This window comes from Vicinamibacterales bacterium (assembly GCA_035699745.1).
Classification (GTDB): domain Bacteria; phylum Acidobacteriota; class Vicinamibacteria; order Vicinamibacterales; family 2-12-FULL-66-21; genus JAICSD01.
In genome coordinates this window covers 1-57,671 of record DASSPH010000073.1, presented here as the reverse complement: position 1 = coordinate 57,671, position 57,671 = coordinate 1, and the positions used below count along the sequence as shown (strand labels likewise).

Below are 57,671 nucleotides of genomic sequence, written 5' to 3'. Positions count from 1 at the left end.
GATCCGCAACGACGTGACGATGGACGCGCTCAAGGGGGCGGCGGTGCGGCTCGGCGGCATGCGCGACGGGCGCAAGTCGATCATCTTCGTGAGCGAAGGGTTCACCAGCACGGTGCCGGCGCAGTTGAACGAGCCGGTCGCGGCGATGCCGGGGATCGCCGGGCCGCGCCCGCAGCCGAACCAGAACATACAGGACCCGCGCGCCGACTCGCAGCGGTTCTTCAATCAGGCCGAGCAGCTGTCGCGGCTGCGCGAGGTCTACGACACGGTGAACCGGAACAACACGTCGATCTACGCGGTGGATCCGCGCGGCCTCGCCGTGTTCGAGTACGACATCAACCAGCGCGTCGGGGTGCAGCAGGACCGGCAGGACCTGAACGCGTCGATCGACTCGCTGCACGTGCTCGCCAACAACACCGACGGGCGCGCGATCGTCAACCGCAACGATCTCGCGGCCGGCATGAAGCAGATCATGCGCGACGCGAGCGGCTACTACCTGCTCGGCTACACGTCCTCGGCGGCGCCGACGGACGGCAAGTTCCACAGCATCGAGGTGCGGGTCAAGCGGCCGAGCGTGGAGGTGCGCGCGCGCAAGGGCTACTACGCCTACACGGCGGAGGACGCGGCCCGCGCGACGGCTCCGCCCAAGGCAGGCCCGCCGCCCGACGTCGCCAACGCGCTGAACAAGATCGTCGAGCCGAACCGCGCCGGACTGCCGGCCCGGTTCTGGACCGGCACCGCCCGCCAGCCGGACGGGAAGACCCGGGTCACGTTCGTCTGGGAGCCGCTCGGCGCCTCCGCCGACGCCCGCGTCAGCGACGCCGCCGCGCGCGTGGTGCTCACCGCGACCGGCGCGGACGGCAGTCCGCTGTTCCGCGGTCCGGTCGGGTCCGCCGACGCCGGCGATGGCGCAGCGGCGCCGGCATCGGGCGGCACGGCGGCGACCACGGGGTCTGCCGCGGCGCCGTCTCCGGCCGGGGCGGCGGTGACGTTCGCCGCGCCGCCCGGGCAGATCGATCTGCGGATGGTGGTGGAGAACGCGCGCGGCCAGGTGATCGACACCAGCACGCAGTCGCTGACCGTGCCGGATTACGCGCGCACGCAAGTCTCCTTCAGCACGCCGCGCCTCTATCGCGCCCGCACCGCGCGGGAGGCGCTGCTGGTCCGCAACAACGCCGACGCGCCGCCGACCGCCACGCGCGAGTTCAGCCGCGCCGAGCGGCTGCTGGTACGGCTCGACGCCTACGCCGCCGGCGGCGGGGCGCCGGAAGTCACCGCCAGGCTCCTCAATCGCGCCGGCACGGCCATGGCCGACGTGCCGATACAGGCGGCGGAAGGGAAGCCGTACCTGATCGACTTTCCGCTCGCCTCGCTCGCCGCCGGTGAATACATCATCCAGGTGAACGCCAAGACCGCGTCGGGCGCGGCGCAGGAGATGATCGCCTTCAAAGTCGGAACGTAGGCTGCGGCAGTTGCCAAACCGCCGTCCGGGCGTTATGCTCCTCGCGTGGACATATCCAAGTTGGACATATACCTGCTGCTGGCGCTCGCCGACGGTCCCGCCCACGGCTACGCCGTCATGCAGGCGATTCGCCAGCGATCGGCGGGTACGGTCAGCGTCGGGACGGGATCGTTCTACCGGCGGCTGTCGGCGCTCATCGACGCGCGGCTCGTCGAGGAAGCCGATCGGCCCCGCCAGGACGATCCGCGGCGCGGCGCGTACTACCGCATCACCGCGGCCGGACGCCGCGCGCTGAGCGGCGAGCGCGACCGGCTCGCCGCGCTGGTCGCCGCCGTGGACGGGCTGCGTCCGGCTTCCCGGCGGGGGCGGACGTGAGCGCCGGTTCCCGCCTGTTCGACCTGCTGCTGCGCGCCAGTCCGCGGGCGGCGCGCGAGCGGTTCGGCGCCGGGATGCGGTACGGCTGGGCGCGCGACCTCGCCGAGGCGCGATCGCGCGGCCGCCGCGCCGTCGCCGGCTTCTGGATCGTCACGATCATCGAGGCGTGTCGCTTTGCGGCGGCTGAACGGACACGGGGCGCCTCGCTGCGCGGATCCTTGACCATCGACTGGCGCGACGCCTGGCGATCGCTGCGCGCGGCGCCGCTGGTCAGCGCCTTTGCGGTCCTGTCGCTTGCCCTCGGCATCGGCGGCGCCACCGCGCTGTTCTCGATCCTCAACACGCTCGCGATGAAGCCGCTGCCGGTGCGGGATCCCTACGGTCTGCTGCTGCTCGATCAGGGATCGTGGACCAATCCGATCTGGGAAGCGATCCGCGATCGTCAATCGGGCATCGCCGCCGGCGCATTCGCCTGGGCGGGCGATCGTTTCAACATCTCACCCTCGGGTGCCGCCGACACCGTGCAGGGGCTGTGGGTCAGCGGCAGCATGTTCGAGGTGCTCGGCGTCGGCGCGGAGATCGGCCGCACCATCTCGCCGGCCGACGACGTGCGCGGCGGAGGCGCCGATGGCCCCGTGGCGGTGATCGGGTACGGCTTCTGGCAGCGCCGCTACGGCGGCGCGCCGGACGTCATCGGCCGCAGCCTCAGCATCGAGCGCGTGCCCTTCACCATCGTCGGGGTCGCGCCGCAGGGCTTCTTCGGACCCGACGTCGGGCGCAGCTTCGACGTGGCGATTCCGCTTGGCGCCGAGCCGCTCGTCCGCGGCCGTGACAGCTCGCTCGATCAGCGCAGCCGGTGGTGGATGAACGTCATGGCGCGGCTCCGTCCCGGCCAGACGATCGAGGACGCGACGGCGCGCCTGCGCGCGGTCCAGCCGCAGATCCGCCAGGCAACGCTGCCGGCGCTGCGCCGCGCCGAAGACGCCGCCGAGTACCTGGCCGCGCCGCTCACGTTCGTGGCCGCGCCTGGCGGCCGATCGATCCTGCGGCCGCGCTACGAGCGTCCGCTCACCATCGTCCTCGGCGTCGTCGGCATCGTCCTGTTGATTGCCTGCGCCAACGTCGCCAACCTGTTGATCGCGCGCGCGACCGCGCGACGGCCCGAACTGACGCTGCGGCTTGCCCTGGGCGCCTCTCGCTGGCGGCTCGGCCGGCAGCTGCTGGCGGAGAGCGCGATGCTCGGCGCCGCCGGCGCGGCGCTTGGCGTCTGGCTCGCGGGGCACGCCAGCCGGCTGCTGGTCGCGCAACTGTCGTCGGTCTCGTCGAGCGTCAGTCTGGATCTCACGCTGGATCCGCGTGTGCTCGGCTTCACCATCGCCGTCAGCCTCGGCTCGGTCCTGCTGTTCGGCGCCGCTCCGGCGTTGACGGTGAGCCGGCTCTCGCCGAACGACGTGCTCAGGGAGCATGGCCGGACCGGATCCATGGACCGGCCGACCCTGGTTCGCCACGCCAGCGTCGTGATCCAGGTGGCGCTGTCGCTTGCGCTCGTCGTCGCGGCCACTCTCCTGACGCGAACGTTCGTCCAGCTCGTCTCGCGGGACGCGGGATTCGATCGGCGCGGCGTACTGCTGGTGAACGCCGATCTGTCCCGCAGCGGCGTCGCAACCGCCGCGCTCGGGGATGCGCTCCAGCGTCTGGTGAACGCGGTGGAGGCCGTGCCCGGCGTCTCGTCGGCCGCCGCGTCGTTCACGACACCGGTGGCGCCGGCCGGATGGAATACGCCGATCGCGGTGCCCGAGGGATCGCCGCTGACCCGCCGCGAGCGCATGTCCTGGATGAATGCCGTGTCGCCGGGGTGGTTCTCGACGCTTGGCGTCCGCCTCGTCGCCGGGCGCGACTTCAACGCCGGGGACCGGCACGGTGCGCCGGCCGTGGCGATCGTGAACCGCGCGTTCGAGCGCCGGTTCCTGGGGGGACGACCGGCGATCGGCCAGATCGTGCGCCGCCCTTTACCGGGACGAGCGGCCGAGTACGAGGTCGTCGGCGTGGTCGAGGACGCGGTCTACCGATCCCTGCGCGCGCCGATGGAGCCGACGATGTACCTGCCGCTGCTCCAGGCGGACGATACCGGACCGGTCATCGTCCTCTCCCTCCGATCGCAGGGCGTTCCGCCCCGTGTGCTGGTGAAGAGTGTGGCCGCAGCGTTGGAACGGGAGCAGCCGGCCGCGGTGCTCGGCTTTCAGACGCTCGACGAACAGGTGCAGACGTCGCTCGCGCAGGAGCGTCTCGTCGCTACCGTCGCGGGGTTCTTCGGCGGCCTCGGCCTGCTGCTCGCCGCGATCGGGCTGTACGGCGTGACGTCACACGGCGTGACGCTGCGGCGCGGCGAGATCGGGATCCGGATGGCGCTCGGCGCCAGCGCGGACGGCGTGATCCGGATGATCATCGCGCGCGTCGCGAGGCTGGTCGCTCTTGGAATCGTGCTGGGGGCCGCGCTCTCGGCGTGGGCGGCGACGTACGTGCGGACGCTGCTCTATGGCCTCGAGCCCCGCGATCCCTGGACCTTCGCCGCAGCCGCGCTGCTGCTGACGGTTGTGGCGGCGCTCGCCGCCTGGCTGCCGGCACGACGTGCGTCGCGCATCGACCCGATGCAGGCGCTGCGCAACTGACGGCCGCTACGAGGCGCGGAGCGCGATGCTCGGGTCGACGCGTGCGGCGCGGCGCGCGGGCAGATAGTTGGCGAGCGCGGCGGATCCGAGCATGACGGCGACGGCGCCGGTCCACGCGGCGGGATCGGCGGCGCCGACCCCGTACAGCGCCGAGGCGATCGCGCGCGCGGCAATCCACGAGAGCACGAGACCGACGGTCAGTCCGCCGGCGACGATGCCGAGACCCTGGCGCATGACCATGCCGAGCACGTCGCCCGGGGTCGCGCCGAGGGCGATGCGGATGCCGATCTCGCGCGTGCGCCGCCCGACTGCATAGGCGATGACGCCGTAGAGACCGATGGCGGCGAGGAGCGTCGCCACCACACCGACCAGCGCCAGCGTCTGCGCCGCCAGGCGCGCCGGCAGCAGATTCGCCGCCACCTGCGCCTCCATCGTCTGGTTGTCGAGGAAGACCGCGTTGGGCTCGAGCGCCAGCAGTTCGCGCCGCATCGCCGCCAGCAGCCCTCGCGCGTCCGAGGCGGTGCGCGCGATCAGCACCTCGCCGGTGAACTGGCGCTGGCCGAGCGCGTAGTGGATGTACGGCGTCGGCTTCTCGCCGACGGTTTCCACCTTGTAGTCGGCGACGACGCCGACCACCTCGAACTCGGGGCCGTCCGCGGCGCGGGTGCGGAAGCGGCGGCCGAGCGGCTCCTCGCCGGGCCAGTAGCGGCGGACGAAGGCGTCGTTGACGATTGCGACCCTCGCCGATGACGGCGTATCCGCGGCAGTGAAGTCGCGCCCGCGCACGAGCGGCACGTTCAGCGTCTTGAAGTAATGCTCGTCCACCCACGTCGCCGAGACGGGCGTGCCGCGGTCGTCGGGGAGCGATCGCTCCGGGAAGAAGATGGTGTTGCGGTTGTAGTTGATCGCGAGCGGCTGGCGAACCGCACGCGCGACCGACGTGACGCCGGGAATCGCGCTGACGCGTTCCGCCGCGCGCTCGAACAGCGCCGCCGCGCGCGCCTCGGTGTAGCCGATCAGGCCCAGCTCCGTCCCCAGCGCGGCGGCTCCCTCGGCCCGGAAACCCAGATCGACGCGTTGCGCCTGGAGGATGCTGCGGATCAGCAGGCCGGCGGTGACGAGGAGAACGAGCGTGACCGCGGTCTGCGCCACGACGAGCCCGTCGCGGATCGTCCAGCGGCGGCCCGCCCTGGCGATGGTCGCTTCCCCCTTCATGTCGGCGGCGAGGTTCACGCGCGTGGCGCGCAGCGCCGGCATCAGGCCGGCGAGCAGGCCGGCGGCGGTCGCGACGACGGTGGTGAAGAGCATGACCCGGCCGTCGACGTGCAGGTCGAGCGCCACCGGAACCGGGAGCGGCAGCGGCAGCGCCGCGATCACCTGGATGGCGAACGACGCGAGCATAATGCCCGCGGCCGCGCCGAGGGCCGCGAGCACGAGGCTCTCGGTCAGGAGCTGTTGAATCAGCCGCCGCCGGCTGGCGCCAATCGCGAGGCGGATGCCGATCTCGCGCTGCCGTCCCGACGCGCGCGCCAGCAGCATGTTGGCGACATTGGCGCAGGCGACGAGCAGCACCAGCCCGATCGCGATCCCGAGGCCGGCCGCGACGGGCCGCAGCATCCGATCCGCCTCGGGGTGGATGCGCACGTTCGCGGCGGTCGCGATCGGACGGCGATCGTTGGTCCTGGGATGCGCCGCGGCGAGCTGGCTCATGATCGCCTGCAGGTTGGCCTGCGCGCGGGCCGCGGTCTCGCCGTCCTTCAGCCGGCCTTTCATGAACAGCCAGCGCTGTCCCCGGCGATCGAGGCGCGAGGTGCCGGTCGGAGAGGGCACGACATCCTGGATGCCGGCCGGCTCGACGTCTTCGACCCAGGCGATCGGCGTCCACATTTCCGGCTGCAGCATCGGCACGAGGCCGGTGAACGCCTCCGGTGCCACGCCGACGATGGTGTAAGGCTGCCCGTGAATCAGCAGCGTGCGCCCCAGCGCGGCGGGGTCACGGGCAAAGTCGCGCGCCCATACCGCGTGCGAGATCACCGTCACGCGCGGCGCTCCCGCGCGGTCGTCCTCTGGAAGCAGCGTGCGCCCGAGGGCGGCGGAGATGCCGAGGACCTGGAAATAATTCCCGGTGACGACCTCGCCCAGCGCCATGCGCGAGCGATCGCCGGCCTTCAGCGCGCCAATCGACGGGCTGTAGGCGAGCAGGCCCGTGAACACGCGGTTGCCCGCCTGGAAATCGAGGTAGTCAGGATAGGAGCTGGTCGCGTAGGTATCGCCATCCCCGCCGCGCGTGTAGACGTCCACGAGCCGCGCCGGATCGGCAATCGGCAGCGGCCTGAACAGCAGCGCGTCGACGATGGAAAAGAGGGCCGTGTTGAAGCCAATCCCCACGGCGAGCGAAAGGACCGCGACGACGGTGAACCCCGGGCTGCGAAGCAGCCACTTCACCGCATAGCGAACATCAGCGAGCATGCCCGAGAATACGCGGACTCAGCCGCTGGAGTTCAGCAGTGTCCTGCCGGCGGCGACCCGCCCGTCCACGCCGCCCGACGGCGAGCGAACGCGAGCCCCTCGTCCACGCTGCCCGACGGCGAGCGAACGCGAGCCCGCTGTACCTCTGCCCGACCGCGAGCGAAACGAGCCATCCTTCCACGCTGCCCCGACGACGAGCGAAGCGAGCCACCCTTCCGCGCTGCCCGACCGCGAGCGAAGCGAGCCACCCTTCCACGCTGCCCTGACCGCGAGCGAAGCGAGCCCCCCTTCCACCCTGCCCGACAGGGAGCGAAGCGACCCTCCCTTCCACCCTGCCCGACAGGGAGCGAAGCGACCCTCCCTAGGCGTACATCCCGCGCATCTTGGTGACGGTGGCGACCCGGTTGATGGCGACGATGTAGGCGGCGGTGCGCATGTCGGTCTTGTACCGCTGGGCCGTCTTGAGGACGTCGTCGAACGCCTCGCACATCTTGGCTTCGAGGCGCTGGTTCACTTCCTGCTCGCTCCAGAAGTAGCCGTGGCGGTCCTGCACCCACTCGAAGTACGAGGTGGTGACGCCGCCGGCGTTGGCCAGGATGTCGGGGATGACGAACACGCCGCGGTCGTGCAGCGACTTGTGCGCGTCCGGCGTCGTCGGGCCGTTGGCCCCTTCGGCGATGATCCTGGCGCGGATTGTCGACGCGTTCTCCATCGTGATCTGATTCTCGAGCGCCGCCGGAATCAGCACGTCGACGTCGAGCCCGAACAGCTTCGTGTTGTCGAGCGCCTCGCCGCCGCTGAAGCCCTCCACCGAACGGTGCTGCTTGACGTAATCGAGCATCTTCGGGATGTCGAGCCCCTTCTCGTTGTAGACGCCGCCCTTCCAGTCGGTCACGGCGACGATCCGCGCGCCGATCTTCGCCAGCAGGTCCGCCGACACCGAGCCGACGTTGCCGAAGCCCTGCACCGCGACCGTCGCCGTCTTGATGTCGAGGCCGAGATGCTTTGCCGCCTCGCGGGTGACGATCATGACGCCGCGGCCGGTCGCCTCGCGGCGCCCGAGCGATCCGCCCATCTCGATCGGCTTGCCGGTGACCACCGCCGTGGCGGTGTGGCCGACGTGCATGCTGTAGGTGTCCATCACCCACGCCATGATCTGATCGTTGGTGTTGACGTCGGGCGCCGGCACGTCCTTCTCGGGCCCGATCGCGTCGACGATCTCCGCGATGTAACGGCGCGTGAGCGCCTCGAGCTCGCGGCGCGACAGGCGGTTCGGGTCGACGATGATCCCTCCCTTGCCGCCCCCGAAGGGGACGTGGGCGACGGCGCATTTCCAGGTCATCCACGCGGCGAGCGCGGTGACTTCGTCGAGCGTGACGTTCGGGTGGTAGCGGATGCCGCCCTTGGCGGGGCCGAGGGTGATGTTGTATTGGACCCGGTAGCCGGTGAAGACCTCGATCTCGCCGTTGTCCATCTGGATCGGGCACGACACGACGATCTGCCGCTTCGGGGAGGTGAGAATCTTCCAGATGCCGGGATCGAGTCCGAGCAGGCGCGCGGCTCCGTCGAACTCCTGGAGCATCGCGTTGAAAACGCTGCCGTTTCCTTCCATGTTTCTCCCGTAGAATGCAAACGGTCCACGGTACCGTGCCGCGGAGGGGAGTGTCAACTGCGGGCCAGAGTTGCAGTTGCTGTCGCCGACGTACTCACGCCGAGGTCGCAGAGGCTCGAAAGCCTTTCGGGCAGGGCGCTATAATCGATGCTCATGAAAACCGCGCCGGCGCCCGCCGCGAAAGAGCTGACCGAGCGGTCGGTGCCGTTCACCACCATTTCCGGACGGCCGATCGATCGCGTGTATACGCGCGAGAGCGTCCCCGGCGTCGAGCTGCCCGATCCCGGCGAGTTCCCCTACACGCGCGGCATTCATCCGACGGGCTACCGCGGCAGGCTGTGGACGATGCGGCAGTTCGCCGGCTTCGGCGCGCCGGAGGAGACGAACCAGCGCTTCAAGGATCTCCTCGCCGCCGGCGGCAGCGGCCTCAGCGTCGCGTTCGATCTGCCGACGCTGATGGGGCGCGACCCCGATCACGAGCTGTCGCTCGGCGAAGTCGGCAAGTGCGGCGTCAGCGTCGTCTCGCTCGCCGACATGGAGCGGCTGTTCGACGGCATCTCGCTCGGCGGCATCACGACGTCGATGACGATCAACTCGCCGGCGCCGATGATCTTCGCGATGTACCTGGCGGTCGCCGAGAAGCAGGGGGCCGACTGGAAGACGCTCTCGGGGACGATCCAGAACGACATCCTGAAAGAGTTCATCGCGCAGAAGGAGTACATCTTCCCGCCGCGCCAGTCGATGCGGCTGATCACCGACATCTTCGCGTTCTGCTCCCGCGAGGTGCCCAAGTGGAACACCATCTCGGTGAGCGGCTATCACATCCGCGAGGCCGGCTCGACCGCGGCGCAGGAGCTGGCGTTCACCCTGCGCGACGGCATCGAGTACGTGCAGTACGGCGTCGACGCCGGGCTCGACGTCGACGCCTTCGCGCCGCAGATCTCCTTCTTCTTCAACTCGCACAGCGACTTCTTCGAGGAGATCGCCAAGTTCCGCGCCGCCCGCAAGCTGTGGGCCGAAGTGATGCGGGATCGTTTCAAGGCGAAGAACGAACGGTCGTGGAAGCTGCGCTTCCACACGCAGACCGCCGGCGTCTCGCTCACCGCGCAGCAGCCCTACAACAACGTCGTGCGGACGGCGCTGCAGGCGCTCGCCGCGGTGCTCGGCGGGACCAATTCGCTGCACACCAACTCGCTCGACGAGGCGCTGGCGCTGCCGACCGCGGAGGCGGCCACGCTGGCGCTGCGGACGCAGCAGATCATCGCCCACGAGAGCGGCGTCACCAACGTCGTCGATCCGCTGGGCGGGTCCTACTTCGTGGAGCGGCTGACGCTCGACATGGAGCGCGAAGCCAGGCAGTACTTCGACGTCATCGATCGCATGGGCGGCATGGTCGAGGCGATCGAGCAGGGGTTCCCCCAGCGCGAGATCGCCGAGGCCTCGTACCGCTTCCAGCAGTCGGTCGAGCTCCGCGACAAGATCATCGTCGGCGTCAACGACTTCGTCCAGGACGATGCCGCGCCGGTGCCGATCCTCTACATCGACGAGACCACGGCCGAGCGGCAGGTGGCGCGGCTGCACGAGCTGCGCCGGACGCGCGACCACGCCGCCGTCGCCGGGGCGCTCGATGCGCTCAAGCAGACCGCGCGCGGCACCGGCAACACCATGTATCCGCTGCTGGACTGCGTCCGCGCCTACGCGACCGTCGGCGAAATGTGCGACGCGTTGAGAGAGATCTGGGGAGAGTACGAGGAAGTGCCGCTGATTTAGCTTTCGGCTGCCGGCTACCGGCTACCGGCTACCGGCCACCGGCTACCGGCCACCGGCGATCGGCCACCGGCTACCGGCTGCCGGCCGAGAGCTGAAATCTGAGAGCTGACACTGATGCAGAAGATCCGAGTCGTCATTGCCAAGCCCGGTCTCGACGGGCACGATCGCGGCGCCAAGGTCATCGCGCGGGCGCTGCGCGACGCCGGCATGGAAGTCATCTACACCGGGCTGCGCCAGACGCCCGAGCAGATCGTCGGCGCCGCGCTCCAGGAAGACGCCGACGTCATCGGCCTCTCGATCCTCTCCGGGGCGCACATGCACGCGTGCCCGCGCGTGATGGACCTGCTGAAGGAAAAAGGGCTGGAGGACGTGCTCGTCGTCGTCGGCGGGATCATTCCCGACGTCGACATCCCCAAGCTGCAGGCGATCGGCATCAAGGGCATCTTCCTGCCCGGCAGCCCGATGCAGCAGATCATCGAGTTCATCAACGCCAACGTCCGGCCGCGAGCCGAAGCTATCTGAAGCGGTAGAGCCGGACGTGCGCGCCTTCCCATCGCGAGCTGGCCACCAGCTCGAGTGACGGGTTCGCGTCCAGCGCCTCGAACGTCGGCGCGCAGCGGTACTGGCGCGGCTCCAGCGCGCAGTTGAACGTCAGGTGCGTGGCGCCGGCGGCGCGCGCCGCGGCAATCGCCTCGGGCGCGGGGAACGGTTCCACCCGCGTCTGCAGGGAAATCCAGCGCTCGGTGAACGACCCGCTGTAGCCGTTCAGCAGCCGCGCCCAGTGCCGGGTCGAGAAATACATGTAGTCCGGCGACCGATCCCACGGGAACTCCGCCAGCACCATCGACGGCGTGACGGAGCGGTAGATGTCGGGCGGGTCGGTCCAGAAGTCCACCACCCGCACGTCGAGGCGCAGATCGACGAGCGCCAGCGCCGCCACCGCCGCGAACGCCGGCGTGCCGAGCCGGACCCGCGCGGCGGCGGCGAAGAGCCGCCGCGTGCCCAGGGCCGCGAGCACGACGAGCGCGGTGCCGACGAAGACCGAGAATCGCGCCGGCACGCGCAGCCCGCGGTAGGGCATGACCCAGCGATACAGATCGTCGTAGGTCAGGCCGTACGGCCCGAGCGACCAGTCGAAGGCGAGCGCGCCGCCGACGAGAGCCGCCGCACCGACGGCGCCGCCGGCCGGGACGGCGCCGATCGCCGCGGCGCCGAGTATCGCGAGGCCCGGAAACATCTCGCGCTCGGATCGGTTGCCGCGGCGCGAGATCCACTGGTAGGCCGCCAGCCGCCCCTGCGGCCGGCCGTATTCCGCGGGCTGCGCGCTGAATGCACCCGCGAGCGCCAGGCTGCGGTCGCCGCGGGCCGCGGGTGATTGCATGTAGGGCAGCCCCAGCAGCGCGAACGACAGCGCGACGATCGCCGCCGCCGGCGCGAGCGCCGCGGCGAGGCGGCGCGACGGGCCGACGCCCCATCCGGCGGCGACGATCGCGCCGAACGGCGCGAGGAACGTCAGCAGCATCAACCCGAGATACATCGACGCGAACCACTGCGCGGCGACGATCGCCCCGAGCGCGACGCCGCGGCGCACGGCCGGCGACACCAGCAGATCGAGCAGCGCGACGATCGCGAGCGGAATGAAGAAGGTGTACTGCAGCTCGAGATGGCTGTAGTGTTCACCGTGAAAGGGGTACAAGGCGCCGAAGACGCCGGCGACGAAGCCGCAGCGCAGGTCGGCGGTGAGCCGCCAGGCGAGGTAGAAGAACGCCAGGGCGTTCAGTGGAAACGCGATCAGGAACAGGAGGTTGCCGACCAGCAGCGGGTCGGCGCCGAGCAGCAGCACCGGCGCCGCCGCCATCGCCTGCAGAACCGTGGCATCCGAATAGGTGAGCGTGCGCGTCTCGGGATAGAAGATGTTGCCGTCGAACAGGCGCCGCGGATCGGCGGCGAGCTGGTGGGCAAACGCGGCGAGACGCCAGGCCGAGAACACCGGATCGCCGCGATCGGGAACGCGACGCGGATGCAGCACGTGCGGCATCAGCCAGACGAGCGACGCCAGCGCCGCCGCCGCCGCATAGAGCCAGAAGCCCGCCGGGCGCACGGCCGTCGACGCGAAGCGCGACCGTTCCTCGCGGACGGCGCCGCCTGCCTGCCGCGGCAGGGCGGGCAGCAGGCGTTCCCCCCGCGCGATCAGCAGCCGCAGCGCGGCGAGCGCGACGCAGACGACGAGCGCGTTGACGACGCCGCGGAGCGAGATGCGCATTCCCGCGAACGCGAGCCGCGTGCCGCCGCCGAGGAGGATGACGAGCGCGGCGCTGCCCGCGGCGATGGCCGCGGCGTCGAGCAGCGTGACGAGGATCCTGCGGATGCCGCTCAAGGTATCATGGAGGCATGCCTCACAAGCTCCTGCTGGCGGACGACAGCGTCACCATCCAGCGCGTCATCGAGCTGACGTTCGCGGACGAGGATGTGCAGGTCACCGCCGTCGGGAACGGACAGGAGGCGATCGACCGCGTGCAGCGCGACCGGCCGGACATCGTCCTCGCCGACGTGGGCATGCCCGAGCGGAACGGCTACGAAGTCGCGGCGTTCGTGAAGGGGAACCCGTCGACGGCGCACATCCCCGTGGTGCTGCTGACCGGCGCGTTCGAGCCGGTCGACGAGGGGCGGGCGCGCGCCGTGGGCTGCGACGGCGTCCTGGTGAAGCCGTTCGAACCGCAGATCGTCATCAGCCGGGTGAAGGATCTGCTCGCGGGACGCGCTCCCGCCGGCATGTGGAACGCGCCGCCGGCGGCGCAGGGGCCGGTACGGCAGCCGCCGGACTCGAATCTGCGCGCCCCGGCGCCGGCCGCCGCGCCGTCGAGCGATCCGCTCGAAGCCTATTTCGATCGGCTGGACGCCGCGTTCGCGTCGTCCGGCAGCGGCGGATCCGCCGCGGATCCGTTTGCCGGCGTCCCACCGTCGAACGGCGGCGGCGCCACGACGCGCGAGACGATTCCCCTGTCGCGGCGCCCCGCGCCGGGCGAGGCGCCGGCCGCTCAGCGCGACCCGTTCTCGGACTGGGACCCGGATCTCAAGGGGGATCCGGCGCCGCCGGCGCCGGAGACGCGGTCCCCGCAGAAGCTGACGGTCGCCGCGCCGCCTGCGGCCGCTCCGCCGGCCGCCCCGCCGCCCCCGTCGATGGCGGCATCCGCGCCGCCGCCGGCCGCCGCATCGCATCCGGCACCGGCTCCGCCGGCGCAGCCCGCCGCGCTGCCCGCGTCGCTGGTCGACGCGTTCGCGGCGCTGCTCGCCGCGGAACAGAAGATCGGGCTCGCGCCATCGGCCGCGCCGCCGCCGTCCGCCGGCGCCGCCCCGACTCCGCCGGAGCCGCCGCCGATCACCGACGAGATGATCGACGAGATCTCGTCGCGCGTGCTCGCGCGGTTGAGCGCCGACGCCCGTCCGTCCATCCTCGACGTCGCCGAGCGCCTGGTGCGCGAGGAGATCGAGCGCATCAAGAAGAACGCCTGATGACCCATCCCGTTCGCGTGCCCGAGAAGCCAGCACTCGAGGGGCTCGAACCGAAGTGGATGCAGCGCTGGGAAGAGGCCGGCGTCTATCGCTTCGATCGCACGCGGCCCCGCGCCGACGTGTTCGCCATCGACACGCCGCCGCCGACCGTCAGCGGATCGCTGCACGTCGGCCATGTCTTCTCCTACACCCATACCGACGTCGTCGCGCGGTTCCATCGCATGCGCGGCAAGGCGGTGTTCTACCCGATGGGGTGGGACGACAACGGCCTGCCGACCGAGCGCCGCGTGCAGAACTACTTCGGCGTGCGCTGCGATCCGTCGCTGCCGTACGACCCCTCGTTCGCCCCGCCCGAAAAGCCGGGCAAGCAGGCGATCTCCGTTTCGCGCCCCAACTTCGTCGAGCTGTGCGCGCGGCTGACCGCGGAGGACGAGAAGGCCTTCGAGGCGCTGTGGCGCTATCTCGGGCTGTCGGTGGACTGGGCGATGACCTACGCCACCATCGACCAGGCGTCGCGGCGGATCTCGCAGGTGTCGTTCCTGCGCCTGTTGCAGAAAGGGCTGGCCTACCAGCTCGAGGCGCCGACCTTGTGGGACATCGACTTCCGCACCGCGGTCGCCCAGGCGGAGCTGGAGGATCGCGAGCAGCCTGGCGCGTACCACCGCATCGAGTTCGCGCGCGGCGACGGCGGCGGGGCAGTCGCGATCGAGACGACGCGCCCAGAGCTCATCCCCGCGTGCGTCGCGCTGGTGGCGCATCCCGACGATGAGCGCTACAAGCCGCTGTTCGGCAGCGACGTGATCACGCCGCTGTTCGGCGTGCGCGTGCCGGTGCGCCCGCACGAGCTCGCCGATCCCGAAAAGGGATCCGGCATCGCGATGATCTGCACGTTCGGCGATCTCACCGACGTGATCTGGTGGCGCGCGCTGTCGCTGCCGGTGCGCGCGATCATCGGCGTCAACGGCGCGCTGAAACCGGTGACCTGGGGGACGGAGGGCTGGGAGTCCGCGGACCCCGGCCGCGCGCAGCAGGCGTACGATCAGCTCGCGAACCTCTCCGCGGCGAAGGCCCGGACGCGCATCGTCGAGCTGCTCCGCGAGAGCGGCGCGCTGATCGGCGATCCGCGGCCGATCACCCATGCCGTCAAGTTCTACGAGAAAGGGGATCGTCCGCTCGAGATCGTCACCAGCCGGCAGTGGTTCGTGAAGACCATGGCGTTCCGCGACGTGCTGCTCGCCCGCGCCAGCGAGCTGCAGTGGCATCCGCCCTACATGCAGGCGCGGCTGGAGAACTGGATCAACGGCCTCAACGGCGACTGGTGCATCAGCCGCCAGCGCTTCTTCGGCGTGCCGCTGCCCGTCTGGTACCCGGTGCTCGCCGACGGCAGCCTCGATTACGCCCATCCAATCCTGCCGCCGGAAGAGCGCCTCCCGATCGATCCGTCGACCGACGTGCCCGACGGCTACCGCGCCGAGCAGCGCGATCGGCCGGGCGGGTTCAGCGGCGATCTCGACATCATGGATACCTGGGCGACCTCTTCGCTCTCGCCGCAGATTGCGGGACGCTGGCTCGACGATCCGGATCTGTTCGCCCGCGTGTTCCCGATGGACGTGCGGCCGCAGGCGCACGACATCATCCGCACCTGGCTGTTCTCCACCGTGCTCCGCTCGGAGTTCGAGTTCGGCACGCTGCCGTGGCGGAACGCGGCGATCTCGGGCTGGGTGCTCGACCCCGATCGCAAGAAGATGTCGAAGTCCAAGGGGAACGTCGTCACGCCGATGGGACTGCTCGAAGAGCACGGCGCGGACGGCGTGCGCTACTGGGCGGCGAGCGGGCGCCCCGGGACCGACACCGCCTTCGACCCGGCGCAGATGAAGGTCGGACGGCGGCTCGCGATCAAGCTGCTGAACGCATCGAAGTTCGTGCTGGCGCGGCCGGAGCCGCGCGGCCCGATCACGCATCCGCTCGATGTCGGCCTGCTCGCGAACCTGGCTCCGCTGGTCAGAGAGGCGACCGAACGGCTCGAGCGGGACTACGACTACACCTGGGTGCTGCAGAAGACCGAGACGTTCTTCTGGGATTTCTGCGACAACTATCTCGAGCTGGTGAAGGCGCGGCGGTACGGAGATTTCGGCGAAGCGGCGGCGGGGTCGGCGAACTCGGCGATGCTGCTCGCGCTCTCGACCATCCAGCGGCTGCTCGCGCCGTTCCTGCCGTTTGTGACCGAGGAGGTGTGGTCCTGGTGGCAGCCGGGCAGCGTGCACCGGGCGGCGTGGCCGGGCGAGGCCGACATCACCGCCGCGATCGGCAGCGGCACCGCAGACGCCCGCGCGCTCTACACGGAGACGACCGCCATGCTCGGGGCCATACGCAAGAGTCGTTCTGAACTGGGCTTCTCGGGCGCCACTCAGTTCGATCGTGTTCGTGTCCGGACCGGCGAGGACCTCAATTCAAGACTCGGCCCCGTGCGTGCGGAGCTGCGCACCGCCGTCCGCGCGGACGAGCTCGAGTTCGTGCAGGATCAGGGGCTGGCCGCGGCGGACGTCCAGTTCTTCCCGAAAGCACAGGAGAAGGGCGCGTGAGATCCGTCCCGCGTCCGCCCAGCGAGCGAGCACTGCGATGAAGACCATACCGTTCCAGCCGCTCGACCCGGCGCTCTACCGCGAAATCGTGCGGCGCGCGCTGGCCGAAGACCTGGGATGGGGGGATGTGACGACCGAAGCGACCGTGCCGCCCGACGTGCGCGCCCGCGGCATCATCCTGGTGAAGTCTCCCTGCGTCATCGCCGGCCTCGACGTCGCGGCAGAAGCGTTCCTCCAGCTCGATCCCGGCTGCAGCTTCGAGCGGAAACGCAAGGACGGCGATCGCTGCCGGCCCGGCGACGTGGTCGCCGAGCTGCACGGCCAGGCGGCGGCGATGCTCACCGCGGAGCGCACCGCGCTCAATTTCCTGCAGCGCCTCTCCGGCATCGCCACGCTGACCCGCACGTTCGTCGAGGCCGCGAACGGCGCGATCACCGTGCTCGATACGCGCAAGACGACGCCGACGCTGCGCGCGCTCGAGAAGTACGCGGTCCGCGCCGGCGCCGGCACCAACCACCGGGCGGGGCTGGACGACGGCGTGCTGATCAAGGACAACCACGTCCGGCTCGCCGGCGGCGTGCGCGAGGCCGTCAGGCGGATGAAGGACGCGGACCCCGAGATGCCGATCGAAGTGGAGGCGCAAAGCCTCGAGCAGATCGACGAGGCGCTCGAGGCAGGCGCCGACATCATCCTCTTCGACAACCTGCCGATCGACGCGATCCGCGAAGGCGTCCGCCGTGTGGGCGGCCGGGCGAAGGTCGAGCTCTCCGGAGGCGTCACGCTCGAACGCCTGCCCGAACTCGCGAAAACCGGGGCGACGTACGTCTCGGTCGGCGCGCTGACCCACTCGGCGCCGGCCGCGGATCTCAGCTTCGAGCTGGAACCGGAAAGATAGCCACGGACATCCCGAACGACATCACCGCGGCGCTGGCCGCGAACGCCGCGGAGCGGGGCGTCTTCGGCGCGCGGATGGTCTACGCGCCGGAAGTCGGCTCGACCAACGATCTCGCCGCTGCCGCGGCGGAGCGGGGGGCACCCGAGGGGACGACGTTCGTGGCGGGCGCGCAGACGGCGGGGCGCGGGCGGCTGGGACGGTCCTGGTTCTCGCCCCCCGGCAGCGGGTTGTACTGCTCGATCGTGATCCGCCGGACTGCCGCCGCGCCGTGGATCACGCTTGCCGCCGGGGTCGCCGTGGCGGAAGGCATCCGTCGCGCCACCGGTCTTCCGCTGCAGATCAAGTGGCCCAACGACATCGTGGCGGTCGACGGCGCCGGGTTCAAGGCGCGGCGCAAGATCGCCGGGCTGCTGGCCGAGGCGTCGTCGGGCCCGCAGGGAATCCAGCACATCGTGCTGGGCATCGGCATCAACCTTTCGCCGTCGGCGTTTCCTCCGGAGCTGTCGGGGCGCGCGGGATCGATCGAAGGGGAGCTCGGACGGCCGGTCGACGCGGGCCCCATCCTTGCGGCCGTCCTGGCGGCGCTGAACGGGACGCTGGCGGAGCTGGACGCGTCGGGTCCTGAAAGGCTGCGGGCGCGCTGGCTCGCGCTGGCGCCCTCGGCGCACGGGGCGCCGATTGCGTGGGACGGACCGTCCGGGCCGCTGACCGGCGTGACGGCGGGGATCGACGCCGACGGTGCGCTGCTGGCGCGCACCGGCGAGGGCCTCGCGCGCATCATCGCGGGTGAGGTACGCTGGGCCTGATGCTGGTAGCGCTGGACGTCGGCAACACCAACGTGACCATCGGCGTGTTCGACGGCGAGCGGCTGGCGCACAGCTGGCGCCTGGCCGCGCTGCGCGAGCGCACCGCCGACGAGCTCGGAATCTTCGTCACCCGGCTGTTCGAGCAGGCCCACGTGCCGATCGCGTCGGTGCACGCCATCGCGGTCGCGTCCGTGGTGCCGCCGCTGACGCGGCCGATGGAAGAGATGTGCGAGCGGTACTTCCATCGCACCGCGCTGGTGGTCGACGCGACCAACGCCGGCATGCCGGTCCGCTACACTCCCGCGGGGGACGTCGGTGCGGATCGGATCGTCAACGCGGTGGCCGCATGGGACAAGTACGGCCGCGCCGCGTCGGCGCCGCTGATCGTGGTCGATTTCGGCACCGGCACCACGTTCGACGCGGTGTCCGCCGCGGGCGAGTACCTCGGCGGGGTCATCTGCCCCGGCATCAACATCTCGGCGGAAGCGCTGTTCCAGCGCGCCGCGCGGCTCCCGCGCGTCGAGGTGCGGAAGCCGCGGGCGGTGATCGGCCAGAACACCGTCGAGGCGATGCAGTCGGGATTGTTCTTCGGCTACGTCGAGATGGTCGACGGCCTCGTGCGGCGGATGCGGACCGAGCTGCAGGCCGGCGACCGCGCGGTCATCATCGCCACCGGCGGCCTCGCGGAGGTCATTTCCGGCGAGAGTACGTCCATCCAGTACGTGGACGCGAACCTCACGCTGGAGGGGCTGCGGTTGATCTGGGAGCGCACCCATTCGTGATCGAGCCCGACGAGTACTGCCGCGCCATCGAGAGCTATCTCTGCCGCAAGAACGAAGGACACCTGATTCGCATCGTCGGACCCGTGTTCGAGCAGGTGTCCGGGTGGGCGGCGCAGGGCGTGCCGCTCGCGGTCGCGTTCCGCGGCATCGACCAGTACTGCGAGCGTTACTACGCGAAAGGGCCGCGGCGCCGTCCGGTGCGCGTCGAGTTCTGCGAGGCGGACATCCTGTCGCTGTTCGACGACTGGCGGCGCGCCGTGGGCGTCGGCGGGCCGGCCGGGAGCGCCGGCGAGCGGGGCGCGCGTGATTCGCTGCCGTCGCACCTCGATCGGGTCATCGCGCGGCTGACCACGCTGCGGGCGCGCGTCTCTCCCGGGTTCAGCGCGCGGATCGAAGCCGCGGTGCGCGAGCTGGACGCGGCACGTTCGTCCGCCGCGCAGGCCCGTGGCGCATCCCGCGATGCGCTCCTCGATCGCCTCCGCGCGCTCGACACCGAGCTTCTCGCGTCGGCCCGCGAGGAGCTGGATGACGCGCGCCGCCTCGAACTCTCCACTGGCGCCGCCGCCGACATTGCGCCGTTCGCGGCGCGCATGACGCCGGAGGCGCGCGAGCGGGCGACCTCCGCGGCGTTCGATCGGCTGCTGCGGGACTCGATCGGCCTGCCGGCGCTGTCCCACGAGCCCTGACCATGAGCCTTGCCGAAGGGCAGGAGGTCGCGCTCGTCATCGAGAAGCCGGCGGCCGGCGGGCGGATGATCGCGCGGCATCTCGGCCAGGTCGTGCTCGTGCGCGGCGCGATCCCCGGCGAGCGGGTGCGCGCGTGGATCGAACGCGCGGAAAGGCAGATGGCCTTCGCGGTGACGCGCGAGGTCGTCGAGCCGTCGCCCGATCGGCGGCCCTCCGGACCCGACCCGCTCTGCGGCGGCGCGCTCTACTCTCACATTCGCTACGACCGGCAGCTCGCGATCAAATCCGACGTGATTCGCGATGCGTTTGCCCGGCTCGGGCGTCACCCGATCGAGAACGCGGTGTCCGTAGCCGGCTCCCCTGAAGAGGGCTACCGCATGCGGGCGCGGTTCCACGTCCGCGCCGGACGCGCCGGCTTCTATCGCGAGGGCACGCACGAGTTGTGCGATGCCGGCGGGACGCATCAACTCGGCGACGCCGCGGTCTCGGCAGTGACGGCCCTCGCCGAGGCGCTGGAACGTGACACGGCCGGGGCGGTGACCTCCATCGCGGTGACGGAGAACATCGCCGCCACCGAGCGGGCGGTTCATCTCGATCTCGCGCCGGGCGCGCGGCCGACCACGGCGTCGCTGGAGCGGCACGCCGCCGCCGCCGGCCTGCGCGGCATCAGCGCACGTACCGCCGCCGGCGAAGCGCTCGTCGCAGGCGATCCCATCGTCCGGGATCCGCTCTCCGCGCTCGTCGCAGACGACGCCAGCGGTGCAGTCCTCCAGCGTCACGCGGAGTCGTTCTTTCAGGGCAACCGCTTTCTGCTGCGGGACCTGGTGACGGCCGTAGTCGGCGCCGTTCCGGACGACGGCGAGGTGCTCGACTTGTATGCCGGCGTAGGACTGTTCTCCGCCGCACTGGCGGCGGCGGGGCGATCGGAGATCACGGCGGTGGAAGGGGATCGTGCCGGCGGGGCGGACCTGCGCGAGAACGCACGTCCTCACGCACCGCGTCTGAAGGCACGCATTCAACGCGTCGAGGACTACCTGAGCGCGCGCGCCGCGCACCGTGAAGTGACGATCGTGATCGATCCGCCGCGAACCGGCCTGTCGAAGGAGGCAGCCGATCGGCTGCTCCGTCAGCGGCCGGCCCGGATCGTCTACGTCTCGTGCGATCCGGCGACGCTGGCCCGCGATGCCCGCAAGATGCTCGACGCGGGCTATCGTCTGGAGGGCGTGCGCGCGTTCGACCTCTTCCCGAACACGCCGCACGTCGAGACCCTCGCCGTGTTCATCCGCGCCTAGCGGCGCGGCGCCGCTTCGACGCCGCGGCGACGAACTCCTTGAACAGTCCGGAGAACTCGCCGCTGTCGACGAAGTTCTCGGGGTGCCACTGCACGCCGACGCAGAACGTCCGGTCCGGCCGCTCGATCGCTTCGACCACGCCGTCCGGAGACACGGCAGAGACGACGAACTGCGGTGCGACGCGCGCCACCGACTGATGATGGCGGCTGTTGACGGGGCACGTCTCCAGGTCGGCTTCGGGACCGAGCGCTGCGGCGAGGCGGGAGCCGGGAGCAATCTTCACGGGGTGGGCGTGATGATCCTTCGGCACGTCCACCGCATGATTCAGATCCGTCTCCACCGCGGACGGGATGTCCTGGACGAGCGATCCGCCGCCGGCGACGTTCAGCACCTGGACGCCGCGGCAGATGGCGAAGATCGGGAGATCCTCCGCCATCGCGGCCTTCGACAGCGGGACCTCGAAGCGATCCCGCTCCGGCGCCGCCTGCGTCGTCTCGTGCGGCGTTTCCGCGTAGAGCGAGGGGTCGACGTCGAGGCCGCCGGTCAGCAGCAGGCCGTCGAGACTGCCGATGACTCGTGCCGGGTCGTCGGAGTCGCGCAGGACGATCGGCTCGCCGCCGGCGCGCTTCACCGACTCGACGTAGTCGTCCAGCCGGCTGCACGGTGTGATGCCGATGCGGGCGGCCATCACATCCGCTCCGGCACGCGGCACCCCATCAGATCGAGGGCCTGCGTGAGCTGCTGCCGGTAGTAGGCGATCGCGGCGGCGCGCCAGAGCCGCACGTCGGCGCGGTCTTCCTTGAGTACGGGATAGACGTGGTAGAACGCGTTGAACTGCTGGGCGAGCCCGAACGCGTACTTGGCGACCACGGAGAGCTCCAGCGTCCGCACCGCCTGATCCACCACGTCGTCCAGGCGTGCCGCTTCGAGCACCAGGCCCCATAATTCATCCGCGTCCTCGCCGTTGACCAGCGCGTCGGGCGCCAGCGAGGGCAGGGCCGACCTGACGGCCGCGGCGTCCACCCCTTCGCGCTCTTTCAGCTTGCCGAAGATGTTGTTCGCACGCACGACGGCGTATTGCAGGTACGGGCCGCTCTCACCTTCGAAGCTGAGCGCTTCGTCGATGTCGAACGCGATGACCTTGCCGCGCGAGAACTTGACCATGAAGTAGCGAACCGCGGCGACGGCAATGGTCTCGGCGGTGCGGCGGACGTCTTCGGGACTGAACTCCGGATTGCGCTTGGCGACTTCCGCCGCGGCCTTGGCGGTGAGGCGATCGATCAGGTCGTCCGCCTTGACGCCGAGCCCTTTACGCCCCGAGACCTCGACGAACGGCTTGCCGCCGTCTTCGCTCGGCTCGTAGCCGAGCTCGCGCGCCGTGCTGTGAGTGAGGGCCACCATCTCGTACGAGTAGTGCACCGATTGCCGCGCCTGCTGCTCGAACCCGAGCGCGGCGAGCGCCTGTTTCAGCAGTTTCTGCAGGTACGCCTGCCGCGTGTCGATGACGTTGCACACCATCGAGGCGCGCCCGAACTGCGGGTGCCCCTGGACGTCGGCGGCGGGATCCGACGTCGTCGAGAACAGCACCCGCCCGTCCGGGTCGGTCTCGAAGATGCGGTAGTGGAAGTCCTTGCCGAGCACGCCGAACTTCCACATCTGATACGCCATGTCCTTGCCGACGTAGGTGACGGTGCCGTCGGACCTCACGATCACCTTTTCCCTGGGCTCGCTGTCGTCGGGCTCGCCGGCCGCTTCCCGCGTTCCGGTGTCCGGTGCGTCGGGCTCGTCTTCGATCTTCATCACCCAGCAGCCGGCGAGCTTGCCGTCGGTCTGCAGGTAGACCTCGCCGGTCTTCTTGAGGAACTCGAACGCGTGCGACCAGAAGTGGAGCCGCAGGATGTCCCCCTCCCAAGTGAGGAGGTCGTAGCCGATGTTCAGGCGCCGCATGGTCTGCAGGTGGCAGCGGACGATGCGGTCGGCGATGAACGCCGCCATGGCCGCAGTGTCGTTGCCGCCGTGCTCGATGGCGTGCAGTGCGGCGCTGCGGATCTTCAGCCGTTCCTTGTCCCCCTCGTACCACTCCGTGACCCTGGCGTAGAGATCCCAGCAGTAGTAATCGAAGCGCGTCGTGCCGGCGAGCGTGCGGACCTCGTCGAGCGTCTTGCGCTCCAGCTCGCGGAACCCGACGACGACGTCGGCAACCTGGACGCCGGTGTCGTCGATGTAGTTCTGGATCTCGACCTCGCGCCCCTGAAACCGCAGCAGCCGGCCGAACGCGTCGCCGGTCGTGGCGTTGCGCAGGTGGCCGATGTGCGCCGCCTTGTTCGGGTTGATCGCGGTGTGTTCCACGATCGTCTTGCTGCGATCCCCCGGCGAGCCGCTCGACGTTCGCGGCCCGAGCCACTGCCTGAGCCAGTAGGGACGATCGAGAAACAGGTTGAGATATCCGTTCGGCGCGGCCTCGACCCGGCTGATGCCGTCGATCGCGCCGAGGGCCGCGGCGAGCTCCTGCGCGATGGCGCGCGGCGCCTTGCGCAGGCGGCGCGCCAGCGCGAAGGCGACCGGGACGGCGATGTCGCCGAGCGCCCGCCTGGGCGGGGTCTCGAGCGCCGGATCGGCGACGGCGGGATCGTCCGGAGACAGGTTGTAGAGGCGGCCGACCGTGTCGGCGATGCGGCGGCGAACGAGGTCGTGGACGGGCAGAATCACAGTAAATTATTCCGTGATACGATCTTTGGACGGTTTCTCATTCAGTTCAACCCAACCCCTGGCGCGTTGGTGATCATGCGGCGTGTTGACGTTCTCGAAGAGCGCGCCTTCGTCGTAGGGCGCCAGCGCATCCGGTTCCAGGATGCGCGCCCTCACGTCCTCCAGCAGTCCAGCGGCCTGAAGCGTTCCCTGTTCGATGCGGCGTCTGGCCGCCGCCGCGCAGCGCCTCCGGTAGACGGCGCACAGCGGCTCCAGTCCGCGCGCGGAGCGGGGCACCACGGCATCGGTCTCCGGCCAGCCGAGACTTTCCGCCGCCAGCCGTTCGAGCAGCGCGGCGGTCACGAACGGCAGATCGCAGGCGACGATCAGCACGTGCTCGTGCGCCGCGTCCAGCAGCGCGCTGTAGATCCCGCCCAGCGGGCCGGCGCCCGGGATGGCATCCGCGATCACGCGGATCCCGAGATCGGCGTAGCGCCGGGGATCGTTGCACACGATCCGGATGTCGTCCGCCACCGCCGAGAGCGCTGCAAGCTGTCGATCGATGATGCGCGCGCGTCCGACGGTCAGCGACGCTTTGTCGGCGCCGCCCAGCCGCCGCGCGCGGCCGCCGGCAAGGATGGCCGCCGAGACGCCGAGTGCCACATGCGAAGTTACCATGACTGAATCCAGGATCGGTCGTGTGCTGGTCGCCAGCCTGCACCAGGCGATCGCGGATCTGCTGCCGACGCGGCTCGAGTTCTACGAGAACTGGCTGAACGTGGCCGGGCTGCGCGAGGGGACGATCGGGCTGGCGCCGCTCACCGCGGTGCTCAGCTTTCTCCGCACCGAGGGGCACGCCTACGGCCTGATCACGCAGCGCGCCGGTGAATACGCCGCGGCGTGGACGTTCGAGAACGTGCCGGCCTACGAACGCCGCATCGTCCGCGCGCTTCCCGCCGCCCTTCGCGCGCGGGCGGCGCTGCGCACCGCGCGCGCGCTGGTCCGAGCCACCTACCCGAGCTCGCGCGCCATCACCAGGATCAGGCGCGGCGTGGTGACGGTGGATCTGCGCGGGTCGTTGTTCTGCGAGGTGCGCGAGGCGTCGATGGAGCCCCTGTGCGGGTTCTATGCGGCGGCCATCGGCGGCGTGCTGCGGCTGTTCGACGTGACCGCCGACGCCCGCGTCAACGAGTGCCGCGCCGCCGGGGGCAGCCGCGCCTGCGTGTTATCCGTGACGCTCGACGGGCGCGCCAACGATCGCGCGGTTGCCGCATGATGCTGCCGCTGCTGGCGCTGCTCGCGACCGCGGCTCCGGCCGCGGACCAGGCCTCGCCGGTGCCGCCGCTGCCGGCGCCGCGGATCCTCGTCGTGCCGTTCGAGGCCCCGCCGCGCGACGGGCGGACGTACTGGCTCGGCGAAGGGGTCGCGCTCCTCATCGCCGACGACATCAACGCGCGCGCCCTGGGCGCGATCACCCGCACGTCCCGCGAGCGCGCCTACGAACAGCTGCACCTGCCCGCCAGCGCGGTGTTGAGCCGCGCGACCGTGATCAAGGTCGGCGAGATCGTCGGCGCTTCGCAGGTGATTGCCGGAGAAGTGTCGGTCGACGGGGATGCGTTCACCATCCGGGGACGCTCGATCCGCATCGACGTCGGGCGCGCGGACGGGGAGATCGTCGAGCGCGGCCGTCTCGCAGACCTCTTCGCCGTCGTCCAGCGCGCGGCGCGCCGCCTCGTGCCCGGCGGCTCGGACGCGGGCGCCGGTCCGGCGCCGTCGCTGCAGGCCTTCGAACAGTTCGTGAAGGGGCTGCTCGCCGAACAGCCCGCCAGCCAGGCCGCGTTCCTCGAAGCGGCCCTGAAGCTGGAGCCCGGGTACGATCGCGCGCGTCTGGCGCTCTGGGAGGTCCGCACCGCGCAGGGAGACCACGCCGCCGCTCTCGCGGCCGTGCGCGCCGTGAACGAAAAGGCGCGCTGGTCCCGCCGCGCGCGGTTCGTTTCGGCGGTGTCGATGACGGAATTGCAGCAGTTCGACGACGCGTTCACGACGCTGAAGGCGCTGAACGACGCGGAGCCGTCCGCCGCCATCTTCAACAACCTCGGCGTGATCCAGATCCGCCGCGGCGGGACGGAGGCCGGCCGGCCGACCTACTTCCTGACCAAGGCGGCGGAGCTCGACCCCGACGATCCGGACATCCTGTTCAATCTCGGCTACGCCTACGCGCTCGATCGCGATCCGCAGGGCGCGATCTACTGGCTGCGCGAGGCGCTGCGCCGCAACCCCGCCGACGGCGACGCGCACGTCGTCCTCGCCGCCGCGCTCGACTCGTCGGGCAGCACGGTCGAGGCCGCGCGCGAGCGTGAGCTGGCGCAGCAGTTGTCGACGCGGCATGCCGATGCCGCGGCGGCCGGCGATCGCCTGCCCCGCGGCCTCGAACGCGCGCGGCAGGACATGGATCCGGTCCGAGGCAGCGTCATCGATCGCGCCATCACCTCCACCGCACAGCGGGATCAACAGGAGCTGGCGCGGTTTCATCTCGAGCGCGGCCGCCGGCTCTACGAGCAGGAACGCGATCGCGAGGCCGCCGGCGAGCTGCGCCGCGCCGTGTTCCTGTCGCCGTACGAGGCGGAGGCGCACCTGCTCCTCGGGCGGATCGACCTTCGCGGCGGACGGCCGCAGGATGCGGTGGCGGCTCTGAAGATTTCGATCTGGAGCAAGGACACGCCGACCGCGCGCGTCGCCCTGGCGGACGCGTATCTCCGGCTGAAGGACACCGCCTCGGCGCGGACGCACGCGCAGAAGGCGCTGGCGATGGATCCGACGTCCCTGGAGGCGGCAACGATGCTGCGGCGTATCGAAGGGGGCGGCTGATTCGTGGACGCCCGACCGCCAGGGTCGGGCCCAGGTGGGGGTGGTTATGCGACACGCACGGCTGCTCACGACAATCGGATTGATCGCGGTGGCGGGGATGCTCTCCGCCGCGCGGGACCGCGCCCCCGTCGTCTACACGGCCACGGTCGACGGGATCATCCACCCCGTCAGCTCCGAATTCATGCGATCGGTGATCGCGCGCGCCGACGCCGCCGGCGCGTCCCTGACGGTCTTCACGCTCCGCACGCCCGGCGGCCTGCTCGACTCCACCCGCGACATCATCAACGCGATGATCGCGTCGAAGACCCCGGTTGCCGTGTTCGTCGGGCCCTCCGGCAACCGCGCCGCGTCCGCCGGCTTTCTCATCACCATCGCCGCCGACGTCGCCGCGATGTCGCCGGGGACGCACATCGGCGCGGCGCATCCCGTCGCCGGCAACGGCGAGAAGATCGACGACGTGATGGCGAAGAAGATGGCCTCGGACACCGCGGCCTACGCCCGCACGCTGGCGGCGCAGCGCGGACGCAACGTTCCCCTGGTGGAGCAGGGCGTCACCGAAAGCCGGTCCTTCACCGAGCAGGAAGCGTCGACGGCGTCGCCGCCGCTGGTGGACGTCATCGCCGCCGACGTCGCCGACCTGATCCGGAAGCTGGACGGCCGCACCATTCGCCGCTTCGACGGCAGCACCGTGACGCTGAAGCTCGCGAACGCGTCGATCGAGCAGGCAGAGATGACGCTGCCGCAGAAGATCCTGTCGGCGCTCGCCCATCCACAGATCGCGTATCTGCTGCTGACCCTCGGCACGCTCGGGCTGACGATCGAACTGTGGAGCCCCGGCGCGGTGGCGCCCGGGGTCGTCGGCGGGATCTGTCTGCTGCTCGCGTTCTTCGCGCTGCAGGTGCTGCCGGTGAGCTACGCCGGCCTGCTGCTGATCCTGCTCGGCTTCGCGCTGCTCATCCTCGAAGTCAAGATCGTCAGCCACGGCCTGCTCGCCGCAGGCGGCATCGCCAGCCTGCTGTTCGGATCGCTGATGCTGATCGACTCGCCGCTGCCCGAGATGCAGATCGGGCTCCGCCTGATCCTGCCGCTCACCCTGACGCTCGCCGCGATCCTGCTGTTCCTGGTCCGCCTGGGGGTCAAGGCGCAGGCGCAGCCCGCGGTCACCGGGGAAAGCGGTATGCTGCAGACGTTCGCCCAGGCGCTGACACCGATCGAGCCGGGAGGCACGGGCCGTGTCTCCACGCACGGCGAGATCTGGACCGCGACGTCGCCGGACGCGATTGGCGCCGGCGATCGCGTCATGGTGACGGCGGTCAACGGCCTGGTGCTGACGGTGAGACGTCAGTAGGAGGGTTCTGTGCTGAGTACGCCGTTCTTCATCATCGCGGTGGTCCTCGTCTTCTACGTCCTCGGCTCGATCAAGATCATCAACGAGTACGAGCGCGCCGTCGTCTTCCGGCTCGGCAAGCTGCTGCCGCTGCCGAAGGGGCCGGGGGTGATTCTCGTCTTCGCGCCGATCGACAGGATGGCGCGGGTGAGCCTGCGGACGATCGTCATGGACGTGCCGTCGCAGGACGTCATCACCCGCGACAACGTCTCGGTGAAGGTCAACGCCGTCGTCTACTTCCGCGTCATGGATCCGCGCAAGGCCATCGTCGAGGTCGAGAGCTATCACTACGCCACCTCGCAGCTGGCCCAGACGACGCTGCGCAGCGTCCTCGGGCAGGTCGAGCTCGACGACCTGCTCTCGGAGCGCGAGCGGCTGAACGCGCAGCTGCAGCAGATCCTCGATCAGCACACCGATCCCTGGGGGATCAAGGTCTCGTCGGTCGAAGTGAAGCACGTCGATCTGCCGCCCGACATGCAGCGTGCGATGGCCCGCCAGGCGGAAGCCGAGCGCGAGAAGCGTGCTAAGATCATTCACGCGGCCGGAGAGCTCGAAGCGTCCGAGAAACTCGCGGCGGCCGCGACCGCGATGGCGATCGAGCCGATGACGATCACCCTGCGCTACCTGCAGACGCTGACCGAGATCGCCGCCGAGAAGAACTCGACCATCATCTTCCCGCTGCCGATCGAGCTGATGAACCTGTTGAAGACCAGGCCGTAGCGTGAGCGAACCGATCCAGCACGACGCCGACGACGGCTTCCACGAGATCCAGCTCTCGGGCAAGCAGCTCGTCTTTCTCTTCATGGCCGCGACGACCGTGCTGGTCGTGACCTTTCTCTGCGGCGTGTGGGTCGGGCGGGGCGTGCCGAACGATCGCGGCGTGCCGTCCGACAACCCCGACACCATGGCCACCGCCGCGCCGCCGCCTGCCGCGACGCCGTCGCAGCCGGTCGCGTCGAGCGGTCCGCCGTCCGCCGAGCCGCCGGCCCCCGCGTCGGAGCGGGAGGACGAGCTGAGCTACGCCAAGCGTCTCCAGGCCGACTCCACGCCGACGGAAAAGCTGAAGACCCCGTCGGCCGCGCCGCCGCCCGCGGCGAAGGAACCGCCGCCGCCGAAGCCCACGCCCTCGCCGGCCAGGCCGGAGCCCGCGGCGCCGCAGATGACGGCGCGGCCGGGCGCGTGGATCGTGCAGGTCGTCTCGCTGCAGGATCGAGCGGCGGCCGCGGCCATCGCCAGGCGGCTCACCGGCAAGGGCTACCCGGCGTTCGTGCTCGATCCGGCCGCCGGCGGCCCCCGCATCTACCGCGTGCAGGTTGGCGGCTACTCCGACAAGAACGACGCCGAGCAGGCGTCGCGCCGCCTCGAGCGGGACGAACAATTCAAGCCGTTCGTCCGCGCCCGCTGAAAGTCTGTTGGATTTCGCCCTCGCGCTCCTCTCCGGCGCGCTGCTCGCGCTGAGCTTCCCGAAGTTCGGCCATCCCGCGTTCGCCTGGATCGCGCTCGCGCCGCTGCTGGTCGCGATCGCCCACCGGCCGCAGCCGCGGCGGCGCGCCTTCGCGCTCGGCCTCACCACCGGCGTCGTCTACTTCTGCGGCACGCTCTACTGGCTCGTCGAGACGATGACGACGTTCGGCGGACTCAACACGGCGACCGCCGCGTTCGCCGCCGGCGTGCTCATCGCCTACCTGTCGCTCTACCCGGCGCTGTTCGCCATGATCCAGGCGCGGCTGGTGCGGACGATGGGGAGGCAGGCGCTCCTCCTGTCGCCCGCCGTGTGGGTGGCGAGCGAAATGGGGCGGACCTACGTGCTGGACGGCTTCCCGTGGGAGCTGCTCGGCTACTCCCAGACGAGCGTGCTGCCCGTCGCGCAGGCCGCCAGCGTGGTGGGCGTCTACGGTCTGTCGGCGCTGGTCGCGCTGGTGAGCGCGGCGGCGGCCTACATTGCGTTGGAGCGCTCGGGCCGCCGCTGGCGCGTGGCGGCGGTGGTGGCCGTGGTGCTGCTCGGCACGGCCGCGTGGGGGACGTTCCGGATCGCCCGCGGGACGCTGCGATCGTCCGGCGTCCCCGTCCGGGTGGCGGTGCTGCAGGGGAACATCCCGCAGGATCAGAAGTGGGACCCGGCGATGCGCGGCGTGATCATGCAGCGCTACATCGACATGACGCGCGAAGCGATCGGCCGCAACGCGGAGTTCATCCTGTGGCCCGAGTCGGCGACGCCGCTGCCGTACGAGCGCGACCTCGGCGGCGGCGAGGCGATCCGCCGGCTGGCGCGGCAAGGGAAGGTCACGCTGCTGATCGGCAGCGATCAGATCGAACCGGTGCAGCCGATCGAGGCAGGGAAGCCGCCGGCGGAGCGGTGGTACAACGCCGCCTATCTGATTCAGCCGACGGGGGAGACCGCGGCGGTCTACCGCAAGATCCATCTCGTCCCCTTCGGCGAGTACGTGCCGTTCAGCCGCCTGCTGTACTTCGTGGGACCGCTGGTCGAGGCGGTCTCGGACTTCACGCCAGGGTCGGAGGCGGTGATGCTGCCGGTGCGCGGCGGGAGGGCGAGCACCGCGATCTGCTACGAGGTGATCTACTCGAGCCTGATGCGCGCATTCGTCACGCACGGCAGCGAGCTGCTCACCACCATCACCAACGACGCGTGGTACGGCTGGTCCTCGGCCGCCTACCAGCACTGGCAGCAGGCGTCGCTGCGCTCGATCGAGCAGGGACGCTACCTGGCGCGCGCCGCGAACACGGGGATCAGCGGCTTCGTCGATCCCTACGGCCGCGTGCTGCAGCAGTCGAACATGTTCCAGACCGCGGTGATGGCCGAAGACCTCCGGTTCATCACCGAGCGCACGATCTACAGCTACATCGGCGACGCGGCGGGCTGGGTCAGCGTGGCGATCACGCTCGCCGCGCTCATCGCCACGCGCCGCAAGTTAAGATAGACCCGAACCTCGAGCCTCGACCCTCGAACCTCGAGCCTCGACCCTCGAACACTATGTCGACCATCCACCTCGACGAGCAGCTCCGCCGGTATCAGGACCTCGCCCAACGCGCGTCCGACCTGCGGAGCTATCTTTGACGCCTCCCGTCCCGCCGACGAGCTCGCCCGCATAGAGATGCGGGTCGCCGACCCGGACTTCTGGAAGGATCAGGCCTCCGCACAGAAACTGCTGCAGCGCCGCCGCCGCCTCGAGGAGGATCGCAATCTGAGCGAGTCGCTCCGCCGCCGCGTCGACGACCTCGCGGTGCTGGTCGAGTGGTCCCAGGCCGGCGAGCCGGTGACCGAAGACCTGGCGCGCGGCCTCGACGAGCTGCTCGGCGAGGTGGAGGCGGGCGAGACCAAGAAGATGCTCGGCGGCGAGCACGATCGCCGCAACGCCATCATCACCATCCATCCCGGCGCCGGCGGCACCGAGTCGCAGGACTGGGCCGAGATGCTGCTGCGCATGTACGTCCGCTGGTCGGAGCGCCGCGGCTTCAAACGCGAGGTGATGGACATGCAGCCCGGCGACGAAGCGGGGATCAAGAGCGCGACGCTGGCGATCATCGGCGACTACGCCTACGGCATGCTGCTCGCCGAGGCCGGCGTCCACCGCCTCGTGCGCATCTCGCCGTTCGACCAGGCGGCGCGGCGCCACACCTCGTTCGCCTCGCTCTACGTCTGGCCCGAGCTGGCCGACGACTCGGAAGTCGAGGTCGACGAGAAGGACCTGCGCATCGACACCTTCCGCTCCAGCGGCGCCGGCGGCCAGCACGTCAACGTCACCGACTCCGCGATCCGCATCACCCATATCCCCACCGGGATCGTCGTCTCGTGCCAGAACGAGCGCTCGCAGCACAAGAACCGGGCGCAGGCGATGAAGGTGCTCAAGGCGCGGCTGTTCGATCTGAAGCAGAAGGAGCAGGAAGCGAGGCTGGCGCAGCTCGGCGGCGAGAAGCGCGACATCGCGTTCGGCTCGCAGATCCGCAACTACGTCCTGCAGCCGTATCAGATGGTGAAGGACCTGCGGACCAGGGAGCAGACCAGCGACGTCAGCCGCGTGCTCGACGGCGACATCGACCAGTTCATCAAGGCTTACCTGATGAAGAAGGCCTCGGGGGCGCTGGCGGTCCCGACGCCGGAGGAGGACGCTGAGTAACCGGCGATTGGCGATTGGCGATTGGCGATTGGCGATTGCGGATCGACGGTTGGCGATTGGCGGTTGGCGATCGACGGATTGGCGATTGGAGATTGGGGGGTAGTTCGCAGCGGCTGCGTACTGTGTGATTGAATTCGACACAGGCTCGCGAAATCAGGCCTGAATGCTCTTGGCGTCCCGCGTGCAGCAGGGCGCCGGATGCATCCGAAGACCATTGCACTTCAGGCCAGAATTCAGACGTTCGCCGCCGGTGTGATCAAATTGTGCGACACGCTCGCGAAAGACGCGGGCACGCAACGTATCGTGTCGCAGCTGGTCGATTCGTCCGGCGGGACCGACAGCAACTATCGAGCGGCCTGCCGCGCGAGGAGCAAGGCGGAGTTCATCGCAAAGCTTGGCGTTGCGGTGGAAGAGGCCGACGAGTCCAAGGGATGGCTGCAGTTGCTCGTCGAGTCGAACCGCGTGACGCTCGATCAGGCTGGTCCACTGATTCAGGAAGCCGACGAGCTCACCGCGATCCTCGTGAAGTCACGCAAGACTGCCGAGCAGAGGAAGGCTGAGCACGACCGCCACGAGAAGCAACTGCGGGGAACTCTCCGGCGTCCGCGGTAAACAATCGCCAATCCAATCGCCAATCGCAATCGCCAATCGTCAATCCGTCGATCTGCAATCATCCAATCGACAACCGTCGATCGGCACTCTGCAATCGCCGGTCGCCAATTCCCGCTATTGCCGTATCGACCCCGGCTGCGTGCCGGCGATGAACGCTTCCGTCGCGGCGCCCGGCGTGCCCGGCTCGGCGGCGTTGCCGGTGGCGCGATCCACGGCGACGAACACGATGTTGCCCGGCGGCTCGAATCGCGGCGGATCCTTGCGGTCGCCGATCCACGTCTTGAAGATCTCGATCCAGATCGGCAGCGCCGCCTCCGCGCCCGACTGCCCGCGGCCGAGCGGCTTCTTCTGGTCGTAGCCGACCCAGACGCCGAGCGTGATGTCGGGATCGAAGCCGATGAACCAGGCGTCGCTGAAGTCGTCGGTCGTGCCGGTCTTGCCGGCGATCGGCCAGTTCAGCGAGGCCGCCTTGACCGCGGTCCCGTGCTCGACCACCCCGCGCATGATGCTGGTCATCACGTAGGCGGTGTCGGCGCGGATCGCGTCCTGCGGCTCCGGCCGGTTCTCCTCGAGCAGATTGCCTTCGCGATCGGTGACCTTGAGGATCGAATACGGCGTCATGCGGACGCCCTGGTTCGGGAACACCGAATACGCGCTGGTCATTTCGAGCAGCGTCTCGTCGCCGGCGCCGAGCGCGATGGGCAGGTACGGCGGCAGCGGCGCGGAGAGACCGAAACGCCGGGCGTAAGCGATGACCTGCTTCGGGCCGAGCGCGTCCATCAGCCGGATGGCGGGCACGTTGCGCGAGTGCTCCAGCGCCCGGCGCAGGGTGACCGGCCCCCAGAAATCCTTCTCGTAGTTCTGCGGCGAGTACGGCGGCTGGCCCGGGCCGGTGGGATACGTCACCGGCGCGTCCTGCAGCAGCGTCGCCGGCGTGTAGCCGCGATCGATCGCCGCCGTGTAGACGAAGGGCTTGAACGCCGACCCGACCTGGCGGAACGCCTGCGTGGCGCGATTGAACTTGCTGCGCTCGAAGCTGTAGCCGCCGACCATGGCGCGAATCTGGCCGGTGCGGTTGTCGATGGCGAGCACCGCCCCTTCGACCAGCGGCGGCTGCTCCAGCGATCCCGTCGCCGCCTCCTGCCCGTCGTCGATCGTCAGGATCCTCGCGTCGACCAGGTCGCCGCGCCTGACCAGCTGTGTGGCGTTGGAGCGGCGCGTCCAGGCGAAGCCCTTCTTGTCGATCGCCACGCGATACCGTCCGGCGCGCACGTCGATCGATCCGGCATCGACGTTGGTGACCACCGCCGGGACGACGTCGCCGGCGGCGATCGGACGATCCCAGCGCGGGTGCTTGAACCCCTCGAGGGTGTGACGCTCGTCGAGGACGTTGCGGCGCGCCTTGCGGAACCCATGGATGCGATCGACCCGCCGCAGCCCGGCGTCGAGCGCCCGGTTCGCCGCTTCCTGCAGCCGCATGTCGAGCCCCGTCGTCACCGTGAGGCCGCTCTCGTAGAGCGCCTTGGCGCCGTAGCGCCCTTCCAGCTCCTTGCGGACCTCTTCGAGGAAATACGGCGCGATCGAGGTCGGCTGCGAGGTCGAATTGGCCAGCACGATCGGCCGCGCCTTGGCCTCGTCGGCCTCCTTCTGCGTGATGAACCCCTTGTCGGCCATCTGCTGCAGCACGTACGACTGCCGCCGCTTGGCGCGCTCCATGTTCACGGTCGGGGCGTTGCGCCACGTCTGCAGGATGCCGGCGAGCATGGCGGCTTCGTCGAGCGAGACGTCCTTCGCCGACTTGCCGAAGTAGGTCCGCGCCGCCGCCTCGACGCCGTACGCCCCCTCGCCGAGATACATCTGGTTGGCGTAGAAGGTGAAGATCTCCTGCTTGGTGTAGCGCTTCTCGATCTGCATCGCGACGATCGCTTCCTTGATCTTGCGCTCGGGGCTGACGTCGCCGATCTCGTAGCCGACCGCTTCAGGGAAGAGCCCGCGCGCGAGCTGCTGCGTGATCGTGCTGGCGCCGCGCGGCCGCGAATACTTGCCGGTGATCGCGCCGCGGATCGACCCGGCCACCGCCTTGGTCGCGGCGATGAAGATGTGCTGGATGCTGAGCCCGAAATGGCGCTCGAAGTCGGCGTCCTCGGCGGCGATGACCGCCTGCCGCAGCTTCGGCGAGATCGCTTCGTAGGGCACGACCACCCGCCGCTGGGTGGAGAACTCGCCGACCATTTCGCCGCGCGACGCATAGACGCGGGTAATCGTGCTCGGCGCGTAATCGTCGAGCGCCGAGATCGCCGGCAGGTCGCCGGCAAACGCAAACAGCACCCCGCTGATCGTGCCGAGGAAGGCCGCGACGACGAAGAGAAGGACGAGGCCGGCGTTCTTTGCGAGGCGAACTACGTATTGAGCCATCCAGGTCGTTTCTGCCGCTGTGTGTTGCAGTTGCCAGTTGCCAGTTGCCAGTTGCCAGTTGCCGGTAGCCGGTAGCCGGTTGCCAGTTGCCAGTTGCCGGTAACCGGTTGCCGGTTGCCGGTAGCCGGTAGCCGGTTGCCGGGTGCCGGGTGCCGGCCGCTATTGCGCGCCGCCGCGCCCGCGCGACCGCGCGCCGCTCGGCATCCCCGCCGCCGGCGGCGGAGCCGACGGGCCGGGGCGTGCCGCGCCGGAACCGCGCGGCACGGCGCGATCGCCCGACGGCGCCGAGCGCTCGGGCGCCGGCATCGCGCGCGGCGCGGGAGGCTGACGCGGACCGGGACTGGCGGCAGCAGGTGGCGGCGGCGGCGAGTCGAACGCTCCGCGCGGACGCGCGTAACCGCGCGGCGCCATCTCCGGCGCCGCGGGCGGCGCGCTCTCCCGGGACGGGGCGGCCGTCTGCGGCGGTGCGGCGGGCGGCACCGCCCGGCCGCCGGCGTACGGTTCGTAGGTCCGCGACGGCGGCACGTACGCCGGATTGTCACTCCGCGGGACGCCGCCGCGATCGTAGGCCGGTGGCGTGTACGGCCTCACGCCGTCTCGCATGCCGCGCGAGCGCGGCACGTCAGGCGCCAGCTCGGGTGCCGCGGGCGTCTCGATTCGGCGTGCCGGTCCCGCCGGCGCGGCGCGGCGCTCGGCTCGGCTGGGGACGGATCCCTCGAGACGGCTCGGGCCGGGTTCCTCTCGGCTCGGGATGCCCTGAGCCCCGGCCGAACCGCGCGGCACTGCCGAGTTCGCGTCTGGACGCTGCGGCGCCGACGGGCGGCCGGTCTCCGAGCGCACGATGTCGTCGCCGCGGTTGATGTAGCGCGGCACGGCCCGGTTCCCCGCCGAGCGAATCGGCGCGCCCTGAGCCGTGGCCGCGCCCGACGCGCGCGGCACCGCGATGTCGCGGTACGCCGGCGCGGATCGCGCGATCTGGAACGACGGCCGGCCGGTGCGATCGAACCGGTCCCAATCCACCGCGCGGCGGTGCACGTAATCGCGTCCGAAGTAGTTGTAGCCGACCGCGGTCCACGCCCGCCCGGAGGAGTAGTAGCCGGGACCGACGTTGAAGATGTTGATCGCGATCACCGGACGATTGTCGAAGCCGAGCGGACACCAGCTCACGTAGCCCGGGGCGTACGCCCACGACACGTAGGCCGGCGCCCAGCGCCTCGCCGGAATCCAGAACCACGCCCCGGCGGAGAATCCCCACCGGCCGTAATGATGCGTCGGCCAGGCGAAGCGGTCGGCGCCAATCCACGTCCAGCCGAACCGCGGATACCGCGCCCAGCGGCCGTAGTAGTACGGACGCCAGCTCACCGCCACGCGCGGATACCAGACGTAGCCGTACGACTGCTGGTAACGCCAGTCCCCCTCCTCGTCGAACGTGGAGGCATAGGCGCGGACTTCGGACGGAAGATACTGCGCCGACGCGCCGGCGCGGGTGTCGCGGCGCGCCTCGGACCAGCGATCGAACGCGTCCCAGTTCGCCGAGTTGTAGGCGTAGGCGTACGACGGCGCCAGACCGGCGCTCGCATACGCCCGCTCGCCGGCACCTAGCGGCGTCGATCCCTCGTCCGTGAAAATCTCGGCGCCGCCGCGCAGCACCGCCAGTTCCAGCTGCGTTTCCTCGCCGCGGCGGAGAATGGCGAGACGATATTCGCCGGCCTGCGTGATGCGCACCGACCCCGCCGGTGAATCGACGCGATAGAGCAGCCGCGCCGATCGGGCCGCGCCGTCGGCCGCGATGTTCAGCCGCAGACGCCCGTCGATCAAACGGACGAGCTCGTCAGACTGGAGGTCGATCGTGCTGCGCGCGTCCAGATGCAGCGCGCTGCCGTCGGCAAACAGCACTTCGACGCGGCCCTCCAGCGTCTTGAGCCGGTCGCCGGTCAGAAGCGGCATGTTCAGCGGCGCGGTTTCCGGCCGGCCATCCCGCTCCAGCACCACCGCCCCCTCGACGTAGGCGACGTGCGCCGGTGCGGCAGCCTCGGGATCCTGAAGGGGCTCGGGGTTCTGGAGGCTCGTCGCGACCTGAGGCGTTCCGAAGGCAGTCAGCGGCCAGACCAGAAGGACACAGGCAAGGGCAGAGGCGAGGCGGAGACGCATAAAGCCTCTCGAGTGGGGCAGGTTGGCAATCGGCAGTATATCACCGGCTTACAGGGATTTCAGAAATTGCCCACGGTCGGCCTTGACATGTTCGAACTCACATTTTATACTTTCAACATTATAAAGTTTCGCGGAAGGCGAGGACATACGACATGAGCAAGATCATCGGGATCGACCTGGGCACGACGAACTCCGTGGTGGCGGTGATGGAGGGGGGCGAACCGGTCGTCATCACCAATCCGGAGGGAAGCCGCATTACGCCGTCCGTGGTGGGCTTCACCAAGTCCGGCGAGCGGCTCGTCGGCCAGGTGGCCAAGCGTCAGGCCGTCACGAACCCGGAGAACACCGTGTTCTCCATCAAGCGGTTCATGGGCCGCAAGTTCGACGAAGTCAACGAAGAGATGAAGATGGTGCCGTACCGGGTGGAGCGCGCCGGCAACGGCGACGTCCGCGTCAACACCGCCGGCAAGCAGTATTCGCCGCCCGAGATCTCCGCGATGATCCTGCAGAAGCTGAAGCAGGCCGCGGAGGAATATCTCGGCCAGTCGGTCACCCAGGCGGTCATCACCGTGCCGGCGTACTTCAACGACGCGCAGCGGCAGGCGACCAAGGATGCCGGCCAGATCGCCGGTCTCGAAGTGAAGCGGATCGTCAACGAGCCGACGGCGGCGGCGCTCGCCTACGGGCTCGACAAGAAGAAGGACGAGACCATCGCCGTCTATGACTTCGGCGGCGGCACGTTCGACATTTCGATCCTGGAAGTCGGCGAGGGCGTGGTCGAGGTCAAGGCGACCAACGGCGACACGCATCTGGGCGGCGACAACCTCGATCAGCGCGTCATCGACTGGATCGTCGGCGAGTTCCGCAAGACCGAGGGCATCGATCTGTCGAAGGATCGCATGGCGCTGCAGCGTCTGAAGGAGGCGGCGGAGAAGGCGAAGATGGAGCTCTCCACCGTGATGGAGACCGACATCAACCTGCCGTTCATCACCGCCGACCAGACCGGGCCGAAGCATCTCACGATGAAGCTCACGCGGGCGAAGTTCGAGTCGCTCGTCGAGGACCTGCTGCAGCGCACGGTGGCGCCGACGCGCCAGGCGCTGACCGATGCCGGGCTCGACCCCAGCAAGATCGACGAAGTGGTGCTCGTCGGCGGATCGACGCGCATCCCGCGGGTGCAGGCCATCGTCAAGGAGCTGTTCGGCAAGGAGCCGCACAAGGGGGTCAACCCGGACGAGGTCGTCGCCATCGGCGCGGCGATCCAGGCGGGCGTGCTCGCCGGCGAGGTCAAGGACCTGCTCCTGCTCGACGTGACGCCGCTGTCGCTCGGCATCGAGACCATGGGCGGCGTGATGACCACGCTGATCCCGCGCAACACGACGATCCCGACGCGGAAGAGCGAGATGTTCTCGACCGCGGCGGACAACCAGACCAGCGTCGAGGTGCACGTGCTGCAGGGCGAGCGCCCGATGGCGCGCGACAACCGGACGCTCGGACGCTTCCACCTCGCCGGCCTGCCGCCGGCGCCGCGCGGCGTGCCGCAGATCGAGGTCACCTTCGACATCGACGCCAACGGCATCGTCAACGTGTCGGCGAAGGACATGGCGACGCAGAAGGAGCAGAAGATTCAGATCACCGCGTCGAGCGGCCTCAGCAAGGACGAGGTCGACAAGATGATGCGCGAGGCGGAGTCGCACGCCGACGAAGACAAGAAGCGCAAGGAGGAGATCGAGACCCGCAACCACGCCGACCAGGCGGTCTACGTCGCGGAGAAGACCCTGCGCGATTCCGGCGAGCAGCTCGGCGCGGCCGAGCGCGCGGCGATCGAATCGGCGGTCAACGATCTCAAGTCGGCGATCCAGTCCAACGACACCGAGGCGATCAAGCGGCGCATGGACGCGCTCAATCAGGCGCAGCACAAGGCGGCCGAGGCGATGTACAAGAACGCCGCGGCGGCCGGCGCGCAGGCCGGCCCGGCGCCGGGCGGCGGCGGCGAGCAGCAGCGGCCCGCGAGCGGCTCGCAGGGCGACGTGATCGACGCCGAAGTGGTCGAGGAGGAGAAGAAGTAGGGCTGAGTTGCGTCAAGGCCCAAGCGGCCAACGCCCAACGCTCCAATTAACGCCCAACGCCCAACGCCCGACGCCCAGCAGATCGCGACGGGGGTTGGCGTTGGGGAGTCCTGGGAGCTTGGGAGCCTTGGGAGTTTGGGAGTTTTGGGCGTTGGGAGTTGAGCGTTCGTTGGGCGTTGGGCCTTGGAAGTTGGGATTTGACATGGATCTGTACTCGCTGCTCGGCCTTGCGCCTGGGGCGTCGCCGTCCGAGATCAAGCGCGCCTACCGGCGGCTCTCGCGGCGGTACCATCCGGACATCAATCCGGGCGATCGCGCTGCCGCGAGTCTGTACAAGCGGATCTCCGAAGCGTACGAGACGCTCGTCGATCCGGATCGGCGCCGGTCGTACGACACGTCCGGCGGGCAGACCGCGCCCAACGGCGCCACGACGTTCGAGTTCACCGGGTTCGATTTCTCCTCTGCCGCGCACGGACCCCAGGCGGCGACGTTCACCGAGTTGTTCGCGGAGGTGCTGCATCCCGTTCGGCCGTCCGATGCCGGCCGCCCGCAGCAGGGGGCTGACATCCACGCGGCGCTGACCGTCTCGTTCGAAGAGGCGATGCGCGGCGCGGCGCAGCAGGTCGTCATCGTCCGTCAGCACGCCTGCGGCGTGTGCGGCGGCGGCGGAACGGTGCGCACGCCGGAAGGGCGCTGCGCGCCGTGTCAGGGGACCGGCAAGGTCCGCTGGGCCCGCGGCCACATGGTGTTCACGAAGAGCTGCGCGGCGTGCCACGGATCGGGACGGCAGCAGACGCAGCGTTGTGCGGCGTGTGGCGGCCAGGGACTGCAGGTCCGGAGCGAGGCGGCGCCGGTCACGGTTCCGGCCGGCGTGCACGACGGCGCCCGCCTGCGCATCGCCGGCCGGGGGCACGCGGGACGGCGCGGCGCGCCGAACGGCGACCTCTACGTCACCGTCCACGTGCAGCCGCACCCGACGTTCCGCCGCCAGGGAGACGATCTCTGCGTCACCGTGCCGATCCGCGTGCACGACGCGGTCCTCGGCGCCCGCGTCGACGTGCCGTCGCTCGAGGGGCCCGTGAAGCTGCGGATTCCGCCGGGCACGCAGGCGGGGCAGCGGTTCCGCCTCCGCGAGCGCGGCGCGCCGACCGCCGCCGGCGGCCGCGGCGATCTCATCGTCGACGTCACCATCGTGCTGCCGCAGATCGTCGACGAGCGCGGCAAAGAGCTGATGCGCGAGTTCGGGAAGCTGTATGGCGTCTAAGCGCGGCGGCCGCGCCTATTACATGATCAGCGCGGTCGCGCAGAAGTACAACATCCACCCGCAGACGCTGCGTCTGTACGAGCGCGAGGGGCTGCTCAAGCCGTCGCGCACCGAAGGGAACACGCGCCTCTACTCGGAAGAGGATCTCGAGCAGCTCGAAACCATTCTCTCGCTCACCCGCGATCTGGGCGTGAACCTCGCCGGCGTCGAGATCATCCTCAACATGCGCCGCCGCATGGAGCAGATGCAGGGGGAAGTCAACCAGTTCATGGAGTACGTGAAGCACGAGCTGGCCCGCGGCCTCGGCGACTGGGAGCAGCGGTTGAGCACCGCGATGGTGAAGTCCTCGCCAACTGATCTCGTTCGGGCCACTCCGCCGATCTCGGGCGAAGAACAAGCCGATTCCACTCAGACGAGCCCACGGCAGCGTCGCAAAGAAGACGAAGATCACGAAGATCACGAAGAACGAACCAAGAGATCGTTGTGATCTTCGTGGCCTTCGTGCGCTTTGTGTCGAGCCGCCGGCGCGTCTCGGTGCTACAATCCCGATCTCCCCATGCCGTGCGACCGCTGCGACGACACCGGATGGAAAGCGGACATCACCGACGGTGTCCGCCGCGTCGTCCGCTGCGACTGCTGGCGTGACGGCGTGACCGCGCGGCTGCTCGACGACGCGCGGATTCCGCCGCGGTACCGCGGCTGCGACCTCGACAGCTTTGTCATTTACCCGAACGAGAAACTCGCGGCCGCCGTGCGCCGCGCGAGGCGCTTCGCCGAAGACTTTCCCGGCGGCGAGCACGCGCGCAAGGGGATGTGCCTGATCGGCCCGCCGGGGATCGGCAAGACCCACATCGCGGTGGCGGTGCTGCGGCGCGCGATTCTCACCCGCGGGGCGCGCGGGTTGTTCTACGACACGCGCGATCTGCTCCGACTGATCCGCAGCACCTACAACCCGCTGGTGCGCACGGCGGAGATGGACATCCTGCGGCCGGTGATGGAGACGGATCTGCTCGTGCTCGACGATCTCGGCTCCGAGAAGCCCTCGGAATGGGTCGAAGAGACGATGAACCTGATCGTCAACACCCGCTACAACGAGCGGCGGCTGACGATCTTCACCTCGAACTACGAAGACACGCCTGACGACGCGGAAACCGAGAGCACGGATTTCAGCCTGAAGGAGCGGATTGGCTTCCGGATTCACTCGCGGCTGCACGAGATGTGCGACTTCCTGGAGTGGGACGGCGCCGATTTCAGGCACGCGCCGACCAACGCCGGCCCCGAAGATCTGCTGATGGCGTGGAAGCGGAAGGCGCAAGGGTCGGGAAAGCGGACGCTCCCCGCGCGCGCCAAAGGGCCGATCCGCGCCCAGCTCAAGCCGGGGAAAGAGTTAGGCTGGAGTGGTGGGAAAGCGGGAACTTAAGCTGAGCGGCGTCAATTCCCGATTTCCAGCGCCCAACTCCCGAGGAACGGCCAACTCCCAAGGAACGCCCACCTTCCAACTCCCAAACGTCCGTGCGGGGGTCTACGTCCATATTCCGTTCTGCTCGTCGATCTGCAACTACTGCAATTTCAACCGGGGCCTCTATGACGCGGATCTCAAGACGCGCTACGTCGCGGCGCTGCGGCGCGAGATCGGCGGGGCGCCGGCCGGCGTCGAGGCCGATACGGTATTCTTCGGCGGCGGGACGCCGTCGCTGCTCGAGCCCGACGACATAGCCGCCATCACTGCCGATATCCAGCAACGGTTCGGCGCGCGGCCGCCTGCCCCGGGCGAGGGGGGACGAGCGTCCGCCCGCGTCGAATGGGAGATCACCCTCGAGACGAATCCGGAGACGGTCGATCGCGCCAAGCTGGAACGTTTTCGCGCCGCCGGTGTCAATCGTCTGAGCTTCGGGGTCCAGTCGTTCCACGACGACGAGCTGAAGCGGCTCGGGCGGATGCATTCCGCGGATCGCGCCCGCGCGGCGGTGCGCGAGGCGCGTGCCGCCGGGTTCGACAACGTCAGTCTGGACCTGATGATGTGGCTCCCGGGTCAGAGCGTCGGCGGGTGGCTGTCCAACGTCGAGGCGCTGATCGCGGCGTCGCCGGACCATGCGTCGCTCTACCTGCTCGAGCTGTACCCCAACGCGCCGCTGAAAGAGGACATGGCACGGGCCGGCTGGTCGCAGGCGCCGGATGACGACGCGGCCGAGATGTACCTGCGGGCGATGGACGCGCTCGAATCGGCGGGGCTGCGGCAGTACGAGATCTCGAACGTCGCGAGAGCCGGCCGCGAATCGCGCCACAACGTCAAGTACTGGAGAGATGGCGAGTGGCTTGCTTTCGGGTGTGGTGCGCATGGCACGCGCGCCGGCGTCCGGTGGAAGAACGTCCCGGGCACCGAGGAGTACATCGCGCGCGTGACCGCCGGCGCGGATCCCGTGGCGGAACGGCGGATCCTGTCCGCGGATGAGCGGCTCGAAGAGGCGCTGTTCATGGGATTGCGCCTCGTCGACGGGATCGATCTGGACGCCTTCGCGGCTCGCTACGGCACGGACGTCTGGGCCAGATACGGCGGCGCGCTGCAGCCCTTCGTCGAGGCGGGCTGGGTGGTGCGCGACGGGCGGGTGCTCCGGCTCACGCGGGCCGGGATGCTGATGGCCAACGAGGTGCTGGCGGTGTTCGTCTGAAAGCTCTGAAACGGTGATGATGCGGCGCGGTCCGATGGGTACATGGCTGTGATAGAGTGGCCGTTCGGACCTTCCGCCCAAGGAGGAGATTGGGATGCGTTCTTGCGTGATTAGTGCTTTTGCCTTCGCGGTGGTGCTCGCCCCCGCTGCAGCGTTCGCTCAGGCGACGACCACGAGTCAGCAGCCGCCGGCAGGCCAGCAGCCCCCCGCGGGACAGACCGCTGCGGCGCCGGCGCCCGCCGCGCCGAAGATTCCGTTCACGACGCCGGCCGGCATCCTCCTGGTGCAGATCAAGCCTGACAAGACCGCGGTGTTCGAGGAGATGGCGGGCAAGCTGAAGGCCGGCTTCGCCAAGACGCAGGATGCGACGCTGCAGAAGCAGGCCCAGGGCTTCAAGATCTACAAGTCGAGCGAGCCGTTCGGTCCGAACGCCCTCTACGTCGTGCTGATCGATCCCGCGGTGGCCGATTCCGAGTACGAGCTGTTCCAGATGCTCTCGAAGACGATGACGCCGGACGAACTCCGCGCGCCGGAGGCCGCCGACATGTGGAAGCGGTACGCCGACGCGTTCGCGGCCGGTCTCAGCAAGCTGAGCCTCACGCAGCTCGGGGGTTAGCGGCGGCGCTCCTGCCCACCCGGCTGCCTGCAGTGCGCGTGAAAGTCAGCTCGTTGCTCATGATGGCGCTCGCGGCGGTGTCCGCCGCGGCGCAAACGGCTCCCCAGCCGCCTGCCGCGCCTGTGCCCGCTCCGGGCCAGGCCGCGGCGACTCCACAGACCTCCCCCTCGGTTCCCGCGTCGCGCCGCTTCACCTCCGATGCCGGCGTCATGTTCAGCGTCATCAAACCGGACAAGACCGCCGATTTCGAGGCGGTGATGGCGCGCGTCAAGGAAGGGCTCACCAGGAGCGACGACCCGAAACGCAAGCAGCAGGCCCTCGGCTGGCGCGTGTTCAAGGGACTCGAGCCCGCCCCCGGCGGCAACGTCGTCTACATGTGGATCCTGGATCCGCCGGTGAAGGATGCCGACTACACGATCACCGACATCCTGCGGGAAGCGTTTCCCAGCGAAGCGCAGGATCTGTGGGCGAAGTATCAGGCCTGCTTCGCCAGCGGGCAGACGCTGCTCAATCTGCAGCTGACGACCAACATGTCCCCGACCGTGAAGTAATTTGGAAATCTGGAAATTTGGAAATCTGGAAATCTGCATTTTAGATTTCCAAATTTCCAGATTTCCAGATTCTCAGAACTTCAGATTGATGCCGGCGTAGAGGCGCTGCACCGTCGCGTGGCGCGGTGATCCCCGCAGACTGAACACCCGGTAATCCAGGCGCAGCCGAATCGGTCCCGCGAGCGTGATTTTCGCGCCGCCGCCGACGTTCGTGCCGAAGTTCGTGCCGTCGTTGGGCTCGTCGGTCGAGAGCGTCTCGCGGTACACGCCGGCGCCGAGCGTGCCGTAGAACTGCGTCCGCGCGATCGGGATCGGGGTCTGCAGCAGTCCGTTGAACATGAACGTCTTCAGCGCCGGCGCGTCTTCGTCGGCCGTGCTGCTGGTCGCGGTGCGCAGCTTCTCGTCGGTGGCGCCGTACTCGAACTCGAAGCCGACGATCAGCAGACCGGTGCCGATGGCGAAGCCCTTGGTGTTGCGCGCCTCCGGCGTGGTGGTGCGGCCGAGAAACGCCGTCAGGTCGGCGAACGCCGGCGCGGGTGCGAGCAGGAGGAACGCCGCGGCGGCGAGCAGATTCTTCATGCCTCATCGTACTCTGATTCGAACGGCGGCCGCTGACCCGCTGACCCGCTGAGACGGCCCACGGCCGCGGCACAAAGGCCACGAGGATCACAAAGACCAGGAAAGAAACCCACCTGGTCTTCTTTGTGATCGTCGTGACCTTTGTGATCTTGGTGCCGCTGCCGTCGGCGCGTCTCAGCAGACGAGGCACCAGGCCGTATAATTTGCCCAGTGGATTTTCGTCCGACCGAAGAGCAGCGCCTGCTGCGGCAGACCGTCCGCGAGTTCGCGGAAGCGGAGATGCGACCGCACGTGATGGCCTGGGACGAGGCGCAGCAGTTTCCGATGGACCTGCTGCCGAAGCTCGCGGCGCTGGGGTTGATGGGCATCCAGTTCGACGAGCAGTACGGCGGCGCCGCCATGTCGGCGGTCGACTACTGCATCTGCATCGAGGAGCTGGCGCGCGTCTGTCCGGCGATCGCGCTGTCGGTGGCGGCGCACAACGGGCTGTGCACCTCGCACATCAACATGTTCGGCAGCGGCGCGCAGAAGCAGCAGTACCTGCCGCGGCTGGTGAAAGGTGAAGTGCTCGGCGCGTGGGGGCTCACCGAAGCCAGCGCCGGGAGCGACGCCGCCGGCATGCGCACCACCGCCGTGCGCCGCGGCGACGGCTGGGTGCTCAACGGTGCGAAGAACTTCATCACTCACGGCCGCATCGGCGGCATGATGGTGGCGATGGCGGTGACCGATCGGACGAAAGGGCACCGCGGCATCTCCGCGTTCGTGCTCGAGCACGGCACGCCCGGGATGAGCGCCGGCAAGAAGGAGAACAAGCTGGGGATGCGCGCCAGCGACACCAGCGAGGTGGTGTTCCAGGACTGCCGCATTCCCGCGTCGCAGTTGCTCGGCGAGGAAGGCCAGGGCTTCATCAACACCCTGCAGGTGCTCGACGCCGGCCGGATCGGCATCGCGGCGCTGTCGGTCGGGCTCGCGCAGGGGGCGTACGAAGCGGCGCGCGGCTACGCCAGGGAACGGCGGCAGTTCGGCCAGCCGATCGCGGCGTTCCAGGCGATCCAGTGGAAGCTCGCCGACGCGGCGACGCGGATCGAAGCGGCGCGGCTGCTCACTTATCGCGCCGCCCATCTCAAGGATCTCGGCCGGCGGATGACCCGCGAATCGGCGATGGCGAAACTCTACGCCAGCGAGACCGCGGTCAAGGTCGCCGACGACTGCGTCCAGATCCACGGCGGCTACGGCTTCGTGAAGGACTACCCGGCGGAGAAGTACTTCCGCGACGTGAAGCTGCTCACCATCGGCGAGGGCACGAGCGAGATCCAGCGCCTGGTCATCGCGCGGCAGCTGCTGGCGTGAACGCACGCGCCTCGCTCTCCGAGCGCGTCCGCCAGGGGGATCCGCGCGCCATCGCGCGCGCCATCAGCCTGATCGAGGACGAAGCGCCGCAGGGGCCCGATCTCGTGCGCCGGATCTTCGCCGCCACGGGCCGGGCCTACCTGATCGGCGTGACCGGATCGCCCGGCGCCGGCAAGAGCACGCTCGTCGACCGCCTCATCGCGGCGCTGCGGCGCGGCGGCCGCAGCGTCGGCGTCATCGCCGTCGATCCGACCAGTCCGTATACGGGCGGCGCCATTCTCGGCGATCGGGTCCGCATGCAGGCGCACGCCGGCGACAGCGGCGTCTTCATCCGCAGCATGGCGACGCGCGGCAATCTCGGCGGCCTCGCCCGGGCCACGGCCGAAGCCGCTCTCGTGCTCGACGCCTCCGGCAAGGACATCGTCATCATCGAGACCGTGGGCGTGGGGCAGGACGAAGTGGACATCGTGCGCACCGCGGACGTGTCGATCGTCACGCTGGTGCCGGGCACCGGCGACGAAGTGCAGGCGCTCAAGGCCGGCATCATGGAGATTGCCGATATCTTCGTCGTCAACAAGGCGGACCGCGAGGGAGCGGACCGTACGGTCGCCTCGATCGAGGCGATGCTGTCGCTCGAGGCCTACGACGCGAGCCGCTGGCGTCCGCCCATCGTCAAGACCGAGGCCACGACCGGCAAGGGGATTGCGGAGCTGGTCGAGCAGATCGAGCGGTTCCGGACGCACACCGCCGCGACGCTGGGCGAGCGCCGCCGCGCCCGCGCCGAGTTCCGCGTCCGCGAGCTGCTGGCGCACCGCTTCGTGCAGTACGTCAACCAGCAGGTGCTGGCGCCGGGGGAGTTCGACCGGATGCTGGATCGCATCGCCTCGCGCGACACCGATCCGTACACGGTCGTTGAAACCATCGTGAGCCGCGCGATACGCTGAAGCGCTGGTGGCTATATGAAAGCAACGCTGGATCACATTGGCATCGCCGTCGGCGACCTCGGCGAGGCGCTGAAGTTCTATCGCGACGCGCTCGGGCTCGAGGTGGAAGCGCCCGAGGAGGTCGCGTCGCAGCGGGTCCGGGCGCACTTCATTCCAACCGGCGAGTCCGCGATCGAACTGCTGGAGGCCACCGCCGACGATTCGCCGATTGCCAGGTACGTCGCCAGGCGCGGCCCGGGCATCCACCACCTGACGCTTCGGGTCGACGACATCCGCGCCGTGCTGGCGCGCCTGAAGGAGAAGGGCGTGCGGCTGATCGACGAGGCGCCGCGTCCCGGCGCGCACGGCTCGGAGGTGGCGTTCATCCATCCGGCGAGCACGCACGGCGTGCTCGTGGAATTGAAGCAGCGGGTCTTGCTCGAGGGTATCGAGGGCGGCGAAGACATGTCGAAGGAGCGTCGTGGTTGCTGAGACGAAGGGGTCGACGGGAGCCGTCGATGGTGATCCGATCTCCTTCGCCCTTCGCCCCTTCGCCCTTCGACCCCTTCGAGCGGCCGCATGAGTCTCCTTCGCCCATCCTTCGCCATCCTTCGACGCTTCGAGTAATGCGACAGCGATGACGTTCGGCGAGTTCGACCTGACACCGCTGCTCGATGGCTACTTCCGTCTCGATGGCGGCGCGATGTTCGGCGTGGTGCCGAAGACGCTGTGGTCGAGGCGCGCCGCGGCGGACGATCGCAATCGCGTCACCTTCGCCATGCGGCCGCTGCTCATCCGTCCGGCGGGCGGACCGCTGACGATCGTCGACGCCGGCGCCGGCGACAAGATGGACGCGAAGAGCCAGGAGATCTACGGGTTCGACCGTGCCGAGGACCTCGACGTCGCGCTGGCCCGCGCCGGCGTCCGCGCCCAGGACATCGAGCTGGTGATCGCCTCGCATCTCCACTTCGATCACGCCGGCGGCTTCACCGTCCGCCGCGCGGACGGCGCGCTCGCGCCGAGGTTTCCGAACGCGCGCTACGTGATCAATCCCGGCGAATGGGAGGACGCGACGCATCCGCACGAGCGGAACCGCGCCAGCTATTTCGCCGAGAACTACCTGCCGCTGCAGGAGGCCGGCGTGGTGGACTTCGTCGCCGACGATCGCGAGATCCTGCCCGGCGTCCGTTTCCGCCGCACCGGCGGCCACACCCGCTGGCACCAGATGATCACGATCGACGCCGGCGGGAAGACGGCGGTGTTCGCCGCGGATCTGATGCCGACGACGGCGCACGTCGACCTGCCGTGGATCATGGCATACGATCTCTATCCGATGGAGACGCTGGCGTTCAAGCGCGCATTCCTGCGGGAAGCCGTCGAGCGCGAGTACTTGATCTTCTTCGAGCACGACGCCCGCATCGCCGCCGGCTACATCCGGGCCGACGGCAGCCGCCTCTCCGTCGATCCCGTGATCTAGCGCACCGGATGGCGGACGGCGGAGAGCGGCGAGCGGATGGCGGATGGCGGATGGCAGAGAGCGACATGAGCGAAGCGATCAGAATCGGCATCATCGGCGGGTCCGGCCTGTACGACATGGCGGAACTGACCGATCGGGAAGAGCGCAAGGTGACCACGCCGTTCGGCGATCCGTCGGATCCCTACGTGATCGGGACGCTCCGCGGGCAGCGGGTCGCGTTCCTGGCGCGCCACGGGGCGGGGCACCGCCACACCCCGACCGAGTTGAACTACCGCGCCAACATCTTCGGCATGAAGATGCTCGGCGTCGAGTTCATCCTGTCGGCGAGCGCGGTCGGATCGCTGCAGGAGCGCTACGTGCCGCAGCACCTCGTCATCCCCGATCAGTTCTTCGATCGGACGAAGGGGCGGGTCAGCACCTTCTTCGGCAACGGCCTGGTCGCGCACGTCGCCTTCGCGCATCCGGTATGCGGCCGGCTGGGCAACGTGGCCCACGATGCGTGCCGGACCGTCGGCGCGACGGTCCACAAGGGCGGCACCTATGTGTGCATGGAGGGGCCGCAGTTCTCGACCCTTGCCGAGTCGAAGCTGTACCGGAGCTGGGGGATGGACATCATCGGGATGACCAACCTGCAGGAGGCCAAGCTGGCCCGCGAGGCGGAGATCTGCTACGCGACGATCGCGCTGGTCACCGACTACGACTGCTGGCACCCGGACCACGACTCGGTGACGGTCGACATGATCGTGCAGAACCTGGTGGCGAACGCGAAGACCGCCCAGCAGGTCATCGCCGACGCGGTGTCGCGTCTCCCGTACGAGCGCACGTGCGAGTGCGCCACCGCCTTGCAGCACGCGCTGCTCACCCGCCCGGACGCGATCCCCGATCGCGTCAAGCGCGATCTCGCTCCCCTCGTCGGCAAGTACCTGAAGTGACCCCGCGCACTGCGCACCGCGCACTTCACACGTCGCACTGCGCACTGAGCACTCCGCACTGCGCACTCCGCACCGCGCACTGCGCACTGAGCACTGATTATGTCCACCATCGTCACCGGTTCGATCGCCTTCGACTACCTGATGTCCTTCCCCGGGAAGTTCACCGAGCACTTCCTGCCGGAGCACATGAGCCGCGTCAGCCTCAGCTTCCTCGTAGACTCGATGGACAAGCGGCGCGGCGGCTGCGCCCCGAACATCGCCTACACGATGGCGCTCCTCGGCGAGCGTCCGCGGCTGATGGGCACCGCCGGCCAGGACTTCGACGACTATCGCCGCTGGCTCGAGGCCGCGGGGGTCGACACCTCGCTGGTGAAGCAGGTGGAGGACAAGTTCACCGCCTCGTTCTTCTGCAGCACTGACACCGAGAGCAACCAGATTGCCTCGTTCTACACGGGGGCGATGGCCAACGCGGGCGAATTGTCGTTCCGCACCGTGACCGGCGCGGAGCTGGTGATCGTGTCGCCCAACGATCCGGGCGCGATGGTCCAGTATGCCGAGGAGTGCCGCACGCTGGGCATCCCGTTCGTGTGGGATCCGGGCCAGCAGTGCGCGCGGATGAGCGGACCGGAGCTGGCCGACGGCATCGAGGGGGCCGCGATCGTGATCTGCAACGACTACGAGCTGGAGCTGATGAAGCAGAAGACGGGGATGGACGAGGCGGCGATTCTCTCGCGCGCCGACGCGCTCATCGTCACCCGCGGCGAACACGGCTGCACGATCCACCAGGGGACGGCGATCACGCCGGTTCCCGCGGTGACGCCGCACTCGATCGTCGATCCCACCGGTGTCGGCGACGCCTTCCGGGGCGGATTGCTCAAGGGGCTCGCCGCCGGGTGGAGCCTCGAGGTCGCCTGCCGGGTCGGCAGTGTCGCGGCAACGTACGCGCTGGAACATCTTGGAGGGCAGAGCCACGCCTACACGTGGGACGAGTTCAGCGCCCGCTACGCCGCCCACTTCGGACCGCTGTAATCGTCAGGCGATTCCGCCGGCACCGGCCAGTGGCTGAGTCGGCGCGCGCCCCCTCGCCGTCCGGGAATCCAATTTGCAGCCCCGGGCGGCGGAGGGTCGTCGTGAAAGTCCTGATCGCCGCGCTGGCGTGTCTCGCGGCCAGCGCCTCAGCTCTCGCCCAGGAGCTCCCCCCCGTCGCCGATCTGCCGTCGCGGCCGATGTTCCGCAGCACCGCGGCGGTCGTCTCGCTGAACGTCACCGTGCAGGACAGGAGCGCGAAGTACGTCGCCGGGCTCCAGCCGGCCGACTTCGCAGTGTACGAGGACGGCGTAAAGCAGGAAGTCCGGTTCTTCGAGTCCTCGACGGTGCCGCTCGATCTGATCGTGCTGATCGACACCAGCTCCAGCATGACCGACAAGATCGGCCTGGCGCAGGACGCCGCGGCCGGCTTCCTCGGCACGCTGCGCGACATCGATCGCGGCGCGGTGGTTTCCTTCAGCGACACGGTCTCGATTCTGGAGCCGCTCACCTCCAATCGCGCCGCCCTGCAGCGGGCCGTCCGCAGCACGGTCGCGCGCGGAAAGACGGCCCTCAATACCGCGCTCTACGTCGCCCTGAGGCAATTCGGCCAGCGGGCGCGATCCGCCGAGGCCGTGCGCCGGCAGGCGATCGTCCTGCTGTCCGACGGCGCCGACACCGCGAGCCCGATGTCGCAGGACGACGTGCTGCGCGCGGCGCGGCGGTCGGGGGTGAGCGTCTACACCGTGTCGCTGCAGCCCGCCGAACGGACCCTCGCGGCCCGCGTCGAGTCGGACGAGTCCGATCGCGCGCTGCAGGCGCTCGCGCGTGAGACCGGAGGCGCTTCGTTCTTCCCTCGTCCCGATCAACTGCGGTCGGTGTATCGCGCGATCGCCACCGAGCTCGCCAACCAGTACTCGATCGGGTACGTCCCCAGCGACGAACGTCTGGACAGCCGGTTCAGGCGGATCGTCGTCCAGGTGCTGACGGGGAACGCATTGCGCTCGCGGACGCGACTGGGATACGCGACCGACGAACGGTGACGGCGGTCGAGGCGGCGATGCCGGTAGAATCTCTTCGTGCCGATCGCGGTGCGTCGGGCGGCGAGAGCAGGGCAATTCGCCGTGGGCGTGGGCCTCTGGCTGTGGATGGCGGCACTCTTCCTGGCGCCGGCCGCGATGCGGCCGTTCTGCGGGTTCATCTGTCATCAGCGTCCTGAACGGTCGTTCTTCCTTCCCGGCGGCACCCAGATGCCGGTATGCGCGCGCTGCACGGGTCTCTACGTCGGCGGCGCGCTCGCCTTTCCCCTGACGCTCGCTGCCGGAGCGTCCGTCTCTGCCCGCCGCGCCCGCCGCGTGCTGGCGCTGGCCGCGCTGCCGACCGCCGTCACGTGGACGCTCGAGACCGCCGGCGCCGCCGCGTTCTCGAACGCCGCGCGCTTTGCGGCCGCGCTGCCGCTCGGATGCGCCGCCGCCTGGCTCGTGCTCGGCGTGCTCGCGGACGACTGACGGCGGCGGGACCCGGGAGGCGCCGGACCCGAATGATATGATTCGGTGATCGCATGGCGACGAAATCCACCACAGCGGAGCGCGCCGGAGCGGAGCCGGGCCGGCTCGCGCTCGTCGTCGGACTCTCGTGGCTGATCCCCGGCGCGGGGCACCTGCTGCAGGGCCGCCGGCAGAAAGGCATCGTCTTCCTGATCGCCCTGCCGCTGATGTTCGCGATCGGGTTGTGGCTCGAGGGACGGCTGTTCCCGCTCGAGATGTCCGACCCGCTGGTGTTCCTCGGCGGCATCGCCAACCGCGGCATCGGTCTTCCGTACTTCGTCGCGCGGGCGATGGATGCGGGCCTCGGCACGGTGACCGCCGCCTCGTACGAGTACGGCAACACGTTCCTGATGACCGCCGGCCTGCTGAACTTCCTCGTCGTGCTGGACGCGTTCGACATCGCCAAGGGGCGGAAGTAGCGTGGGGCCCAGCCATTTCTGGCTCATGGCGCTGTTCGCGTGCTTCGTGTCCGCGGTCTTTGCCGTGCTGCTGCGGGACGATCCGCGCCAGCAGCTCCGCACGGGAGCGACGATGTTCGCCGGCTTCGTCGTGGCGGCGCTCGTTCTCGGCTGGCTGATGTATCCATTTCCGTTATGAACCTCGAAAACCTGCTGGTCGAGCGTGATGGCGCCGTCGCGGTCATCACCGTCAACCGCCCGAAGGTCCTGAACGCGCTGAACACGCAGACGCTCGACGAGCTGCGGCGCGCCATGCTCGAGTTGAAGCGCGACGAGACGGTGCGCGCCGTGGTGCTGACGGGCGCCGGGGAGAAATCGTTCGTCGCCGGCGCCGACATCAACGAGCTGGCGGCGCAGACGCCGACGGCCGGCCGCGAGCACGCCATCGCCGGGCAGCACGTCCTCGATCTCATCGAGCACATGGGCAAGCCGGTGATCGCGGCGATCAACGGCTTTGCGCTCGGCGGCGGCTGCGAGCTGGCGATGGCGTGCACGATCCGCGTCGCCGCCGACACGGCCAGGCTCGGGCAGCCGGAGATCAATCTCGGCCTGATCCCCGGCTACGCCGGCACGCAGCGGCTGACGCGCCTCGTCGGCCGCGGCCGCGCGCTCGAACTGCTGCTCACCGGCGACCAGATCACCGCGGCGGAGGCGCATCGCCTCGGCCTCGTCAATCGCGTCTTCCCGGCGGCGGAGCTGCTGACTGAAGCGAAGAAGCTGGCGGCGGCGCTCGCGGCGAAGGCGCCGATCGCGGTGCGCTACATTCTCGAGGCCGTGCACAAGGGGCTCGAGATGCCGTTCCCGCAGGCGCAGATCTTCGAGGCGACGCTGTTCGGCCTGGTCGCCAGTACTGAGGACATGCGCGAAGGGACGCGGGCGTTTCTGGAAAAACGGAAGCCCGAGTTCAGGGGCAAATAACATGCGCGCCTCGGAAGCGAACGAGCGGCAGCGAGTGAGCCACGCGAACGGAGCGGGGCAGGGGGCCCCCGCGAGTGAGCGTGCAGGGGGGCCGGGGGGCGAAGCCCCCCGATCGAGTGAGGACATGCGCGAAGGAACCAGGGCATTCCTTGAAAAGCGTAAAGCGGACTTCAAGGGGAAGTAAGTGCGCACCGAGGGCCAGCCGGCGGCGCCGCTTCCGGACGCCTCGGCGTTCCGATTCGCCGTCATCGTGTCGCGCTTCAACGACGCGGTGACCGACAGTCTCCGCGACGCCGCGGTGTCGGCGCTGAAGGAAGCGGGCGCGGCTGACGGCCACGTCCACCTGTTCTCCGTGCCCGGCGCATTCGAGCTGCCGCAGGCGGCGCGCGCGGCGGCGGAGACCGGACGCTTCGACGCGGTCGTCTGCCTCGGGTGCATCATCCGCGGCGAGACGCCGCACTTCGAGTACATCGCCTCGGCGGTGGCGCACGGCATCACGGACGCGGCCGGAGAGACGGGCGTGCCGATGGCGTTCGGCGTGCTGACCACCGACACGCTGGAGCAGGCGGCGGCGCGATCGGGATCCGGTCCGGACAACAAGGGCCGGGAGGCTGCCGCGGCGGCGATCGAGATGGCGGCGCTCTACAAGTCGCTCACCGGCGGATCCAGCCGCCCGTTCGGCTTCCGCGCATGACCGTGGACCGCGCCGGCCGTCATCATGCGCGCGAAGCGGCGCTGCAGATGCTGTATCAGTGGGAAGTCGGCCGCGTCTCGCCGCACGAGGCGGTCCGCACCTACTGGCCCGGACGGGACGCGCCGCCGTCGCCCGAAGACGAGCGCGCCGACGCCACGCCCGACGTGATGGTCGACGAGGCGGGCCGGACGTTCGCCAACGGTCTGGTCGCCGGCACGGTGGCCCGCGTCGCCGAGACGGACCAGCTCATTGCCGCGCACCTGAAGAACTGGCGGATCGAACGCGTCGCGGTGATCGATCGTCTCGTGATGCGTCTGGCGATCTACGAGCTGCTGACCGAGCCGGAGACGCCGGCCCGCGTGATCATCAACGAGGCGCTCGAGCTGGCGCGGACCTTCAGCGGCGAAGAACCGGTGCCGCTGATCAACGGCGTCCTCGATGCCGTGCGGAAGACACTCAACCGGGAGTGACGGCCTGCGGCAAGACGCTCCGCCACAAAGACCACAAAGAACACCAGGACTACGAAGAAGACCTTTAGAATTCTTAGTGAGCTTTGTGGTCTTCGTGCCCTTTGTGACGGGGCGTGAAGCGTGACACGTGTGACAGCGAATGGCTGACGAACAGCAGACAGTCGAACAGAAGGAATCCGAACAGATCCGCCAGCGGCGGGCGAACTTCGAGGAGCTGCAGCGCCTCGGCATCACCCCGTATCCGCACGCCTTCGAGCGGACCGACTCGATTGCCGCGCTGATCGACGCCCACTCCCAGAAGACCGCCGGGGAACTCGAGACGGCCCGCGTCGAGACGACCACCGCGGGGCGGATTCTGGCGATCCGCAGCTTCGGCAAGGCGAACTTCCTCGTGCTGTCGGACGGCCGCTCGCGGATCCAGGCCTACATCCGCAAGGATTCGCTGAGCGAGCGCGACTTCGCGCTCTTCAAGCTGCTCGACTTCGGCGACTTCGCCGGCGTGTCGGGGCACCTGTTCCGCACCAAGACGAACGAGCTCACGATCTGGGCGTCGCGGCTCGAGTTCCTCGCCAAGTGCTTCATTCCGCTGCCCGAGAAGTGGCACGGGCTGCAGGACATCGAAACCCGCTACCGGCAGCGCTATCTCGATCTGATCGTGAATCCCGACTCGCGGCGTGTCTTCGAGACGCGCAGCCGCGTGCTCGCCGGCATCCGGACGTTCCTGAACGCGCGCGGCTACCTCGAAGTCGAGACGCCGATGATGCAGCCGATCGCGGGGGGCGCGCTGGCGCGCCCCTTCGTGACGCATCACAACACGCTCGACCTGCAGCTCTACCTGCGTATCGCGCCCGAGCTGTACCTGAAGCGCCTGACCGTCGGCGGCCTCGAGCGCGTCTACGAGATCAACCGCAACTTCCGCAACGAGGGGATCTCGACGCAGCACAACCCCGAGTTCACGATGCTCGAGTTCTACCAGGCGTACAGCGAGTATCGCGAGCTGATGGTGATGACCGAGGAGATGCTCTCCACGGTCGCGCGCGAGGCGATTGCGACCGACCAGATCGTGTTCGGCGAGCACGCCATCTCGTTGACGCCGCCGTATCGCCGCGTCTCGCTGCGGGAGGGGGCGCGTCAGAGCGCGTCGCAGGCGCTCGGCGCCGACGTGACCGAAGCGGATCTGCGCGATCGCGGCCGCGCCGCGGACCTCGCCCGGCGGCTCGCGATCGAGATCCAGCCGGCATGGGGCGCCGGCAAGATCGCGACCGAGATCTTCGAGCGGCTGAATCAGGATGCGCTGATCCAGCCGACCTTCGTCTACGACTTCCCGACGGAAGTGTCGCCGCTCTCGAAGCAGCGCCCCGACGATCCGGACACCGTCGAACGCTTCGAGCTGTACATCGGCGGCTTCGAGGTGGCCAACGCCTTCAGCGAGCTGAACGATCCGGCCGAGCAGCGCCGCCGCTTCGAGGCCCAACTGCGGGAGAAGGCCGCCGGCGACCTCGAAGCGCACGCCATGGACGAGGACTACATCCGCGCGCTCGAGTACGGGCTGCCGCCGACCGCCGGCGAGGGGGTCGGCATCGACCGCCTGGTGATGCTGCTGACCAACAGTCCGTCCATCCGGGACGTCATCCTGTTCCCGCTGATGCGGCCGCGGGGGTGAGGACCGCTCTCCAGGCGCCCCCCGTCCGCCCGACGTATAGTTGAGACTGACGGATGAACGATCTTCCCTACGAGCTGTTCGTCGCATTCCGGTATTTGCTGGCGAAACGCAAGCAGGCGTTCATCTCCCTCATTTCCTTCATCTCGATTCTCGGCGTCGGCGTCGGCGTGATGGCGGTGCTCATCGCCATGGCGCTGATGACCGGGCTGCAGAAGGAGCTGCGCGAGCGGATCGTCGGCTCCTCCGCGCACGTCTACGTCTTCAAGCTCGGCGACGGGATCCAGGACATTCCCGCCGAAGTCGCCAGGCTGCGGCAGGTGCCGCGCGTCATCGGCGTGGCGCCGGCGGCGATCGGCAAGGGCATGCTGACGGTCGGATCCGGCCTCAATCAGAACGCGCCGGTCACGGTGAAAGGCATCGACGGCGCGCTCGAATCCACCGTCACCGACATCCGCAGCGCGATTCGCCAGGGCACGCTCGACGGCCTGCGCGCCGGCCCGGAGGAGATGGACGGCATCGTGCTCGGCATCGACCTGGCGAAGAACCTCGAGGTCCAGGTCGGCGAGACGGTGCGGCTGATGACCCCCGATCAGGTGCTCACCCCCTTCACGCCGATGCCGCGCACGCGCGCCTTCAAGGTGGTCGGCATCTTCAGTCTCGGACTGTTCGAGTTCGACAGCGAGTACGCGCTGGTCGATCTCCAGGTCGCCGAGCGGGTGTTCGGCAAGGACCGGCCCGATTTCATGCAGGTGCGGCTCGACGACATGTTCGCCTCCGCGGCGGTTGCCGAGGAGATCCCGCGCCGCCTCGGCGAGGAGTACGCGACCCAGGACTGGGCGCAGATGAACAAGTCGCTCTTCTCGGCGCTGTGGCTCGAGAAGATGGCCATCTCGATCACCATCGGTCTCATCATCATGGTCGCCGCCCTCAACATCGTCGCCTCGCTGGTGCTGCTGGTGATGGAGAAGAGCCGCGACATCGCGATCCTGAAGACGATGGGGAGCACGACGGCGAGCATCCGCCGGATCTTCATGCTGCAGGGGCTGATCATCGGGCTGATCGGCACCGGCGGCGGCACGCTGCTCGGCTGCGGCGTGATTTACCTGCTGGATCGCTACCAGCTCATTCGCGTCCCGATGGACGTCTACCAGATCTCCTACGTGCCGTTCACGCTGCTGCCGCAGGACCTGATCGCCGTCGTGCTCGCCGCCCTGCTGATTTGCTTCGTCGCCACCATCTATCCCTCGCGCCAGGCCGCCAGGCTCGATCCGGCGCAGGCGCTCAGGTACCAGTGA

At 69.4% G+C, this 57,671-nt stretch carries 51 protein-coding genes (1 of these 51 running past the window's edge); 42 read left to right on the top strand and 9 right to left on the bottom strand.

Going from position 1 to position 57,671, the window contains the following annotated elements:
• The 3 genes in view from VFK57_18405 to VFK57_18395 are tightly spaced (at most 60 nt apart) and all read left to right on the top strand, a layout consistent with a single transcriptional unit that may run on beyond the window.
• Positions 1-1,462 carry the 3' portion of a VWA domain-containing protein gene (locus tag VFK57_18405; GenBank protein ID HET7697694.1) on the top strand. The gene continues 680 nt to the left of window position 1, outside the view, so only the last 1,462 of its 2,142 coding nucleotides appear in the window; its start codon lies off the left edge, out of view; it ends in the stop codon at positions 1,460-1,462.
• A gap of 60 nt (positions 1,463-1,522) precedes the next feature.
• A complete protein-coding gene (locus tag VFK57_18400) occupies positions 1,523-1,837 on the top strand; it encodes a PadR family transcriptional regulator (GenBank protein HET7697693.1) in 315 nt (104 codons plus the stop codon).
• Complete coding sequence (locus VFK57_18395; protein ID HET7697692.1) at positions 1,834-4,506, top strand: ABC transporter permease; 2,673 nt, start codon at positions 1,834-1,836, stop codon at positions 4,504-4,506. The genes VFK57_18400 and VFK57_18395 overlap by 4 nt, the downstream gene beginning before the upstream one ends.
• Positions 4,507-4,512: 6 nt before the next feature.
• Here the strand turns inward: VFK57_18395 and VFK57_18390 are convergent, their stop codons facing one another.
• Together VFK57_18390 and VFK57_18385 are read right to left on the bottom strand one after the other, a co-directional pair.
• A complete protein-coding gene (locus VFK57_18390; protein HET7697691.1) occupies positions 4,513-6,975 on the bottom strand; it encodes an ABC transporter permease in 2,463 nt (820 codons plus the stop codon).
• Between the two features lie 361 nt (positions 6,976-7,336).
• Positions 7,337-8,557, bottom strand: coding sequence for a Glu/Leu/Phe/Val dehydrogenase (locus tag VFK57_18385; GenBank protein HET7697690.1), 1,221 nt, complete (start codon positions 8,555-8,557; stop codon positions 7,337-7,339).
• A 183-nt stretch (positions 8,558-8,740) separates the two neighbouring features.
• On the opposite strand from VFK57_18385, the gene VFK57_18380 reads away from it, so the two are divergent.
• Both VFK57_18380 and VFK57_18375 read left to right on the top strand, forming a co-directional pair.
• The gene (locus VFK57_18380) at positions 8,741-10,357 is read left to right on the top strand and encodes a methylmalonyl-CoA mutase family protein (GenBank protein HET7697689.1); all 1,617 of its coding nucleotides are present in this window, start codon (positions 8,741-8,743) and stop codon (positions 10,355-10,357) included.
• Positions 10,358-10,471: 114 nt separating this feature from the next.
• Positions 10,472-10,879, top strand: a complete 408-nt coding sequence (locus tag VFK57_18375) for a cobalamin B12-binding domain-containing protein (GenBank protein HET7697688.1) — start codon at positions 10,472-10,474, stop codon at positions 10,877-10,879.
• Here the strand turns inward: VFK57_18375 and VFK57_18370 are convergent.
• Positions 10,872-12,734 (bottom strand): hypothetical protein, encoded by a 1,863-nt coding sequence (locus VFK57_18370; protein HET7697687.1) that lies wholly within the window; start codon positions 12,732-12,734, stop codon positions 10,872-10,874. The two genes, VFK57_18375 and VFK57_18370, sit on opposite strands and share 8 nt — an antisense overlap.
• A gap of 14 nt (positions 12,735-12,748) precedes the next feature.
• On the opposite strand from VFK57_18370, the gene VFK57_18365 reads away from it, so the two are divergent.
• From VFK57_18365 to VFK57_18335, 7 genes are all read left to right on the top strand, one after another.
• Positions 12,749-13,870, top strand: a complete 1,122-nt coding sequence (locus VFK57_18365) for a response regulator (GenBank protein ID HET7697686.1) — start codon at positions 12,749-12,751, stop codon at positions 13,868-13,870.
• A complete protein-coding gene (gene valS, locus VFK57_18360; GenBank protein ID HET7697685.1) occupies positions 13,870-16,452 on the top strand; it encodes a valine--tRNA ligase in 2,583 nt (860 codons plus the stop codon). The genes VFK57_18365 and valS overlap by 1 nt, the downstream gene beginning before the upstream one ends.
• A 37-nt stretch (positions 16,453-16,489) precedes the next feature.
• Complete coding sequence (nadC, locus tag VFK57_18355; protein HET7697684.1) at positions 16,490-17,347, top strand: carboxylating nicotinate-nucleotide diphosphorylase; 858 nt, start codon at positions 16,490-16,492, stop codon at positions 17,345-17,347.
• A 74-nt stretch (positions 17,348-17,421) separates the two neighbouring features.
• Positions 17,422-18,153 carry a biotin--[acetyl-CoA-carboxylase] ligase gene (locus tag VFK57_18350; protein ID HET7697683.1) on the top strand — a complete coding sequence of 244 codons (732 nt, stop codon included), beginning with the start codon at positions 17,422-17,424 and terminating at the stop codon, positions 18,151-18,153.
• Positions 18,153-18,935 carry a type III pantothenate kinase gene (locus VFK57_18345; GenBank protein HET7697682.1) on the top strand — a complete coding sequence of 261 codons (783 nt, stop codon included), beginning with the start codon at positions 18,153-18,155 and terminating at the stop codon, positions 18,933-18,935. Before VFK57_18350 ends, VFK57_18345 begins: the two co-directional genes overlap by 1 nt.
• Entirely contained in the window at positions 18,932-19,621 is a 690-nt protein-coding gene (locus tag VFK57_18340; protein HET7697681.1) for a hypothetical protein, read from the top strand. The genes VFK57_18345 and VFK57_18340 overlap by 4 nt, the downstream gene beginning before the upstream one ends.
• A 2-nt stretch (positions 19,622-19,623) precedes the next feature.
• A complete protein-coding gene (locus tag VFK57_18335) occupies positions 19,624-20,913 on the top strand; it encodes a TRAM domain-containing protein (GenBank protein HET7697680.1) in 1,290 nt (429 codons plus the stop codon).
• Here the strand turns inward: VFK57_18335 and VFK57_18330 are convergent.
• The 3 genes from VFK57_18330 to VFK57_18320 are packed head-to-tail and all read right to left on the bottom strand — an operon-like array spanning position 20,900 to position 24,264.
• Complete coding sequence (locus VFK57_18330) at positions 20,900-21,601, bottom strand: gamma-glutamyl-gamma-aminobutyrate hydrolase family protein (protein HET7697679.1); 702 nt, start codon at positions 21,599-21,601, stop codon at positions 20,900-20,902. The genes VFK57_18335 and VFK57_18330 overlap by 14 nt on opposite strands.
• Positions 21,601-23,622 carry an arginine--tRNA ligase gene (locus VFK57_18325; GenBank protein ID HET7697678.1) on the bottom strand — a complete coding sequence of 674 codons (2,022 nt, stop codon included), beginning with the start codon at positions 23,620-23,622 and terminating at the stop codon, positions 21,601-21,603. The genes VFK57_18330 and VFK57_18325 overlap by 1 nt, the downstream gene beginning before the upstream one ends.
• A gap of 6 nt (positions 23,623-23,628) precedes the next feature.
• Positions 23,629-24,264: a molybdenum cofactor guanylyltransferase gene (locus VFK57_18320; GenBank protein ID HET7697677.1), complete on the bottom strand. Its 636-nt coding sequence runs from the start codon at positions 24,262-24,264 to the stop codon at positions 23,629-23,631.
• A 13-nt stretch (positions 24,265-24,277) separates the two neighbouring features.
• Here VFK57_18320 and VFK57_18315 point away from each other — a divergent pair, with 13 nt between their 5' ends.
• The 8 genes from VFK57_18315 (at position 24,278) to VFK57_18280 (ending at position 32,604) form a co-directional block, all read left to right on the top strand.
• Positions 24,278-24,877 (top strand): hypothetical protein, encoded by a 600-nt coding sequence (locus VFK57_18315; GenBank protein ID HET7697676.1) that lies wholly within the window; start codon positions 24,278-24,280, stop codon positions 24,875-24,877.
• On the top strand, positions 24,877-26,469 hold the full coding sequence (locus VFK57_18310) for a tetratricopeptide repeat protein (GenBank protein HET7697675.1): 1,593 nt from the start codon (positions 24,877-24,879) through the stop codon (positions 26,467-26,469). Before VFK57_18315 ends, VFK57_18310 begins: the two co-directional genes overlap by 1 nt.
• Positions 26,470-26,515: 46 nt before the next feature.
• Positions 26,516-27,817 carry a nodulation protein NfeD gene (locus tag VFK57_18305; protein HET7697674.1) on the top strand — a complete coding sequence of 434 codons (1,302 nt, stop codon included), beginning with the start codon at positions 26,516-26,518 and terminating at the stop codon, positions 27,815-27,817.
• Positions 27,818-27,826: 9 nt separating this feature from the next.
• Positions 27,827-28,576, top strand: a complete 750-nt coding sequence (locus tag VFK57_18300) for a slipin family protein (protein ID HET7697673.1) — start codon at positions 27,827-27,829, stop codon at positions 28,574-28,576.
• A gap of 1 nt (position 28,577) precedes the next feature.
• The gene (locus VFK57_18295) at positions 28,578-29,261 is read left to right on the top strand and encodes an SPOR domain-containing protein (protein HET7697672.1); all 684 of its coding nucleotides are present in this window, start codon (positions 28,578-28,580) and stop codon (positions 29,259-29,261) included.
• A 7-nt stretch (positions 29,262-29,268) separates the two neighbouring features.
• A complete protein-coding gene (lnt, locus tag VFK57_18290; GenBank protein HET7697671.1) occupies positions 29,269-30,795 on the top strand; it encodes an apolipoprotein N-acyltransferase in 1,527 nt (508 codons plus the stop codon).
• Between the two features lie 53 nt (positions 30,796-30,848).
• Positions 30,849-31,992, top strand: a protein-coding gene (prfB, locus tag VFK57_18285; protein ID HET7697670.1) for a peptide chain release factor 2 whose coding sequence is annotated in 2 segments (ribosomal slippage) — positions 30,849-30,929 and positions 30,931-31,992 — 1,143 coding nt in all. Because the reading frame shifts where the segments join, the coding sequence is not laid out codon by codon here.
• A gap of 198 nt (positions 31,993-32,190) precedes the next feature.
• Positions 32,191-32,604 (top strand): four helix bundle protein, encoded by a 414-nt coding sequence (locus VFK57_18280; GenBank protein HET7697669.1) that lies wholly within the window; start codon positions 32,191-32,193, stop codon positions 32,602-32,604.
• A gap of 114 nt (positions 32,605-32,718) precedes the next feature.
• Here VFK57_18280 and VFK57_18275 read toward each other — a convergent pair whose 3' ends face one another.
• Both VFK57_18275 and VFK57_18270 read right to left on the bottom strand, forming a co-directional pair.
• Positions 32,719-35,019, bottom strand: coding sequence for a PBP1A family penicillin-binding protein (locus VFK57_18275; protein ID HET7697668.1), 2,301 nt, complete (start codon positions 35,017-35,019; stop codon positions 32,719-32,721).
• Between the two features lie 159 nt (positions 35,020-35,178).
• Positions 35,179-37,170 carry a DUF6600 domain-containing protein gene (locus tag VFK57_18270; protein ID HET7697667.1) on the bottom strand — a complete coding sequence of 664 codons (1,992 nt, stop codon included), beginning with the start codon at positions 37,168-37,170 and terminating at the stop codon, positions 35,179-35,181.
• 101 nt (positions 37,171-37,271) lie between these two features.
• Here VFK57_18270 and dnaK point away from each other — a divergent pair, with 101 nt between their 5' ends.
• The 7 genes from dnaK (at position 37,272) to VFK57_18235 (ending at position 44,339) form a co-directional block, all read left to right on the top strand.
• Positions 37,272-39,239 carry a molecular chaperone DnaK gene (gene dnaK, locus VFK57_18265; protein ID HET7697666.1) on the top strand — a complete coding sequence of 656 codons (1,968 nt, stop codon included), beginning with the start codon at positions 37,272-37,274 and terminating at the stop codon, positions 39,237-39,239.
• Positions 39,240-39,441: 202 nt separating this feature from the next.
• The gene (locus VFK57_18260) at positions 39,442-40,503 is read left to right on the top strand and encodes a J domain-containing protein (protein ID HET7697665.1); all 1,062 of its coding nucleotides are present in this window, start codon (positions 39,442-39,444) and stop codon (positions 40,501-40,503) included.
• Positions 40,493-40,990: a helix-turn-helix transcriptional regulator gene (locus VFK57_18255; protein HET7697664.1), complete on the top strand. Its 498-nt coding sequence runs from the start codon at positions 40,493-40,495 to the stop codon at positions 40,988-40,990. The genes VFK57_18260 and VFK57_18255 overlap by 11 nt, the downstream gene beginning before the upstream one ends.
• A gap of 69 nt (positions 40,991-41,059) precedes the next feature.
• Positions 41,060-41,923 carry an ATP-binding protein gene (locus VFK57_18250; protein HET7697663.1) on the top strand — a complete coding sequence of 288 codons (864 nt, stop codon included), beginning with the start codon at positions 41,060-41,062 and terminating at the stop codon, positions 41,921-41,923.
• Positions 41,904-43,172 carry a radical SAM family heme chaperone HemW gene (gene hemW / locus VFK57_18245; GenBank protein ID HET7697662.1) on the top strand — a complete coding sequence of 423 codons (1,269 nt, stop codon included), beginning with the start codon at positions 41,904-41,906 and terminating at the stop codon, positions 43,170-43,172. The genes VFK57_18250 and hemW overlap by 20 nt, the downstream gene beginning before the upstream one ends.
• Positions 43,173-43,278: 106 nt before the next feature.
• Positions 43,279-43,788, top strand: a complete 510-nt coding sequence (locus VFK57_18240) for a hypothetical protein (protein HET7697661.1) — start codon at positions 43,279-43,281, stop codon at positions 43,786-43,788.
• Between the two features lie 32 nt (positions 43,789-43,820).
• The gene (locus tag VFK57_18235) at positions 43,821-44,339 is read left to right on the top strand and encodes a hypothetical protein (protein ID HET7697660.1); all 519 of its coding nucleotides are present in this window, start codon (positions 43,821-43,823) and stop codon (positions 44,337-44,339) included.
• Positions 44,340-44,411: 72 nt separating this feature from the next.
• Here the strand turns inward: VFK57_18235 and VFK57_18230 are convergent, their stop codons facing one another.
• A complete protein-coding gene (locus VFK57_18230) occupies positions 44,412-44,918 on the bottom strand; it encodes an outer membrane beta-barrel protein (protein ID HET7697659.1) in 507 nt (168 codons plus the stop codon).
• 210 nt (positions 44,919-45,128) lie between these two features.
• On the opposite strand from VFK57_18230, the gene VFK57_18225 reads away from it, so the two are divergent.
• The 15 genes from VFK57_18225 to VFK57_18155 all read left to right on the top strand — a co-directional run bounded on the left by VFK57_18225 (position 45,129) and on the right by VFK57_18155 (position 57,671).
• Positions 45,129-46,268, top strand: a complete 1,140-nt coding sequence (locus VFK57_18225) for an acyl-CoA dehydrogenase (protein HET7697658.1) — start codon at positions 45,129-45,131, stop codon at positions 46,266-46,268.
• Positions 46,265-47,212, top strand: a complete 948-nt coding sequence (meaB, locus tag VFK57_18220; GenBank protein HET7697657.1) for a methylmalonyl Co-A mutase-associated GTPase MeaB — start codon at positions 46,265-46,267, stop codon at positions 47,210-47,212. Before VFK57_18225 ends, meaB begins: the two co-directional genes overlap by 4 nt.
• A 15-nt stretch (positions 47,213-47,227) precedes the next feature.
• Positions 47,228-47,683, top strand: coding sequence for a methylmalonyl-CoA epimerase (mce, locus tag VFK57_18215; GenBank protein HET7697656.1), 456 nt, complete (start codon positions 47,228-47,230; stop codon positions 47,681-47,683).
• Positions 47,684-47,828: 145 nt separating this feature from the next.
• On the top strand, positions 47,829-48,668 hold the full coding sequence (locus tag VFK57_18210) for an MBL fold metallo-hydrolase (protein HET7697655.1): 840 nt from the start codon (positions 47,829-47,831) through the stop codon (positions 48,666-48,668).
• Positions 48,669-48,718: 50 nt separating this feature from the next.
• Positions 48,719-49,600: an S-methyl-5'-thioadenosine phosphorylase gene (gene mtnP, locus VFK57_18205; protein ID HET7697654.1), complete on the top strand. Its 882-nt coding sequence runs from the start codon at positions 48,719-48,721 to the stop codon at positions 49,598-49,600.
• A gap of 99 nt (positions 49,601-49,699) precedes the next feature.
• On the top strand, positions 49,700-50,629 hold the full coding sequence (locus tag VFK57_18200; protein ID HET7697653.1) for a carbohydrate kinase family protein: 930 nt from the start codon (positions 49,700-49,702) through the stop codon (positions 50,627-50,629).
• Positions 50,630-50,730: 101 nt separating this feature from the next.
• Positions 50,731-51,669, top strand: a complete 939-nt coding sequence (locus tag VFK57_18195; protein ID HET7697652.1) for a VWA domain-containing protein — start codon at positions 50,731-50,733, stop codon at positions 51,667-51,669.
• Between the two features lie 36 nt (positions 51,670-51,705).
• The gene (locus VFK57_18190; protein HET7697651.1) at positions 51,706-52,134 is read left to right on the top strand and encodes a DUF2085 domain-containing protein; all 429 of its coding nucleotides are present in this window, start codon (positions 51,706-51,708) and stop codon (positions 52,132-52,134) included.
• 53 nt (positions 52,135-52,187) lie between these two features.
• Positions 52,188-52,592 carry a DUF6677 family protein gene (locus tag VFK57_18185; GenBank protein ID HET7697650.1) on the top strand — a complete coding sequence of 135 codons (405 nt, stop codon included), beginning with the start codon at positions 52,188-52,190 and terminating at the stop codon, positions 52,590-52,592.
• Position 52,593: 1 nt separating this feature from the next.
• Entirely contained in the window at positions 52,594-52,770 is a 177-nt protein-coding gene (locus tag VFK57_18180) for a hypothetical protein (GenBank protein HET7697649.1), read from the top strand.
• Entirely contained in the window at positions 52,767-53,549 is a 783-nt protein-coding gene (locus VFK57_18175) for an enoyl-CoA hydratase-related protein (GenBank protein HET7697648.1), read from the top strand. The genes VFK57_18180 and VFK57_18175 overlap by 4 nt, the downstream gene beginning before the upstream one ends.
• Positions 53,550-53,733: 184 nt before the next feature.
• Positions 53,734-54,243: a 6,7-dimethyl-8-ribityllumazine synthase gene (ribH, locus tag VFK57_18170; GenBank protein ID HET7697647.1), complete on the top strand. Its 510-nt coding sequence runs from the start codon at positions 53,734-53,736 to the stop codon at positions 54,241-54,243.
• Positions 54,240-54,713 carry a transcription antitermination factor NusB gene (gene nusB / locus VFK57_18165; protein ID HET7697646.1) on the top strand — a complete coding sequence of 158 codons (474 nt, stop codon included), beginning with the start codon at positions 54,240-54,242 and terminating at the stop codon, positions 54,711-54,713. The genes ribH and nusB overlap by 4 nt, the downstream gene beginning before the upstream one ends.
• 139 nt (positions 54,714-54,852) lie before the next feature.
• Positions 54,853-56,376, top strand: coding sequence for a lysine--tRNA ligase (lysS, locus tag VFK57_18160; protein HET7697645.1), 1,524 nt, complete (start codon positions 54,853-54,855; stop codon positions 56,374-56,376).
• Positions 56,377-56,429: 53 nt separating this feature from the next.
• Positions 56,430-57,671: an ABC transporter permease gene (locus VFK57_18155; GenBank protein ID HET7697644.1), complete on the top strand. Its 1,242-nt coding sequence runs from the start codon at positions 56,430-56,432 to the stop codon at positions 57,669-57,671.

Coding starts and splice junctions, on each gene's coding strand:
- VFK57_18390 (HET7697691.1), bottom strand. CDS start 6,975: ATGCTCGCTGATGTTCGCTATGCGGTGAAGTGGCTGCTTCGCAGCCCG.
- VFK57_18385 (HET7697690.1), bottom strand. CDS start 8,557: ATGCTCCAGGAGTTCGACGGAGCCGCGCGCCTGCTCGGACTCGATCCC.
- VFK57_18380 (HET7697689.1), top strand. CDS start 8,741: ATGAAAACCGCGCCGGCGCCCGCCGCGAAAGAGCTGACCGAGCGGTCG.
- VFK57_18375 (HET7697688.1), top strand. CDS start 10,472: ATGCAGAAGATCCGAGTCGTCATTGCCAAGCCCGGTCTCGACGGGCAC.
- VFK57_18365 (HET7697686.1), top strand. CDS start 12,749: ATGCCTCACAAGCTCCTGCTGGCGGACGACAGCGTCACCATCCAGCGC.
- valS (HET7697685.1), top strand. CDS start 13,870: ATGACCCATCCCGTTCGCGTGCCCGAGAAGCCAGCACTCGAGGGGCTC.
- nadC (HET7697684.1), top strand. CDS start 16,490: ATGAAGACCATACCGTTCCAGCCGCTCGACCCGGCGCTCTACCGCGAA.
- VFK57_18350 (HET7697683.1), top strand. CDS start 17,422: ATGGTCTACGCGCCGGAAGTCGGCTCGACCAACGATCTCGCCGCTGCC.
- VFK57_18345 (HET7697682.1), top strand. CDS start 18,153: ATGCTGGTAGCGCTGGACGTCGGCAACACCAACGTGACCATCGGCGTG.
- VFK57_18335 (HET7697680.1), top strand. CDS start 19,624: ATGAGCCTTGCCGAAGGGCAGGAGGTCGCGCTCGTCATCGAGAAGCCG.
- VFK57_18330 (HET7697679.1), bottom strand. CDS start 21,601: ATGGCCGCCCGCATCGGCATCACACCGTGCAGCCGGCTGGACGACTAC.
- VFK57_18315 (HET7697676.1), top strand. CDS start 24,278: ATGACTGAATCCAGGATCGGTCGTGTGCTGGTCGCCAGCCTGCACCAG.
- VFK57_18310 (HET7697675.1), top strand. CDS start 24,877: ATGCTGCCGCTGCTGGCGCTGCTCGCGACCGCGGCTCCGGCCGCGGAC.
- VFK57_18305 (HET7697674.1), top strand. CDS start 26,516: ATGCGACACGCACGGCTGCTCACGACAATCGGATTGATCGCGGTGGCG.
- VFK57_18280 (HET7697669.1), top strand. CDS start 32,191: ATGCATCCGAAGACCATTGCACTTCAGGCCAGAATTCAGACGTTCGCC.
- VFK57_18275 (HET7697668.1), bottom strand. CDS start 35,019: ATGGCTCAATACGTAGTTCGCCTCGCAAAGAACGCCGGCCTCGTCCTT.
- VFK57_18270 (HET7697667.1), bottom strand. CDS start 37,170: ATGCGTCTCCGCCTCGCCTCTGCCCTTGCCTGTGTCCTTCTGGTCTGG.
- VFK57_18260 (HET7697665.1), top strand. CDS start 39,442: ATGGATCTGTACTCGCTGCTCGGCCTTGCGCCTGGGGCGTCGCCGTCC.
- VFK57_18255 (HET7697664.1), top strand. CDS start 40,493: ATGGCGTCTAAGCGCGGCGGCCGCGCCTATTACATGATCAGCGCGGTC.
- VFK57_18250 (HET7697663.1), top strand. CDS start 41,060: ATGCCGTGCGACCGCTGCGACGACACCGGATGGAAAGCGGACATCACC.
- VFK57_18230 (HET7697659.1), bottom strand. CDS start 44,918: ATGAAGAATCTGCTCGCCGCCGCGGCGTTCCTCCTGCTCGCACCCGCG.
- mce (HET7697656.1), top strand. CDS start 47,228: ATGAAAGCAACGCTGGATCACATTGGCATCGCCGTCGGCGACCTCGGC.
- VFK57_18210 (HET7697655.1), top strand. CDS start 47,829: ATGACGTTCGGCGAGTTCGACCTGACACCGCTGCTCGATGGCTACTTC.
- mtnP (HET7697654.1), top strand. CDS start 48,719: ATGGCAGAGAGCGACATGAGCGAAGCGATCAGAATCGGCATCATCGGC.
- VFK57_18200 (HET7697653.1), top strand. CDS start 49,700: ATGTCCACCATCGTCACCGGTTCGATCGCCTTCGACTACCTGATGTCC.
- VFK57_18185 (HET7697650.1), top strand. CDS start 52,188: ATGGCGACGAAATCCACCACAGCGGAGCGCGCCGGAGCGGAGCCGGGC.
- VFK57_18175 (HET7697648.1), top strand. CDS start 52,767: ATGAACCTCGAAAACCTGCTGGTCGAGCGTGATGGCGCCGTCGCGGTC.
- nusB (HET7697646.1), top strand. CDS start 54,240: ATGACCGTGGACCGCGCCGGCCGTCATCATGCGCGCGAAGCGGCGCTG.
- lysS (HET7697645.1), top strand. CDS start 54,853: ATGGCTGACGAACAGCAGACAGTCGAACAGAAGGAATCCGAACAGATC.
- VFK57_18155 (HET7697644.1), top strand. CDS start 56,430: ATGAACGATCTTCCCTACGAGCTGTTCGTCGCATTCCGGTATTTGCTG.